The organism is Paenibacillus sp. J31P190 (assembly GCF_059692075.1).
Genome location: NZ_JCAUAS010000003.1, coordinates 519,043 through 576,713, shown reverse-complemented (window position 1 = coordinate 576,713; position 57,671 = coordinate 519,043). Strand labels below are relative to the sequence as shown.

Sequence of the window (57,671 nt, the reverse complement as noted above, 5' to 3'; positions counted from 1 at the left end):
GTACAACTCGAGTCAAGTATGCAAAAAACATGTGCGAATGGAATGAAATGGAACAGCTAGGAGCTCCTCGACCTATTCCGTTGACTATTCGTCAGGAGGTATTCTCGCCTTATCATTATTTGATCAACGAGCCAGATAAGATGAATAAGGTGCATTTACAACCGGCAGAGATCAAAGTCGAGTTCATTCCGGCGCTTCTATGAGGATAGTTGAGAAGTAGCATGGAAATTTGACCCCATTGAAGTTGGTTGTAAACAGTGTTACTCTAACAACGGTAAACTCAAACTCCATGTTTTGCAATACAGCTACTAATAGTCACCATTTCAGTTATAAAGAAAGGTAATACTATGATAAAAGTTGATAACTTATCCTTCTCATTTCCGCAAAAAGAACTATATACAAACATTTCATTTACGCTTGAAGAGGCACAACATTGCGCTTTTATAGGAACAAGTGGCAGTGGGAAAAGTACATTGATAGATATACTGATGGATCCAGAAAGATATTTGTTCGAGGGCAGGTTAGAAATAGATCCGGCTTGCAAAATTAGACATGTAAGTCAATTCCCACAATTCGACAAAACGAAAGAAACAACAGTTTTTGAATATATAGGGGAAGAATTTATTAAGATACAAAATGAAATAACAGCTATTTGTACGGAAATGGAAACATCATCGGATATGGATGCGTTATTAGAAAAGTATCAATTAGCTTTAGACACATTTGATTCAATCGGTGGGGCTGATTTTGAAAGCAACATTAATAAGAAACTAAATCTAGCAAACCTCATGAAGCTAAAAGATCTTAGGGTATCCGACCTGAGTGGTGGGGAATTCAAACTTATTCAAGTGATGAAGGAAATGCTTAGTAGTCCAGACTTAATGATTATGGACGAACCCGATGTATTTTTAGACTTTGAAAACCTAAATGCGCTTAAAAATCTTATTAATTCTCACAAAGGAATGCTGCTAGTTGTTACGCACAACCGATATCTATTGAATCATTGTTTCAACAAAATTCTACACCTTGAAAACATGGAGATCCAAGAGTTTGATGGGCGGTATATTGAGTATAATTTCTCATTACTTCAGACAAAAATTGAGTTGCAAGAAATCGCAGTCGCTGAACAAGAAGAAATTGAGAGATACGATAACATTATTGATAATCTTAGAGCTATCGCAACTTATAATTCAGAAGCATCTAGAGGGAGAGCATTAAAAGCTAGAGTTAGGTTTCAAGAAAGATTGGAAGCGCGTAGAATTAAAGCGCCATTTGTTGATATTAAGCAACCTAAAATTAGTTTTGGTATTGAAAATGAGATTGAAGAAACCATTGTTGTAAATGTCAATAATTATAGTGTTACGTTTGATGAGTTGCTTTTAGACAATGTTAACTTTGAGATAAAATCTACGGATAAAGTAGCCATTATTGGTCCAAACGGTACCGGGAAAACGACTTTACTCCGAGATATCTTTAAAAATAATCATGCTTCAATTGAAATAAATGCTAATGTTAAAGTTGCTTATTTATCTCAGAATCAAGGCGAAGTGCTAAAGGATTCTAATACAATACTAGAAGAATTCATCGATGCTGGGTTTAAAACTTATGATGAGGTTAGATCGTATATTTCAAACTATGGCTTTGAAGGAGAAATCGTTAATCAAAAGATAGCATTTTTATCTGGTGGAGAAAAAAATATGCTTCAATTGGCTAAAGTTTCTGCCAGCAAAGCAAACGTATTGCTTCTTGATGAACCGACAAGCCATTTAGACACCTATACGCAAATAGCACTGGAGAAAGCCATTGAAGACTATAAAGGTGCGATTCTCATGATTTCTCATGATTTCTACTCTGTAGTAAATGGTATGGATTATGTGTTAATCATTGACGATAAGACGATTAGAAAAATGAGTATGCGAAAATTTAGACAGATGATTTATGCGAGCCATTTTGATAGAGACTATCTAGAAAATGAACAAAATAAAAAATCAGTTGAAATGAAAATAGAATTGGCTTTAAAAGATACTAATTTTGAACTTGCAAAAGTATTGGTTGAAGAGCTAGAAGAGCTGATTAAGTTGCTTTAAATTACAACCCTCTGATCGAAATGAAGACCCCACAGGAATTAGAAAAGAAGTTTAAGTTTGCCCGGCAGAAGTCTAAACTAGCGGGAACCATTAGGGGTTCGTTTTTTGTGATTAAAGGAGAATATTAAAGTAAGTGAAAGCGCAATTGGAGTAATCCATACACTTTTTCTTTTTGCAAAAGAGATGCGTGATCAAAGAGAGGGCCATCCTAAACGGGATGGCTTAAAACTTGCCGTTTCACCTAGCGCGGTGAACCTTACCATAAGTAAGGCGTTAAACCTAAAAAGGACCGTCAGGATGATCTCCTGACGGTTTTTCTTTAATTATTTAAAATCGCCTAACAAATAATTGTAGAAGGGTTCGTCCACCCAGAACTTGTAGGAGTCGACGTTCAAGCTGGCATTGATTTTCTTTAGGCCGGTAACAACATCATTAGATTTATCGCTGAGCGAGAAGGACTGTGCATAATAATGGCCTTTACTAACTTTATTATTAGAAATTACTTTGTAGTCTTTCACATCGGTTAATGAATAGTAGAGTGGCTGCCACCAGGAAGAGTAAATAAGTCCTGTCTCGTCTTTACTGTTCTTTTTAGCATATTGGAAAATGACTTGCTGGAACTTGTTCTTTTGCTCGGCGTTATCGAATTCGAACTCAATGTCGTATTCCTTGGCGTAGGCAATGAAATTGCCGTTCTCGATTTGGACGACTTGATAATCATCGGATTGTGTCGGCTCGCCCCATTCTTTCAAATAGATGAAGGCAGACGTTTTGGGCTCCAGCTGTACTTTCGCTTGAATGTTCTCGCTGCGCAGCAGTCCGATTAACTGAATCGCATGCGTAATGTCAGAATGTCCATAGGTGAGAGAAAGCTTTGGATCAAAGTTTGCGTCGAAACGAGAATCTTTCAAGTTATAGCCGGTAACTAGATTCTTTTTCAAGGCTTCATCGAAGACAGCACGCAATTCCGTTGATGAAATAAGATCCTCCGTACGCCAAGTATCGTTAATTTTGCGGAAAATATCATCATCGGAAGTCGTTCCAATATAGTGCTTATATTGTCCTTGGAAAGTAAGAATCTTACCCAGCAGTTCGTTCGCAAAGCTTTCGCCAGCCGCAGCATCCGTTTCGAAATCGGAGGAGACGAGGCCAGTATCAATAGCGGCGGCCAGCTCTTGGGCGGCTTGCAGCGTTAGTTGATTGTTTTGATCGTAGTCTATATGTACTTTAGCCAGAGCGGCTTTAATTTTATCCTTGGGATATGTATATGCGAGTTCTTTCAAGCCGGCGGCTTTTAAAGCGATGAAAGTTGCCTGCAGTTGGGTAAGCGGCTGATCACCTTGCAGCTTGCCTTCGGATAGAATGCCTTTTTCGTGCAAAGCAAGCGCTGCTTTGTAATAAGGGCTATCCTTTTGAACGTCTGTAAAGGCATTGGTCTGATCTTTCGCTTCCGCTTTCAAGATGCTGTTAACTGCGATAACGAAATCGCCCTTTGATATGGAGTCTGACAAGCTGATGGTATACTGGTTTTTCAAAAACTGTTTGTATGCTGCTGCAGAATCACTCGCTTCAGCGGCAGCGCTTAATGTGCTCACAGAGGCGAAGAGGACAGCTGTTAAAGCAGCTATTTGCAAAGATTTGCGGGATTTCAATGGTTTCATAAGAATAAAACACCTCCGAGTTTTTTAATTCATATAGGAATAGTATGGTTTATTGAAATATATCAGTTAAGCCTATAGGTGTCAATAAATAATAGTTGTCGTTTTTATTCTTGACATGACCTATGGAATCTACTACTATCAGTCTTAGTTGAAAAGTCGCACTTTGTCGAATAGGATAAAAAAATCTTTGATAAAAACAGATCAAAAGGGGAGAGCCACACATGAAAAAAACGTTATTTTCTATTTTCGCCCTTACATTAATGCTGACTGGCTGCGGCACCGCTAAAAATGATACAGCAGCTCCGGCAGCTACGAAAGCTGCAGAAGCAACGAAAGCGCCTGAAACCAAATCATCCAAAAAAATTATTCTAATAACACCAGAAAAAATCGGTGTGAACCCTTTCTTTGCTCAAGAGGATGAAGGTGTTAAAAAAGCAGGTAAAGAATTTGGCGTTGATGTGAAAACAGTAGAATCTACGGATGCCAGCGCGATAGAGCAAAACCTGCGTGCTGCTGTTGCAGATAATTATGATCTTATTATTACCAGCTCCTTTGAATCCGAGGATGCTCTGAAAAAGGTAGCTGCTGAAAATCCAAAGAAATCTTTTGCTATTATTGATACAGTAGTTGATTTGCCGAACGTTAGAAGCGTAGTATTCCGTGAACACGAGGCAGCATATTTGCTTGGTGCGGCTGCGGGTCTTGCAACTAAGAAAAATGTTGTCGGTATGGTGGCAGCAGTTGATATTCCTTTGATCAAAAAATACACAGTCGGTTTCCAAGAAGGCTTGAAATCAACGAATCCGAATGCAAAATTCATCGTCAACTATGTAGGCAGCTTTACGGATCCAGCAAAAGCGAAAGAATTGGCATTGACGCAATTCTCTCAAGGAGCAGACTTCATCGCAGCCGCATCAGCTGTTGGCGATTTGGGCGTGTTCGAAGCTGCTAAGGAAAAAGGCTTCTACACATCTGGCCAAGATATCGACCGTACAGTGACAGATCCTGAACACATTGTTCTCTCTCAATTGAAAGGTACAGACAGCGTTGCTTACCAAACTGTGAAAGATTTCGTGAATGGAACTTTTAAATTTGGCGCTATGGATTACGGCTTGAAAGAAGACGGAGTTGGTCTTACTTTTGTAACCAAAGAAAGCAAATCCAAACTAAGTCCATTTATTGGACAAGACGTTGTGACTAAAGTTAAGACCATCAAAGACGATATCGTAGCTGGCAAAGTTACGGTTCCGAATCCTCTGAAATAGTAGTACGTCCTTACAATCATAATATGACCCTGGAAACTGTTTACGGCGACGTAGGCAGTTTCCGCATTTCTAGGAAAGGAGTGCGAAACCCGTTATGCTGCTTCAAATGAACCAAATTACCAAAACCTATGGAAGCTTGACAGCCAACTCCAACGTAGATTTTTCGCTGCGCGAAGGTGAAATCCATGCGCTAGTCGGCGAGAATGGGGCAGGTAAAACAACCCTGATGCGCATCCTTTACGGAATGGAACAGCCAACGTCGGGATCGATTATTTTACGGGGAAGAAAAATTCAGTTCGTGAATCCTACGGATGCGATTCGTCATGGCATCGGTATGGTGCACCAGCATTTTATGCTGTTTCCTTCATTTACGGTGGCTGAAAATATTGTCATCGGCAATGAACCGCAAGTCGGCATGAAGTTCGACCGAAAGAAAGCTGCCCTGCAAGTGAAGGCATTGTGTGACATGTACCGACTACCCATTGATCCACTCAGGAAAGTGGCTGACCTTCCGCTAGGATTACAACAGCGTGTTGAGATTTTGAAGGTGCTCTATCAAGGTGCAGATATCATTATTTTGGATGAGCCTACGGGTGTTTTGACTCCGCTGGAAGCGAAGGAACTGCTTGTCATTATGAAGAGCTTAGCGAGCCAGGGTAAAAGCTTCATTGTTATCACACACAAATTACATGAGGTCATGGAAGTTGCGGACCGAGTTACGGTGCTTCGAGACGGTAAAATCAGAGGGACTGTAGATACATCGGCAACTAACGCAGAAGAACTTTCTAGATTAATGGTAGGAAGAGAACTGGTGCAAACGAGCAAAAGTGCCGCAAGACTTGGTGAAACGGTTCTCGAAGTGAAAGAGATTTCCATACAAGGCAAGAAAGGAAAGCCCGTACTCAATCGTGTCAGTCTTGAGGTGAAGGCTGGCGAGATCTTAGGTGTCGCCGGTATTTCCGGTAACGGACAGTCTGAGCTAATCCAAAGCATTACAGGACTCCAATCGATTGATCAAGGTCACATTCGTTTGATGGGCAAGGACATTACAGGCTGTTTGGTTCGTGAGATCAGAGAAAGCGGGCTTTCGCATATTCCTGAGGATCGTTACCAATGGGGAGCTGCCAAGGAAGGCAGCGTACTTGAAAACGGTACTATGGGGCATCACAGAACGCATCGGCGTAACGGATTATTGCAAGGCAAGTCACTGCGAAATATCGTTGACGGATTCATTCAGCAATTTCAGATTAAAACAGGTTCCCAGGATACGAAAGTCAAATTTCTATCTGGAGGCAATCTTCAAAAACTGATTGTGGCCAGGGAAATTGCCCAAAAACAACCGTTCCTTATCGCTGCCGAACCCACGCGTGGCGTTGATGTTGGAGCGATGGAAGTAATCCACGATGAGCTGTTGAAAAAACGAGATGAGCAGGGTGCGATTCTATTGGTATCTTCGGAATTGACGGAGATTCTTAAGCTTTCTGATCGCATTATCGTGATGTATGAAGGGCAAATTGCGGGGGAACTGTCAGCGCAGCATGCGACTGAGGAGCAAATCAGTCTGTTGATGGCAGGAGGTAATTCCCATGCTTAATTGGAAAGGAAACATTGGCGCGCTGCTGCAGCCGCTTATTGCGGTATGTATCGGTTTACTGGGCGGGGCCATCGCCATCGTTTTGATTGGCGGCTCCATTTCGGACACATACGCACAAATGTGGAAAGGCGCTTTCGGCAATTTTTACTTTTTTACAAATACGTTGACGCGAGCGACACCGCTTATATTAGTTGGATTAGGCGTTTCAATAGCCTTCCGCGCCGGATTTTTCAACATGGGTTCTGAAGGTCAAATGATCCTTGGTGCTTTAACCAGTGCGATAATTGCGCTCTATTTTCCTGGACCTGCACTATTTAAATTATTCGCCGCGCTTCTGGGCGGCATTGCAGTCGGCGGTATATGGTCAGCCTTTGCTGGTTGGCTTGATGCGCGATTTAAAATGAATTTGATTGTCACCACACTCTTGCTCAATTATATTGCAGCTTTGTTTGCAGGCTATTTGGTTGCCTATCCGCTCAAGGATAAAACGGGATCAGCTGCACTAGCGCAAACGATGATGGTGGATAAAAGCATATGGCTGCCCAAGCTTTTCCAAGGGATGAGCATGCATGCGGGCTTCATCATAGCCATTGTTTTTGCGGTTCTTTTATTTTTGTTTATTAAATACAGTGCTTCCGGTTACGAAATCCGCATGCTTGGCTACAATCCGTTGTTTGCCGCTTATGGAGGCGTAAACCGCGGAAAATTAATGCTCGCGAGCATGTTCGCGAGTGGCGGTTTTGCTGGTCTTGCAGGCGCAGTCGAAGTGCTTGGCATGCAGTATCGCTATACGGACGGCATGATAACAAATCCGGGTTTCGCTTGGTCTGGCATTATGGCTACGCTGCTTTCGGGCGCACATCCGCTCGGTACGACTGTTGCCGCAGTTCTTCTGGCTGCACTGCAGACAGGCGGTATGGGTGTTGAACGTAACACGAGCATCCCCCTCGAAATATCAAGTGTCATTCAGTCTCTCTTGATTTTGTTCGTTACGGCTAAGTTCAGTTATACCCTATGGAAACGCAAGAAAGGAGGAGGAAGCGATGCAGCATCTTCTTGATGTTTCGTTATTTAATTCCATGATACGGATGGTTGCTCCGATTCTCCTCGCTGCGTTGGGTGGTGCGATTTGCTCAAGAGTGGGGTTGTTCAATGTTGGTTTGGAAGGCTTCGTGCTTGTTGGTGCGTTCTCTGCTATTGTAGGCAATCATTATTCCGGGAATGTGTATCTAGCTGTCTTGATTGCGATTGCGGTGACGATGTTATTTTCGCTCGCATTTGCGTATATTAGCATCCATTTGCAAGCGAACGTGATCGTCGTTGGTATTTCATTTAATTTTCTGGCGCTCGGCTTAACAGCGTTCTGCCTAAAAGCCATTTTCCATGTGAAGGGCGCCTTTTACGATAAAAATATGGTTGGGCTTCCGAAGTGGAATATTCCCATTCTTCAAGACATACCTGTGATTGGCGGTATTATTTCGGGCCATTCCCCTCTTATTTACTTGGCCTTTGCACTGGTGCTTGGCTTGCAGTACTTTTTGTTTAAAACAGTCCTTGGTTTCCGCTTGCTAGCCGTGGGTGAGAACCCAGTTGCAGCGAAAAGCATAGGCATTAAAGTAGGCCGAATGCAGTATCTGGCCGTGTTAATTTGCGGCTTGCTTTGCGGGTTGGCAGGGGCTCAGCTGTCACTCGGTCAAGTCACGATGTTTACCGAAGGCATGACGGCGGGCAGAGGCTTTATCGCACTGGTCGCAACGATGTTAGGACAAGCGAATCCGCTTGGCGTTATGGCATCGAGCCTACTTTTTGGACTGATGGATGCATTCAGCATCAGGCTGCAGGGCTTCTCGCTGCCGACACATTTCACACAAATGCTTCCTTATATTGTGACGCTGCTGGCGATGCTCTTTTTTAGAAAGAGCAGTTATATGGCAGATGCTCAGAAAGCTAACGGAAGCTCGCGCTAGGTTGCAAAAAGGAGATAATGACAGATGGCAAAAGACACCAAAGCTGATCGAATCAGAAAGATGAAGGTTCCCTCCGTAGGTGCGGCAATGTCAGACCGAGTCCCGCCTGGGCAGGTTCTGACAGACCGGTTTCCTATTTTGCATGAAGGAGAAGTACCGGAATACAACATGGCGGAGTGGACATTGCGAGTGTTTGGCGAGGTCGAAGAGGACAAAGTTGTTACGTATGAACAATTGCTCACGATGCCTCAAACGCAAGTCCTCTGCGATATTCACTGTGTAACCCGTTGGTCGAAGCTTGACACGGCCTGGGAAGGAATTCTATTTCGCGATTTTCTTCGCCTGCTCGATATCAAGCCGCAAGGCAAGTTCGTCATGCTGCATGCCGACAACGATTATGAAACGAACGTCCCGCTCGAAGATCTGATGGGCGATCACGTTTTGTTGGCTTTGAAATATGATGGGAAGCCGCTGACTCCTAAGCATGGTTGGCCTCTACGGCTGATTGTACCTCACCTTTATTTTTGGAAAAGTCCTAAATGGATCCGAGGTGTCGAATTTATGACGGCTGACCGCGAAGGCTTCTGGGAACAAAACGGCTTCCACAATGTGGCCGATCCATTCCAAGAGCAGCGTTTCTCGGGGGAAGCGATTCCGATTCCAGAAGATGAATGGGAAAAGAAGGAGTTTGATTGACATGCTATTACCAATTTTACAGGTTCATTCAGAGGATTTATCGCCTTATGCGATCGTATGCGGTGACCCTTTTCGCGCGGAAGTCATAGCCAGCAAGCTTGATCATAGCAAAGAACTCGCCTTCAGCCGTGAATATCGCACGTTTGTTGGTGAATCACAAGGAGTTCCGATTACGGTTGTAAGTCATGGCGTCGGATCGCCAGGTGCAGCGGTTTGTTTCGAGGAACTGATCAAAGGCGGTGTAAAGACACTGATTCGCGTTGGTACAGCAGGCTCCTATTCAGCTGATGTTCCGCCAGGCAGCTTAGTCGTCAGTACGGCTGCCGTGAGGGAAGAGGGCTTAACCCGCCAACTCGTTCCGCATGGATTCCCAGCAGTTGCTGATCTGGATGTCGTGCAAGCGTTGTACGAAGCCGCATCAGAGACGGATGGTCTTGTGCGCAAAGGGATTACCGTGACGCTGGATGCCTTCTTCCAAGGTGTCGAGGAATTTCCGCACCGCAAATACAAGCAAGCCGGTGCTCTTGCCGTTGAGATGGAAATCGCAGCGCTCTACGTCATTGCTTCATTGCGCGGTGTACGTGCAGGTGCGATTGTTGCACTGGACGGTTATGCCGATGCTGATTTGAGAGAAGTTTACAACCCTCATACCGATGTTGTCGCACAAGCGGTTGAACGTGAAATTCTGACGGCGATTCGTGCCGTTATCAAACTGCACGCTAAGGCTTAGACACATTGGGATAATCGATGGCGCAGCGGTAACTAGTTTAGAAGAAGCTACCCTCAAAAGGCGTTTTTGAAAGTTAGTTATGGCTCTATGCCCATTACTGTAATGTGCTATGTTTTGCTTTGGTAACCAGAACTTATCGAGGGAACGTAGAAGCGCTATATGGACGAAAAACACCAGAAATCATAAGGAAGGGGAACGAGGAGGCGTTATTTCACGGGTTTTTATCTCCGAATCGCTCCTTTTGATCAAATAACGCACATACGTTCCTCTTAGTTGATTTTATGCGAAGAATTCCCAAAATAGCGGTTCTACGTTCCGCTAACTAGAGTTCGGGGTGACTTTCTATTGCAGCTGAAACAAAACAAAAAAATGAGAAGGCAAGAATCTTGCCTTCTCATTTTTTTGTTTTCTGTACCCAAAGTAATCTACTTGGGTTAGAGCTTTATGCGTATGTAACGATTATGTCATTAAAAAATTGGGATTCTTGCTTTATTCCCATCTTTGGCATATAGAATGGCTTCTGAACTAAATAAATCAACGTGTTCTAACGGTTGAGCAAGGTTCATCGTTGTAAATTTGTTATAACGAAGAGCGTTGATCAGAGAGGGAATTAATTTGTGGTCCGTTCCAACGAAATTGACAGAAATCGGTGTTTTGTTAAATAAAATATTCATTCTCAACTTCAACTCATCTCCTATAAAAAAATAAATAATAATATTAACTGAGTATTAAGAATATCATCTATGAAATAATAAGTCCGTCGATTACCGTTGTCGGAATAACACTAGTTCTGTCGAGGCTCAGGAAAAAAACACGTGCAAATAGAGGCGACTTGAACCAATACGTTCAAGTCGCCTCTTCGTTTTAGAGAAAACGACGATGATGCTTTTTACCGTCATAGGTGAACAAAACCGGCTTATCTTCAACGATGGTATGCATATGAATAGATTTGCCCCAGAGCTTATAAATGTAAGGGAGCGTTCGCTCGACATACTTGAGATCAAGTTCGACCCCTTCGAAAGCGTGCTTCAAATACAATTCGCCGCTGCGCTGGTAATCGCCATCTTCAACAACAATGTAGGGGAAGCCGCCATTTACACGTGAGTAGATGAGCTGATCCCGGGTGTTTTCCCACGTTTTATCGGTAATCTTCCATTCAGGGCCTTTCTTTTCAAATACATATAAATCGAGTTCTTCTACGAGAGGTTTATTCAAATAATTCCGGATAAACGAGGTATCCGATTCGTATTCGCGGACTTCGAAGATTTTGGCACGACCATTCCCGGGTTTGCGCCCATGCCTTCTTATTTCTTCTTCCGTCGGATTATCCCAGTGCTTCTCGATATCTTCATAAATTTTGAGCCCGAGATAATAAGGATTTAAGGTATGACGGGACGGAACCACGACCGAGGAGTTGAGCTTGGAGTACTCAATCGTCTCCTCTTCAGTCAAATCCAGCTCGCGCAATATGTGTTGGTGCCAGTAAGAGGCCCAGCCTTCGTTCATGATTTTCGTTTCAAGCTGCGGCCAGAAATAGAGCATTTCATCGCGGAGCATCGTCAGAATATCCCGCTGCCATTCTTCCATATAGGGGGCATTCTCCTCGATGAAGAGCAAAATATCTTTTTCAGGCTGAGGTGGAAAGCGTTTGTTTTCTTCTTTTTCAGGTGCAGGGGGTTTGTTCTTAACATCTAGATCCCATATATCCTCATATCCATAGGTTGCTACGGAACGTGCAGCTGGTGTAGAGGCTTTATGGGTCTCCTGACGCTTACGCGTCTGTCGATAGGATAGGGTCAACACAGGATCAATGTGCTCCTGAATAGCTAGCACTGCGTCAATGAATTGCTCGACTTCGTCAATGCCGTGTTCGATTTCATATTGCCGAATTCTTTCGGCGGTTGCGGACATGCTTTCTACCATATTGCGGTTCGTGTTTGCGAAACGGGCATTATTTTTGAAAAAGTCACAATGGGCAAGAACGTGTGCGACGATCAGTTTATTTTGAATGAGCGAATTCCCGTCTAATAAGAAGGCATAGCAGGGGTCAGAATTGATGACTAATTCGTAAATTTTACTTAAACCAAAATCATACTGTGTTTTCATACGGTGAAAATTTTTACCGAAACTCCAGTGACTGTAACGCGTCGGCATTCCATAGGCACCGAAGGTATAAATAATTTCGGCGGGACAGATTTCATACCTCATCGGAAAGAAATCAAGTCCAAAGCCTTTAGCAATTTCCGTTATTTCATCAATGGCGTATTCGAGCTTTTGAATTTCGGTTTTACTCACTGAACAGCCACCCCTTCCTGCTTTGTAAAAAAGGTTTTCAGTGCTTTGTACACTTCACCTTTCTCACGAATGACATAATGAAGAAATTTAGGATCATGAATATGGCGGAAAGCGGACATGAGTGTACTGCTGCGATTGTACTGGTTAACTTCGCCATAACCGAACATGTTGGAGCGCTCCATTAACTGCGTAATAAGTTTCACACAGCGTTCGTTATCTGACGTCAAATTATCTCCATCGGAGAAATGAAACGGATAAATATTAAATTGTGACGGCGGATACCGTTTATCGATAATATCAATTGCTGCTTGGTAAGCCGAGGAACAAATCGTACCTCCGCTTTCGCCCTTGGTGAAAAACTCTTCCTCCGTGACCTCTTTCGCTTCGGTATGGTGGGCAATGAATACAATCTCGACATTCTCATACTTCGTGCGCAAGAAGCGCGTCATCCAGAAAAAGAAGCTGCGGGCTATATATTTCTCAAAGGAACCCATGGAACCGGAGGTATCCATCATCGCAATAATCAGAGCATTCGAGTGAGGCTTCTCTATCTCTTCCCACGTTTTGAAACGAAGGTCATCAGGGCTGATATGATGGATCCCAGGGGAGGCTGAGCGCGAATTACGGCGCATATTCTCCAAAATGGTCCGTTTCTTATCGATGTTGGACATAATCCCTTTTTTACGGATATCGTTGAAAATCACTTCCGTCGTGGTCATATTGCGCTTATCTTTTTTCTGCAAATTGGGGAGCTCCAGCTCAGAGAACAACATGGCTTGCAGTTCCTCCATGCTCACTTCCGCTTCATAGTAATCTTCGCCAGCTTGATCGCCAGCACCCTCACCTTTCCCAGGCCCTTGCGCAGGCTGTGGATCTGTCCCTAATACATCGCCAACTTGAGAGTCACCATCGCCCTGACCAACATGCTTTCCTTTACTAAAGTTATAGCGGAATCGGTATTCATCCAGACTCTTAATAGGCACTTTTACGACCTGTTTTCCATTGGACATGACGATACTTTCGTCAGTAACCAGATCGGGAAGATTCTGTTTAATGGCATCTTTCACCTTCTCTTGGTGCCTGGTCTGATCCTGATATCCTTTGCGATGCAAGGACCAATCCTCTTTGGAAACGATAAAAAGGGGTTCTGTCATGAGGACACCTCCTTAGAGTTTTGCTTTAGCGAAATTTACGTCGTAAGCTTTTGCTGAATTATTATGGCAAGCATAATGCTGAACGGACTGAGGTGAAAAAAAGCTTGTTATTAAATATATTCAAATATGGGTGGGATATGTGATGCTTTGTAAGTTTGCCAGACCGAAGAGTTGACAGGTAGAAGAGAATTTCCATTACATGTCGAATATTCAGGTTATTTAGTTCATTTTCCTCATTTTCACATCAATAGAAGGTGATATTGTCCTTATCTAGAATTATGTCTCAGAACAAATCCGTTAATTGTCAATGTATGGAAGCGAGGTGAACCGTGATACGACGACGACCTATTCCTATCTTCATCCAGCTGCTGGCTGGTATGTTTCTCATTGCGGCTCTGGCTATTGCGCTTACCAATCTGTTCAACTATCGCTTAACTTCACAGCTAGCGCTGAATCGTACGGCTGGATATACGCAGGAGTCTGTCGATCAATTGTCGGCAAAGATTGATGTGCTGCTGCGTCAATATGATCAAGCCTCTCAGATGATTGCGTTCGATGAAAAGGTGCAGACCGCTTTGAACAAGCCGATTACGAAGCAAGGAGGGCAAGAGCAGCTTGCGCTGAACCGCTACCTTGCGGAGAAAACGCGCTATATCGCAGGTGAAATGCTCATTCACCTTTTCGACAGGGAAGGCAATGCTTACTCGTCTAACGAGTCGCTCCAATTGTCTTGGCGGAAAGCGGACGACGCTGTGAGTGCTGTTACTTGGTACAGAAAAATGGAGGAGCTCGATGGTCATATGCTATGGGTGTATGGTCCGGCTTGGCGAGACGGTGAGATTCCTGCCATTATTGGGGCTCGAAAGCTGAAAGACTCTCGAAACCTCACCATACTGGGGGATCAGTTCGTGGTGTTTCCTGTGGAGAAAATGAACCGGATGATTGGTGAAACGGGCCAGCGCATCGAGCGAAAGGTGCAGGTGATGGATTCCATAGGGAATATCGTGTATTCGACGGAGCCTCGCGAGATTGGAACAGCGGCAGATCAAGGGCTGTTTGCCAAGTTCGGCGGAAATGCGCAGCCATTCTTCGAATGGACGACGAGGGAGGATCGCAAACGGATGCTTGTGGCCTACGCCAAGTCCAATTACAGCGATTGGACGACCATCGCTTACTTCAAGCCTGAAGCGGTGTACAGTGACGCTTCGCAGATGTGGGCGAACGCGCTGCTGACCATGGCTGCAGGTATCGGGATTGCCCTCGCGCTGGTAGCGTACTTCACTTGGACGTTAACGAAGCCAATCCGTCAATTGGCCGACGGGATGAACAAGCTGAGCAAGGAAGGCATCAAGCCGATCGACCGGCCTTTTGCGAGCCGGGAGATCACGCAGCTGTATTCGAACTACAATGCCATGGTGCGTCAGCTGGAGGAAGTCGTGCAACGGCTCTCCGAGCAGCAGATTAGTGCCCAGAGAGCGGAGCTTGTCGCATTAAAAGCCCAGTTCCGCCCGCATTTCTTATACAATTCACTGAATCTGATTTACTGGACGATTGAGGACGAGAGGCCGGAGAAGGCACAGGAAATGACACTCGCGCTCGGAGAACTGCTTCGCTACAGCGTCCATCCATCGACCGATTTCGTGACCCTCGGGGAGGATCTGGCGCAGCTAGACAGGTATTTATTGCTCCAACGAGCGCGTTTCGGAGAGAAATTCAATGTAAGCATTGACGTTGAGGAAGGATTGCAGCAGCAAAGCGTGATCCGGCTCGTCCTGCAGCCTCTCGTCGAGAATGCCTTCCACCATGGCTTAGAGCATAAAGACGAGGGGGACTGGCTAATTCGGGTCCGGATCTACCGTGAGGGCGGCAAGATTCTGTGCTCTGTGGAAGACAATGGCGTAGGCATGCCGCTTACGGCCCTGCAGTCGCTTGAAGACTCGATTCATCGGGAGCAAGGCTTTGAGAAGAAGGCGGGCGGCATCGGGTTAAGCAATCTGCATAAGCAGTTGCAGACTTTCTTTGGTCCAGGTTACGGAATCCGCCTGATGACAAGTCAATTGGGAGGACTGCAGGTGGTATTATCGCTTCCATTGCTGGACCCGCCATCTCAGTTAGATAGGGATCAAGGATTGTTAATGCTGGGTAAGAGAGGGGATGATGGCGCTGCCTAAATTATTTCTTCGGCTTTCACTAGTACTGGCAATGATCAGCCTGCTGTGCTCCTGCTCCCCCGAAATGGTCATGCCGAGTGTGAAAAGCTCTCCGAAGCCCAGTACACTGCGTATCTGGCTGTGGCCGGGAAGCGGGCTGGAGCCGCTGATTAAGAAGTATGAGGCAGACAATCCTCAGATGGATGTTGAGATGGTTACTTTTCAATACGACGATGTGGTGCCGAGTCTCATGACTTCGCTGGCCACGAAGGCCGATTCCCCTGATCTTGTTCTGTTGGAGGCTTCGCAGCTGAATCAATTAAAGCGCTTCCAGAGCCAGTTCTATAACCTTTATGACTACGGCGACGAGCGGGTTCATTATCTGGACTGGAAATGGCGGCAAGCGGAAAGCAAGAATGGTGGCTTCTTGTATGCCATGCCTGTAGATATCGGGCCAGTGGCGCTTGCGTACCGTCATGACTTATTTGAGGAGGCCGGTTTACCAACAGAGCGGGAGGAGGTGGCGGCTTATTTGTCCGATTGGGATGCGTTGGAGCAGGCAGGAGTCCAATTGAAGCAGCGGACGGGGGCTGTATTATTCGATAATATAACGAATATCTTCCTTAGCTATCTCAACCAGTTTGACGGTCAATATGTACTGCCTGTGGAGCATGAATTAAGTCCTCATGTTAAGGAAGCTTGGGATCGGGCGGTGTATTTCCACAAGCGTGGTCTCAGTGCTGGGTTGCCGTCGCAGACCTCATCTTGGGCCGAAGGAGCGGTTAATCGAAAATTCGCCCTCGTATTAGCGCCCTCTTGGCTTCACGGCATGATGAAGAAGAATGCTCCTGCTACAGCGGGCAAGTGGGATCTGACCCAGGCACCTGGTCTGCCATCCAATTTAACGGGGACGTACTTAGCGGTACCGAAGACAAGCTCATCTCCCCATGCGGCGTATAAGTTAGCCGGCTGGCTAACGGCTCCGCAGCAGCAGCTGGCGAATTTTATCGGCAGCGGGAATTTTCCTTCCACACCGGAATCGTACTCCTCTTCTAATTTCCTGGAGGTTCACGATCCCTTTTTCAATGATGCGCCTGTCGGTCAAATTTATTCTTACACGGCGCTTCGCTACAAATCCGGCTACGATGATTACGATTATACGGCGATTGAAAGATGGATTCGTGACGGTCTTCGGCGGGTTGAATCTGACGGTGCAGATCCTGATTTAACGTGGAGAGGGATTATGCAGCAGTTTGAGACGCTAAACCATGTAGAGGGAGGAGGGTAACCGTATGTTTACTGTTCTGATTGTAGACGATGAAGCGAATGTACGTCTTCCAATGTGCAGAACATTGGCCCGATTCGAAGGCGTGGGTGAAGTGCTGGATGCTTCTAGCGGGCAGGAGGCGATTACAATACTGCAGCAGAGGACGGTGCAGCTTGTTATTACAGATATCCGCATGCCGGCGGGGGACGGCTTGCAGCTTGCCGAATATATCCAGCTGCATTCACTGCAAACCGAAGTGTATGTGCTGACGGGGCACGCGGAATTCGATTATGCAATGAAAGCGATGCAGCACCAAGTGGCAGCATACCTGCTTAAGCCTCTTTCCAAGGAGAAGCTGCTTGTAGTGTACAACGAAGCTTATGGGAAGTACCGAAGGCGGATGGAATCCGAGCAGGTGAATGTGATCCGCAGCCGGGCGTTGCTGGAGAAACGAACGCACGACCTGCTCCACGGGGTGCCGGTGCCAACCTTCGATGAAGGGCTGATTCCGCAATATGCCACCATCCGGCTCGTCTCCTTTTCGACAAAGGATTTGCGGTCTCTGGGAGAGACCTCGGTACGTTACTTTATCCGGGAATGTGCGCATGAATCGTTCAGCGGATTGGGGACGGCGGCAGTATGCGAAGAGGACCGGCTCATCACTGTGGTTCTGTTCACCGAGTACGATGATAAAGTGGCCTGGGAGCAGCGGGTGCAGGAAATTTCGAAGTGGATGGAAGCAAATCTCCGCATCGAAGTGAAGATTGGGCATGGCGGCTGCACCAAGGAGATAAGTGATCTTGGGCTGATGTATATGCGCAGCATGATGAGCTTGGGCTTCAACGAAATTACAAGGAAGGAAAGAGGGGACTCATTTCCGCCGATTATTAAGGCGCTCTTGAAATACGTACATAACGAATATGCCAACGAAGCAGTGAATTTGTCCGATTTTGCCCAGCAATTCCAAGTGAATGCCAATTATTTAAGTAATTTATTTCATCAGGAGATGGGGCTCACCTATACCCAGTACTTGACGCAGATCAGGCTCACGGAGGCCAAGAGGTGGCTGCGCGAGACGAACTTGAAGGTATATGAGGTATGCATTCGGGTGGGGTACAAGGACCCGGCCTATTTCAGCCGCATCTTCAAAACCTTCGTCGGCATGGCCCCCGGGGATTATCGGACGGTGGAACATTCCTGAGAAGAGTCCAAGAAATCGAAGATTCGTTACCTATACGAGCTGTAATGTCCTGCCTATACTAAATGTAAGGGCTTACTAATTTGAAAGTCCAGTTGAAAATGGTGAAGGGAGCGTTTATCGAATGAATCGGATGCCTAAACGCAAGTCCATGTTTCTGCTCTTGGTTTCTCTTCTAGTTCTTCTTAGTGCATGCAGCAGCGGAGGTACGCAAAGCGCAGTAAAAAATGAAGCAGGTGGAAACAGCGGGAAAAAGGTTCAACTGCAAATGTGGTTTTGGCAGGGGGCATCATTTGAAAAGATTATACCGGAGTTTAACCGCACCCATCCGAACATCGAGATTATTCCACAGATTTATAAGTGGGAGGACGCCCATAAGAAGGTGTTAACGGCTATGTCGGCAGGTTCGGGGGCTCCGGACATTGCGATGATCGATATTTCACAGATGGACCAATTCTTGAAGTATCCTGATAAATTTTACGACCTGAACGAGTATGGAGCTAAGGATCTGTCCAAGGATTATCTGGATTGGAAATGGAAGCAAGGCAGCGTTGGCAGCAAGCAGCTTGGATTTCCTACGGACATCGGTCCGATGGTGCTTTACTACCGCCAAGATCTTTTCCAACAAGCCGGACTCCCATCGGAGCCTAACGATGTTGCGGCCAAGATTAAGAATTGGGACGACTTCCTCGCTGCTGGCAAAACATTGAAGGAGAAAACAGGCGCAAGTATTTTATCCAACCCTTATGAATTATATGGCGCGATTCGCGACCAGGGCAATGAACTGTACTTTGATAAAGACGAGAATTTAACAATGGAATCCAACCCGCAAATCAAGAAAGCGCTGGATTATTATAAAAAAGCCCGTGAAATGGGCATCGCTGGAGCTTATGACCAGAAAAATGCGCTGCAGGAGTACTCTGCCGCTCTGAATTCGGGCAAAATCGCTACGTACATCTCTGCCGCTTGGGGCAAAGGGCACGTTGAAACCCGCGCACCGGATACGAAGGGCAAATGGCGCGCAGCCAAAATTCCAGAGGGCACCGGCAACATGGGCGGTTCGTTCTTGCTTATTCCGAAGGAAACGAAGAACGCCAAGGAAGCTTACACAGCTATTAGTTGGATGCTGTCACCGCAGCAGCAGTTAGAAGTATTCAAGATTTCAGGCAATTTCCCTTCGACTCCGTCGGTCTATGGTGATAAAGCGTTCACAGAGGCGGGGTATGAATTCTGGGGTAACCAGAAGCTCGGCATCTTGTTCTCCGAAGTAGCCAAGGACGTGAAAGTGCAGCGTAAAGGACCTTTCTATCAAACCGTGGAAGATATTATTAGCGATGGCATGCAGGCCGTGACGGTCGATAAGTCCAAGGATCCTGACAAAGAATTCGCGGCCCTCATTGAGAAGGCCAAGACCAAATTGAAAAACAAATAGGGATGTGGCTGCAATGAGAGGGTTGAAGACGTATCTGGCGCCCTACCTGATGATATCTCCATTTTATATCTTGTTTATCGTATTCGGCTTGTTTCCGATTCTGTTCTCGCTTTACCTGGCTTTCCACTCGTGGGATGGGCTAGGGCCTATGGAGTTCGTGGGACTTCGCAATTTCCGCAATCTGCTGACCGATGATCCAGATTTCTGGAAATCGGTCGGCAACACCTTCGTCATCTGGTTTTTTTCGACCTTACCGCAGCTGTTTCTGGCACTGGTCGTAGCATTTCTGCTCAACGCCGCTTTCGTGCGGTTCAAGGACTTTTATCGAGCGGTCTATTTTCTGCCGAATATTACGTCCATTGTCGCTGTAGCCATTATCTTCGGCTCGTTCTTCGGCAGTCAGTTCGGACTGATTAATGGCCTGCTCCAGGTCGTTGGGCTGCCCCGAATTGAATGGATCAACGATCCCTTCTGGGTGAAGGTTGCCGTGTCGCTGATGGTCATTTGGCGGTGGACGGGCTACAATGCCATCATTTACTTGGCCGGGCTGCAGAGTATCCCGCATGATCTGTATGAAGCAGCTACGATTGACGGGGCGAGCCGGAAGCAGCAGTTTTTCAGCATTACGCTGCCCCTGTTGAAGCCGATCATTCTTTTCACTGTGATTCTTTCGACGATCGGCGGCATGCAGCTGTTTACCGAGCCCTTAATTCTCGTCGGCAATACCGGCGGGGCAACCAAAGGCGGGCTGACGCTGGTGTTGTATCTGTATAACCAAGCCTTCGGCAATCAGTTGTTCGGCTATGCTTCCGCTATCGCTTGGATGCTGTTCCTGATCATTGGTATTTTCTCCTTCTTGAATTGGAAATTCGTTTCGAGAGGGGAGGGCATCTGATGAGCACGGAATCTTCCAAAGTAACAGTCAGTCGTCAAAGAAGAGAGGCCGTTGCACTAACCAAGACACCAGCGAAGTCCTCATGGGCTTCAGGAACGATCCTTATTCATATCGGGATGCTGGTTGGTTCTCTATTGTCGCTATTTCCTTTTTACTGGCTGTTCGTGATGTCTACAGCAACGACTTCGGATATGTTCCGGTTTCCCCCGAGGTTTCTGCCGAGCGATCAATTGCTAGTTAATATCGGCAAGGTTATCGATCATGTCGGGTTTTTCCGGTCGTTCGGCAACAGCTTGATCGTGGCAGGTGTGCACACACTTCTGGTTTTGTTTTTTTGCTCGATGGCGGGCTTCGCCTTTGCGAAATTCCAATTTCCGGGCAAGCCGTTCCTATTCTTCTTCCTGCTGATGACCATGATGGTGCCGCAGCAGCTGGGGCTAATCCCTCAGTTCATCATTATTCAAAAGCTGGGCTGGATCAATGACCTGAAAGCTTTGATCATCCCGGGCGCGGCGAGTGCATTTGGCATCTTCTGGATGCGGCAGTATGCGGCCTCCGTGCTGCATGATGAGCTTATCAATGCAGGACGCATTGACGGCTGTAATTCTTTTGACCTGTACTATCGCGTAGCCCTTCCGGTGCTTCGACCGGCGCTAGCTACGCTAGGCATCATTACGTTCCTGAATTCTTGGAATGATTATTTGTGGCCGCTCGTCGTCATCTCGGTTCAGAACAAATTCACGATCCAGATGCTGATTGCCTCAATGAATGGCGTGTACAGCACGGACTACTCCATGGTCATGGCCGCAACGCTGATGGCTACGGTACCGCTCATTGTTGTGTTCTCAATCTTCAGTCGGCAGTTTATTGCCGGGCTTATGCAGGGGTCAGTGAAAGATTGACAATAGCTGAGCTCGGAAGCTACTCGGGCGTTGGATAGAGCTGCCGTTGCAGGAAGGAGCTGTCCCTAAAGCCATAAATGAACAGTGACCCGAAAGAAAGACACTTTGAAAAAAGTGACCTATCTCGGGTCTTTTTACGTTTATGTAATCAATGAATAAGAAAGGTTGAGGATTACACGTGGGAAATAATTGGAGTAGGGAATCTTTCTTCTCAGTTGAATGATGTTGTAAAAAGTGCAACAAATTCTGCCTAGAGCCCTCCTTTCTCCCCTCGATGTTGCATAATGTACAACAATCAATAGTCGATCGTATTAGCATTCAAGGCTAGCTGTGGTTAAAGCTAACCAAGAGGGCAGGGACACTTTCTGAGCGCCATCTTTTAACAGCTTAATCCAGGGTCTTCCTTTGAAGTGTAGTGTCCACGAAGAGGGGCTCAGTTCAGAAGCGGCTGAGGCATAACCCTTTTTTTGCATTTAATGAGTACAAACATTCGCCCATGGTGCTATACTAAAACGTGACGTAAAAGATCGGTTGGAAATTGAAGTGGAAACATCAGTATGATAAAGTCTGCTTGGGCTTAATCGCTCAAACAGGCTTTTTTTATTGGATGGAACTACTTCCCAATGGCCTACCAATCCTTCAACCTTAGAAATTTTGATATAATAGGCATATATTCTCAAACAGGAGCAAGAAATATTACCTACACACGAGCTTTGTACGATTTGGAGGCACACAGCATGGATTACATAGAAATTGGTCAGGTTGTTTCCGGGTTTCGGGAACGTATGACCAAGCTGGCACTTTTTGATCCTCTCTATGAGCTTCAGAGAAAGCGGCAAACCGATCGGCAAAATAAACCGATAGATTTCATGGAGCTTGGGCTGTTGACGCTGCTTTATTTTTTTGAGCAGAAGTTGATGCGAAACAATAAGGCGGGTGTCAAAGACTTAGCCGAGTTTCTTTTGAAGGTGACAGGGATTTTCATCGATTTGGATGAAGCCGAATTTGAGGATCTGGCCAGGCAAATCACGCAAGTTTTTCGTCCAACGACAGGGAAAAAACGGGATTTTACCTTTATGAATTGGGAATCCGGTCAGTCGGAGCATATTTATATATCGATTCTGAAAGCGAATGCCTTCGACTTAAAAACGAATACGCAGTACTACACGCTCGACGAAGATGGGTTGGAGCTTATTTTTGCGACCAAGGAATTTTATACCGAATTTCAATTATCAATTCATCAGTTGGTACTGCGCAAGCAATTGGAAAAGGGCGAGTTCGAAGGGGCCCTGCGGCAAATTAATGAAATGCGGATAGATGTGGAAGCTTTGCAGGAGCGGATGGTCAAGCTGGAGCATGAGTTGAAAAGAAATATCGTGTCGGAAGAGACGTTCGGACGTTATAAAGGTCTGCTGGAAGATATTTACCTGCGCTTGCAGATGGAGAATGAAGAGTTCGAAGAACTGCGGCAATTCGTGAAGGAGACGAAGGATCGCGTTCAGGCACAAACGGTTAGACAAGCAGATCAACGGCCTTATGAGTTAATTTTACGCATATCCAACGAGCTGGAGAAGGTTCATGGCGAGCATTCGGATCTATTTCATCAAAGTATGGTGTTAAAATCACATGCACTTGGCGCAGCGCAAGAATCCTTATATTATACCGGCTTGGATTCCTTTAATTTTGATCAGGATATTGCTTCTCTTATCTTTAGTACGCCACTGCCTTTGGAGACGATGAAAGGTGTGCTGGCCCCGTTCTTGCCGGTTCAAGAGACGAAGGCGTGGTCGCTTTTGACGGTGTGGGCTGAGCAAAATATGCTAGAAGACGGCAGTGGACAAGAGCGGGATGACAAGTTCCTGGAACTTGGCGGTGACAGCGACGAATACCGTTACCAAACGATGCAGAAAAAGTTGTACAAGCTTCTGATGGAGCAGCTGCTGCAAAGGATGGAAGAACAGGGCCAAGTTGAATTGAAACTGTTTATTCAGCTGTTCAAAGAGAGCGAGCTTGCAAGATTGCTGGGCGAGAGAGCTTTCTATGATTTCTGGATCTATCTGCATCAAAGAAGTCCACTTCGGGCGGATGATAGTGATAAGCAGCAAAATGAAGAGCAGGGGGTGTTGCTGGAAGATATGTATATGCTTCTGGGAAGCCGCTGTCTGGTCATCATGGAGCAAGAAGATATTATTAAGGTAAACGATAGATTTAGCATTCAGAATATGTTGATTTCGTGGGGAGAACAGGATGACAATTGGACTTGAAAATGGGACAGTAATGAGAGCTTTTCGCATCTATACCTTGCTAGCTCGCGATAACGCAGTTGGCAAGGAGCGGCTCCAAGAATACATGGCCGACGATGTGGTGCGAGGGCTAGTGGATCAATTCGCGCGAGAAGTCGATTGCGTAACGGTTATTGCCGGTGAGCAGCTGTATATGATTCCGGAGACACGGCTATCGCCTTTTCATATGAACAACGAAGTGATTAAACGTACCTATCTGCGGGCGAATGCCGTGAATGCGGATCTTTATCTGATGTATGTCAGCATTATTGTGTTGATTGGAGCCTTTTATGACAGCTACCAAACGATGGAGCCGACGAGAAGTTTTATCGGAATTGAAGAGTGGACGGAACTTGTGAATGAGCGAATAGCGTTGCTTAAGACGCATCCTGAAGCTGAACTAAAAGAGATGGAGCAGGAGTTTTCCTATAACTGGACGGCCTTGATTGAAAAATGGAGTGCCATGGACGATATCAAGGAAACAGCTGCGAGGCAAAGCGGGAATACGATTAGCCGGGTTAGCTTTATGGATTCTGTCCGCAAGTTTCTAGTCGCGCAGGAGTTAGTGATCGATATAGGCAACCAGGAAATTACGTTAACCGAAAAGGCGAAAGTGGTCGTGCAGCGTTATTTTATGGAGCTGGAATATAACCGTGGCATTTTGGAGTTTTTATATCAAAGCAATGCGTTTGAGGAGGAGGGAAGCGAACATGCCAGCCATCTCTAAAATACGTTTTACCAATGTGGTCTATGAGGATGGAAATAAGCGCTACAACGATGAATTGTTTCATTTCGATGGGCATAATGGCGCGATTCTTCTGGAAAATGGAGGGGGAAAGACGGTTTTTATCCAGTCTGCCATACAAGCCATACTACCGCATGCGGAACTTGCCGGACGTAAAATGAAGGATACGTTAAGTCTCGAAAACGGCCCTGCGCATATCGCAATCGAGTGGATTCTGAGTGAACGGCCACGGAGATATGTGGTCACTTGCGTCAGCTTGTTTCTGACAGCAACAGGGATAGACTCCTACCGTTATGTCTATGATTATCCGGAGCTTGATGCGGATGCCATTGATCGGATACCTTTTGTCAAGGAAAGTGCAGGCAGCCTTCGAGCAGCCGATAAAGGTGAAATCCATGATTATTACCACCAAATGACGTCGAAACGGATGAACGCGAAGCTGCCGTCATCGATTAAAGAATACAAAAAAGTATTGGAAAACGATTACCACATTATCGCAACAGAGTGGGAACGAATTGCGAAGATCAATAGCTCAGAGGGCGGTGTAGAGAGCTTTTTTGATGAATGTAAAACAACAAGCCAATTGTTCGATCGCTTGTTGATCCCAACGGTAGAGGATGCGATGGCCGGATATGAACAAGGCGAGTTCGCGAATAATTTTGAAATGCACAGGGACAGCTTCAAAAAATATAAAGAATTAAAAGAAAAAATCGAAGAAAATAAGAAGATCCTCGTTGAATTGGATGGCTATGTGCTTCATTTTGCCAAAATGGATGCCAAACAGATGGCTTATGTAGCTGCCCAGGCTGAAACGAAGGCCTATTGGTTATTAGTGAATGAGCATAAAAATGAGGAAGCCTCTAAGCTTTCACAATGGCACCGGCAAATGGCAGAATGCGACCAGCAGCTGCTGTTATTGACTCGGAAGAAAGAATCCCTTCAGATTGCGAAGCAAAAACAAGAGCAATCCGCTTTGGAAACAAAGCTGAGATTGGTCGAGGAAGACGTTGAGCAGAAAGAGGCGCAAGTACGAAGTGCTAAGAAGAACTACTATTCTCTGCGTTTGGCCGACTACAAGCAGCAATGGACCTCTTCAGATGAGCGCATGAATTATTTGCAGCGCGAACTTGATCAGTTCGGTAATACCCAAGAAGAGGGGGAGCTTCGCGAAGCATGGAACAATAATAGCGGGCAAATTCGCAGTATTTACAGCAAGATGGAGCAAGAGTGGCAGGTGGAAGAAGAGAAACTCAGGCAGGAATTAGATGCTCATCAGAATAGGACGGCTTTAGAGGAAACGATTCTGAGAGATCTGTCGAGCGAACTTGAGGGATTGAACAAGCAGCTCATTGAACATAGATCCATTGTGCAGGCCCGCGAGAAAGATAAAGAAGTGCTTAGAGCTAATGTTTTGGCAAATCCAGCAGTCGAGAGCATGGAAGGCAGTATGACGGATTGGATTCAGCGTTATCAGAAATTGGATGACAGCAACGTGCTGCTCGTGCAGAAGAACAAGGATTTGGCATTCGGTAAAGATGAAAGCATGAGAGAGCTGGAACGAGTGAGTGAAAGCCTTAAGATCGCCTATGCGGTACGCGCCAGCTCGGAGCATAATATCGAAGCCTTTAAAAAAGAGCATCAATCCATGCTTACCGAAATTTCTGCGTACAGGTCATCATGGGGGAGACTCTCATCCGTTTATGAGAAGCAGAGTTCGATTGAAGAACGGCTTAGGGAGGATTTGGAAAAGCTGCACCTGCAGAAAGAAGCATATTTGCTGAAAGAACGTCTGGCTTTCCGCTATATCGATGATTACAGCTACCAGCATACATTTTTTGCAGATACCTATGTGGCAGGCTTGGTAGAGAAGTGGAGAAATCAATTCGCGTTATTGGAGACAGGCATTCAATATTTGCAGGGCTTAGACCTAACCGAACGGGCAATGACACATCCTTTGTGGTCAGTGACTTTGATTACGACAGAAGAAGAAATTGGGTTATTAACGAGCAAGCTTGGGCAGTATGCGGAGGATATGCAGTTCCCGATTCAAGTCATCTCATCGCAGGAAGCATCGCGTCTAGCCAATATGGATACGCCGATAGCTTTGCAAGACAAAGCTTGGGTTGAACCGCAGCATTGGCGTGAAAATGCCGATGTCGCTGAATTTGCTAGCTGGAAACAAGCGATATCTCAAAAAGGTGAAGAGGTCCTGACAGCACGTAAAGTAAAGGAAAGCGAATTGCAACGTACTTCTGATTTACAAACCGCTTTCAGTCGATTCACTGCTTCATACCCGCTTGAGGTCGTACAAGAAATGGAAAGGCAAGTTGGACTTAAGCGCGAACAAGTGCGTGAATTAGAAAGCCAGGAGGATTCCATCAGGAATTCCGTTCGTCAGGCTGAGCAAACGATTCAGCAGCACAATAACATCATGGACGAGCAAAAAGGTGAAATGGTTCAGCTCCAACAGTGGATTGAAAAAGGACGAACATATGTCGAGTTGGGGAAAGAAATCGCTGCTTTGAACGTGGCGATTGATCAGCTTGTTGAACAGGCTGAAGATCAGCAAAGCAAGTTGGACAGCAGGCAGCGCTCTATGGAGCAAGTGAAGCTGCAGATCGAATCCGTGAAAAGGAGTATGAACTATTTGAAGACCGAGAAAGCGAGTCTTCAAAGTCAAGATACGTATATAGAGACTCTCGATGTACATCCGATTGAAACGAATCATAGTTTAGATTGGTTGAAAACAGAAAGAAAAGATTTGCATCTCAAGTTAAATCGCATATCTCAAGGACGTCAGCAGCTTGAAACAGAGTGGAATCATGCCAAGACCAGCAGAACAACGCTGGAGAAGGAGATGAACAAGCTTCGACTGGAACAAGCGGACTTGGATTTGAATGAGGATCTTGCGTTTTCTGTGACCGGTGAAGAACAGATGTCGCAGCTGTTATCGGAGCTCAAGGACTTCGAGTCTCGGTTGTCTCGTGACAAAGAAGAATTCACGCGTGTTGAGAAGCAATTTGATGCACTAGCGACGACAATTAAACTACTCATTGAGCAGTATGGCGCTGCGCATTCGGGTGGGCTGCCTGTAACCTTTACGGAATCGCTGACAGTGGTGGATGAGCAAGTGCAAAGCGAAGATACGCGCCTGCAGCAGCAGAAGACGGGATTACAGCAGCAGCATACACAAATTCAGGCCCAATTAGGTAAAATCGAAGACGTTATCCAATACTTAAATCAATATAAAATCATGCATGGGTTTGAAAATCCGCTCATTCAGGCGTCATTGATCACGCAAGAGCTGAAAGCCGAGTTTCTGAATGACAGGTTGAAAATGGTCCGAAAATCCGTGACTTTGTTATCCGCCGTTATGAAAGAACTGGAAGCCGAAGAGTCTTCTGTGAAAAAAGCCAGAGTTCATTTCGTTGATTTTTGCCGGAAACAAATCAAAGATATCAAAATGAGAGATATGGCCGAGCAAGGTGTCGAGAAAAAAGACAACTATCAGGAGCTAATGCAATTTCAACAGAAAATGCACAGCCGGATTGAACGTGTCAATCATGTCGCAGAAGAAACGATGCGTACACACAATCAACAGCTGGAACAGTATATTATTCATGTGCATAGCCATATCAAGCTGATTGCTTCTGAGCTTCGAGATATTCCTAACAAAACGAGAGTCAAGGTCGAGGATCAGTGGAAGCACATTTACTCGTTTCAAATTCCGGAATGGGATGAGCTTGAAGCCAAGGACCATCTGCGCAAGCATCTGGAGTGGATTTTGGCCGAACTGGAAAAAGGTCACTATCGCGACGACAACGGTCAAGAAGTGAAATCGACAGTTCGCAAGGAGATTGAAAAATGGTTGGATACCAAGCAGCTTCTGCACATTGTTTTGCAAGAAAGGCCGATGAAAGTATCCTGCCGCAAAGTAACCAATGAGAATAACGTAACGAAGGCTACCTTCTCGTGGGAGCAGTCTAATAACTGGTCAGGTGGGGAAAAATGGAGCAAGAATATGACCTTATTCTTGGGATTACTCAACTATGTCGCGGAAAAACGTCAGCATATTCAAGCGAATATGAAACGACATCGTACCGTGATCCTGGATAATCCTTTTGGGAAAGCATCGAGCGACCATGTATTGAGTCCTGTATTTTTTATTGCCGAGCAGCTCGGCTTCCAGATCATAGCGCTCACAGCGCATGCTGAAGGGAAATTTCTTAAAGACTATTTCCCTGTCGTCTTTAGCTGCAGGCTCAGACAAGCGGCTAATGGAAGCAAGCTAGTCATGACCAAAGAAAAGGAAATTAATCAGGCTTATTTCCGTGATTATGCGCCAATTTCACTAGAAAGATTAGGGGATGTTAAGCAGATAGAGTTATTTATATAATGCATTCACCATTGTTGCCGTGCTATTTCCTGGTGAAAAGTAAAATAGACCAAAGAAAGTCTGCCCAATCTCCCGCGGCTGCGGTACAGAGATCGGGCAGACTTTTTTGTTACTTCTGCAATGCCCTTGGAACTGGAGGTATCCATCATTGCAATAATTAGCGCTGATCGAGGGATATTTTTTCTTCAAAAACGGACTCGATGCTTGACAAACAATTAGTTAAGATACTAAACTAAAATCATGAATAAGAAAAATGTCACTCCGTCACATAGCAGGAATAAAGGAAGTCGTAATCTTGGAAGATTGATCATGCAGCTCAGGCGGCTCGAACGCCATCCTCAAACTTTTGGAAACGCGGGTTCCCTGACTCCGAGCGAAATTCACACGATTGAAGCGATCGGTTACGAGGGTGCCGTATTAATGAGCGAGCTCGCTGCCCGATTGAACGTTACGAAAGGAGCTGTATCACAGCTTATCGTCCGCTTGGAAGCTAAAGAATTGGTATTACGAGCGTCACATCCACATGATTCGAGGGGTATTGTGATTTCACTTACCGAGAAAGGGAAGGAAGCTTTCACAGCACACGAAGAAGTGCATGTCGATTTTTACGATCAGCTTCGTACTCAGGTAAGCGAGCAGGAGATCGAAATATTCGAGAAATGCATTGAAAAATTAAACGAGTTTTTACAGAGATAATTTTTTTTGGCTATTTAGTTTAGCAACTATACCATATAGGATGGTTAGGGGATGAAGCATCATGAAATTATCTGGTATTCCGGAGCAAAGGCAGCGATTTTTGATGATGATTTCGATTTGCGCGGGGGCGTTTATATCCCATTTTACAGCAGGTATTGTGAATGTTTCGCTTCCTAACTTCACGCTAATTTTTCATACCAACTTGGGAATCATTCAATGGATTACGACCGGCTACTTGCTGGTCATTGCCTCCGTGCTTCCGATAATGGGAAAACTGGGGGATAGCTATGGGCATCGGTTCATTCACAATCTTGGTTACGTGATTTTCACCGCCAGCTCTGTCTAGGTCGCATTTTCGCCCGATATACGGGTGCTGCTTATTCTTAGAGCGATGCAAGCCATGGGGACAGCCATGTTTCAAGCTACGAATATAGCACTGATCACCATTCATCTACCGAAAGAAAAAAGAGGGCGGGCTCTTGGTATTGTAAGCACCGCTGTAGCCCTTGGTGGCATGACCGGGCCGTTTGCGGGCGGTTTGATCGCGGAGTGGTTTAGTTGGCAGTGGTTGTTTTTGGTTCATGTTCCCGTCGCAGTCGTTGCCACATGGATGGCTTTACGCTACATTCCCGCACGCGAACAAGAATACCGTTCTGAACCTCTCGATAGTGTTGGAGCGTTTCTGTTTATCATTGTGATTGGCTCCATTATTTTAGGACTAACGGATGGCAACACATGGGGCTGGCGATCGACAGAAATCATTTCTATATTCTCTGTTGCCCTCGTGGCATTGTTAGGGCTCCTTCTATGGGAATTACGTCAAAAAACACCCTTTTTACCGATTAAGGCGTTGGCTATTCCCGCTGTGTCAGGGGGGTTGATCATAAGCTGTACTTCTTTTGTGCTAGCTAATACGGTTCTGGTCGTCATGCCATTTTATTTATCCTGCCTGTCCGGCATCTCTCCACTGTCCGTCGGATTTATCATGACCGCGTACCCACTCCTTTTGGCTTTTGCAGGCCCGGTTGCGGGTCATATGTCCGATCGTTTTAGTTCCAGACGTTTTATGTTCTTGGGATTATGCGGGATGGGAGTCGGACTTATGGTTTTTTTTATTGGTTTCGGCCAGTTGCCGCTGGTATGGATTATTCTTGTGATGGCACTGATGGGGATGGGAATGGGGTTTGTTGCGTCCCCGAATAACAGCTTTTATTATGCAGCATGCTCCTAAGGAGCATATCGGATCCATAGGAGGGATGATCGCTTTAACACGCAACCTGGGCATGGTTTTAGGGGCGGCGCTGGGACTTGGCGTTATGAATGGAGGAGAGGTTAGAGATCAGGTTCCCCTTGATGCTTTTCGGTCTATTTTCGAAATCGCCGTTTTGATTTGCATAGTCGGCATTGGGGTACTGGGATTTAGTAGTTGGCTGGAAAAACGTTGGAACAGGAAGACAAAGAACAAGACAAGTAAACAATTCAGTTAATAGGAGAGACCGTTATGAAGAATGATATTGTGGTGGTTGGCGGATATGGTCATGTAGGAAAAATGATCTGCAGAGATCTGGGAGAGTTATATCCAGGTAAGGTTTATGCGGCGGGAAGAAGCTTTAGCCGTGCTGAGCAATTCAGCATCACAACCAATGGGAAGGTTAGGCCTTTACAGCTAAATATCAAGGAGGCGGTTGATCCAGATATTTTGAAAGACGTCAAGCTGGTGGTGATGTGTCTGGATCAGGCGGATACTGGATTTGTTCGGACTTGTTTCAAATGCGGGATTCATTATGTGGATGTTTCTGCGCACGATTCGTTTCTATCGCAATTGGAAGGATTGCATGCGGAAGCCGCAGCAAGTCATGCAACGGCCGTGCTGAGTATTGGACTCGCTCCGGGGCTGACAAATTTGCTGGCTCTTCGTGCCAAACAATTAATGGATCAGACGAATGCCATAGACATTTTCATTATGTTGGGAATGGGAGATCAGCATGGACAAGCCGCTATCGAATGGACCGTTGATAACCTAAGCACGGATTTTGGTGTAGTAAAGGATGGAAGCAGGGTTGTCGTATCTAGCTTCACGGACGGCAAAAAAACGGATTTTGGATCAGAATTGGGTCGTAGAAGGGCGTATCGGTTCAATTTTTCTGACCAGCATGCGCTTACGCGAACGCTTGATGTGCCATTTATTTCCACGCGTCTCTGTTTTGATTCGAATGCGGTGACGGATTTGCTGGCGTGGATGAGAGCATTGGGCATGTTCCGTTTATTGAAGTTAAAGACGATTCGTAAAGCCGCGATTCAATTATTCGGTAAGTTGCGATTCGGAAAAGAGATGTTTGCCGTAAAGGTCGATGCATGGGGAAAAAGGGGTCAGGAAGATGTGTTTGTTGAGAGCTTTTTACAGGGAATAAACGAGGCCAAGATTACCGCAAAGGTGGCCGCTTCTGTGGCGGATAGGGTATACCGCTCAGCGTTATCACATGGCGTATATCATATTCATCAGTTATTTGAATTGGAGAGCCTATTTCCTTCTTTTCCTCCAGAGGCCACCATTGAAACCCGGATCAACGGCAAGAGGATTTATTGATTTCTCGCTTCTACATGATTGAATCATGCTAACCATATTATGCGCACCATTTGGGTACGATTGTGCAGGGACAGGTTGTGAGTGAAGGAACATCGGAGCAGGTGGTAACCGTGACTGTGCTATGCGAAACAAAATCCCATACCAAATGTCAGTGGTTGGGATTTTGTTTATGAGAGCCATATTTATCTATTCATTGCTGCAGCACTTCTTGTATTTCTTACCGCTGCCGCAAGGACAAGGGTCGTTACGTCCTATTTTATCCATCTTCTTGGAAGGGGCCAACATAGGTACTGAACTTTTACCCTTAAAGAGCCGATCTATATCATTTGTTCGTTTGGCGCGTCGTTTCTCCGCTTCTTCTAGTTCTAGCTTCCAGATATTCCTCTGAGGCAGCAGAGTGTCTGACATTATACAATGGGCATAAAGCGTTTCCTTGAGATTCAGGAGCCCGCTGTCATAGCCATTCTCCAGGAGTTCGTACACCAAGGGAATACCTATAGTGGAGCCTAACTCAGACAGTCCGTCGGTCAGTCTAGTGGCATTAGTGATATCATCTTCGTTTCTCAGAAGCGGGCAGCTTAATTCTTTCGAACACTTCCGATGCAAACAGGCGATAATATTCCTCGGATGCTGCAGCGTATTTTTCAGCTAATGTTGAAATGACAGATTCGGTGCCAATCCGAACTAGGGCCTTCACAGCAGTTTCCGGCAGAACATCATCTTCAGCTCCCACATTAGGTGTGAGCTCGGAGAACAACCTTTCTACTCTAGTTTTGCTATATTAAAATATTGTCTATACTAAATAATACAATACTAGAATGAGTTTGAAAAAGAAACTGCTGGATAAAGCTAGTTATCCTAAATGAGTATGGCGAGGAGGAAAAGTTGTTCATGACCACGTTGAATCATAAGAAAAAGCAGACGAAACCGGAGCTGGAAGCTAGTTTAAAAGAAGAAGAAATCCGTTATATCATTCACGCGGCAGATAGTCTGATCGGTAGTGGAGGAAGGAACATGTTGGCCAAAATTTTAAAGGGCTCACGTGATAAAAAGCTGTTGGAGCTGGAATTGAACCAGAATGTGGCTTATGGCTTCTATGGTTACCTGACTCTAGAACAAATTACAGAACGTGTCGATTGGATGATCAAGAATGATTTTCTTGAATTGCAGTACAACCGCGATATGCCCCTGCTTATTTTCACAGAAAAAGGATGGCTGATCCAGCGTGATCAGTTGACTGACCTGCTGCTGCATCAGTGGAGCCAGTGGGTTGAAGCCGGAATTAGTGATATGGATATGACTTATCTGAAAGATCGCAACCGAGGAATGATTTTACTTTTTTTACAAAAAGTTGCGAGCACTTCGGATGAACGCTTCATTCCACTGCTCAAGCAGTGGGAGCTTGTCGATTATCAAAAGGTGAAGAAAGCGATAAGGGATGTGATTGCTCATCTTCAAAATAAGGGGAAGAGTCCCTTAGTTCTAGAAGGTGCAGCACCTCAAATGAAAATTACTTCCGATCTGTTCCTTCAACCGCGCGAAGCGGAGCTGCTTAAATGCTGGGAATGCGGAAAACGTTTTGAATGGAAGGTAGAGGAACAGGATGTTTTCCGCATGCGTGGCTGGGAACCGCCAAAACGTTGTTCTTCTTGCCGGGATGAACGCCGTAGGCAAAAAGAAGGTTTCACATGGAATGATTTTGATTAAGCTTAGGACTCCCCATACCTAGCCAAAGCTCTTTTGGCCGATTCAAGCATTCTCCTTTGCAAATGCTCGCCTTGGGTGACGCGCACCCTCTTGCCCAAGAAGCGAAGTTTGCTAAGGACATATTCGGCTTCATTATTTAGAAAGGTTAATCGGATTGTATACGTTTCTTGAATTTCATCGTATTCAACTTGCTTCTCAAAGCAAGAGAAGGCATATAAAATCCGCGACAATTCTCGATTGTACTCTTTTATAACCTCAATCGTTGCATGAATCTGACGTTTTTGCAGCAGTTTCTCTATGTCTAAACCAATTTGGGCGACTCGCTCAGGAGAAATGGACAACTCTTTGATCGATTCAATTTTTTCGAGTTTCGTACTCATCATTGCTCGATGTCTGATGTGATACCAGAGCAAGTACCATTCTTTTTTCACCAAAGAATACTCCAGCTTATAGGGAAATGCCATTTCATTGGTAAAAGTCCGATCATCCTTCACTCTGTAAGTAAGCTGGATAGCAGCTTGACTCGTAATGAATCGACGTAATGTGCGAAGCATCGGGTGATAGACTTGCTTCTCCTTACTTCGAGCTTTCTCAATAAAGGCATCAGAAAAATCCAAGCTAGCCTCATCAACTAACACAGATTCAAGTTTTTCCAGTGTCACTGGGGTGAAAGCATGGGACGCCGAAGGGTGATTAAGCATGGTCTTTAGCCATGACCTTTCCTGTGAGGTGATCATGAAAGTGCCCGAATTCTCTAGGCGCGTAATCATTTGATAGTTAAATATTTTCTCGAACAGGTTCATAATACGTCTCAAGCTCCTTCCACTCCGCAATCATCTCATTCCGAAAATAGATCGGTTCAAGCACCTCGCAGCTAGATCCGAAGCTTCTAATCCAAGGCTTAATTTCCGTAGTTCCATTAACCTTAATTTCGAAAATAAACGAATCGATCTGTTCTTCCGTAATTTCTCCCCACTGCCCCTGAAGAAGGACACGATCTTTAATGAAATTCGGCCCCGTATCGCCTGGATTAAAAAATCTTACTTTCAAGATAACCGATCGTCCAGTATCAAGGACCCAACTATGCTTTAAACTCTCTTCCAATACACTTTTCTTCTCATCAAAAAGGATGGAGTCGACAGTCTCACCCTGCTCAATCTGAGTCATGCCTTCCATACGATATTTCTTGATACCATGCCGGGAGTCATAAGCAAGAAGGTACCATCGTCCATATTGGTGATCGTAGACAATTTTGAGCGGTAGTGTTTTCTGCAGTTTCCCTTCCATTTCCCGTTCAAATAATGGGTTTGTGTTTTTAGATGAATAAGATTGCGAATTTTTAGGCGAAAAGTATAAGAAATCGATCTTGCGGCGATTTTGAATGGCTGATAGAAGGATGGATAGATGCGCTTCATCCAAAATACGTGAGTGGTAATGATATTTATAAAGGAATGGCTCTATGGATACCGGTTCCGATGAAGTCCGACTCATATGCTTTTTTAGGCCGTCTCGAAGTAAATAGCCTTGAACCGACGGTACCTGTGTATTCGACATCACATCAATGAAATCATAGAGATCAAGCAGCTCATCCTGGCTAAGTTCATGAATTAGATCATTATGTATGCGATATCGATTGGGGCGTGGACCAGGCACTTTTTTAATGACACCGACTTCTTCGAGATATTTCAAGTCGTTTCGAACCGTTTTCTCATCAGGAAGTGAGGAATCCGTTTGGATATCTTTACAACATACATCCAGCAGCTCAATAGCGGTAAGTGCCTGCTCATTCAAAGCAGTAAGCAGAGTGGAAATTCGCTGACTTTCGGATTCTTTCAATGATTTCGCTCGAAATAAGAACAGCAGCATAGGATCCGTTGAATCGAAATAGCTGTAGCGCAGCATCTCGGCGAATTCTTTCCTTTGCGTATCCGGTGCCTGTTGATACATCGTCGCTACGATTTCTTTTAACCGGCGTAATGTTTTATCAAAGGTATGAACCGAGATACCCAGCCTCTCAGCAAATTGCTGACGACTGTACGCGCCACTTGTGAGGACAAGCATTCGCAGAAATTGAATTTCTTTATCAAAGCTTTCCTTAGCCATTTGTACCCCTCGCTCTTCATTTCAACCTTATCTTATTGTAACAGGGGAGAGATATGGAGAAAATGGAAAACTTTTCACCTGTCGTCATACTTTCACCATGTTCGTTCGCAGGCAAATAAGCGAAGATAGCTTTAGAAGAAAAACGGAGGTTAATTAAATGGATATGAAAACAATTGTGCACGGCGGTAATCATTACGAAAAGGAACTAGAGCATGGCAATCTTCATGTTTTTGCTAACCCGGATGTGTTCCATTCCTTTGAGAGCAAAGTATTCGAAATGGCGGATAATAACCTGCGGATTCCGCGTAATGTGCATATGAGCTACACCCCGGATGCCCATGTTGGAATTGGAACTTGCATTGGGACAACGGCAGTCTGGAGCATGAAAGACGGGTTCGTTTCTCCTTCAATTGTTGGCGTAGATATCGGCTGTGGCATGCGCGTGCATACGACATCCCTGCATAAACGTGATATTCAAGACAAGGGAGTTCGTAGAGCATTAATCAAAGCGATCGAGAAATATGTCCCAACCAATGAGCGCACGAATACGAATTATTCCGATATCGATATTATGGATGTCGTTCAAAACGGATTAAAAGGTCTACCAGAGAAATATATACCGAGCGAACTGTGGTTGACACATGTAGAAGAGTCTACGTTTAAGTTCGACCACACCTACCTTGAGAATTTGCCAGCAAAAATCCGTAAATATGCCCACGGGCAGCTTGGGACGCTTGGTGGCGGGAACCATTTTATAGAGATTCAGTATCTAGAAGTGGCAGAGGCTCATAAGGATTTGGCGGCAAAATGGGGCTTGTTCGATGGCCAGGTTGTCGTCATGATTCACTCCGGATCACGTGCATGGGGAGCTATGTTGGGTCAAGAATTTACCAAGGTTTTCAGAGAAGTAATGAACAGCTGGGGTGTCGTAAATCCTGATCGGAATCTCTTATATGCGCCAATTGCAAGTCATGAAGGACAAACCTACTTAAATCTGATGTATTCCGCTCTAAACTTTGCGGTAAGTAATCGACATATGATTGCTTATGGCGTGCGTGAAGCTTTCAGAGAAGTTTTTGGCGAGAATGAAGAACTGCCTGTTCTCTATGACCTTATGCATAATTATGCATTAAAGGAGTTTCACCGTAATCAGCAGATGCTTGTTCATCGGAAGGGAGCGACAAGAGCGCTGCCGCCAGGTCATTTCCTGAATACAGCTGCCTATAAAGAGACGGGTCATCCGGCATTAATACCTGGTTCCATGGGGACCTCATCGTACATTATGGTTGGGAAAGAGGAAGGGCTGAAAAACTTCTACTCCATTTGTCATGGTGCGGGCAGAGCGAGATCGCGGAAAGCAACAAAAGAGCTTGTCACTGTCGATCAATTCGCGCAATCAATGAAAGTTGGGACAGACGATGAGATTCTCGTTAATCATCGTTCCCTGCAAACGATTCTTGATGAATGTCCGCAAGCCTATAAGGATGTGGATCAGATTATTGATAGTGTTGTCGGTGCATCGCTAGCAGATGTGGTGGCGACTTGTAAGCCGATGGTTGCGATTAAAGGCGTTTAGTAAATTGTAGTGATGATAGACGTCAATGGACGTATAATCATAAATTTGGATGTATGTACGGATGACTTTACCAAGGCTAGGATTTCAAATAGTCCGGCAGTGCTCACACATCCGTATATGTTTGTATACTGTAATGTTCATTTCGGCGTACATTCCCCAGGTGCAGGGGTTCGAATCCCCTATCGTATGGAACGATTAGCTCAGTGGTAGAGCACTCGACTTTTAATCGAGCAAAAAACATCCCAATTGATCGTGTACTGGAGTCTTCTGTGGCTTTCAAATTGCACACTGCACTAAGGCTATGCAGTCTGCAGATACCGATTGCAAGAATGTTTACAACCGTTTGTTAAGAACTGGACGATAGACGGTTTGCTAGTGAAACCCGACAACTCCAACTAGTTTTCAAGTGGCTATTATTCATTTCTTGTACTCTTAAGCAGGATTCCGCCCTACTCGCAGGAGGACTCCAAATACGTGATCTATCATTCAAGGAGGGTTAACATGTTTAAAAAAGTGACGATACAAAATGACGAACGAGGCCTGCTTTTTCGTAAAGGCAGCTACTATAAAAGCTTACAACCGGGCACTTATTGGTTTTCTCCATTTTCGGAAGATACTGTTGTTGTTCTAAATATCATGACCCCTTTTAACGTAAAAGGGAAAGATCTTCAGTTGTTTATACATGACGAAATACTCATACAAGAGCTGGATATTATACAGGTTCATGACTATGAATATGTTCTGCATTATGAAGATGGCAAATTCGTTGGTTTGTTGACAGCTGGAAGCTATGCTTTTTGGAATGTTTTGAAAAAACATACCTATCTTCGTGCAGATATACGTAATCCTGAATTACCCAATGAAATTGATCCAGCTATCATTCCTAAGCTAATTGGTTATTATCAAACATTTGATGTGGCTAGTCACGAAAGCGGAGCTTTGTTTTATAACCATGTCATGCAAAAGGAGCTTGCTCCTGGCAAATATTATTTCTGGAAGGGGCCAATAGGAGTCGCTGTGAAAACCGTCGACCTTCGCCAACAGCAAATGGATATGACAGGGCAAGAAATGATGACGGAGGATAAGGTAACATTGCGACTTAACTTTGTGTGCCAATATCGCATTTTGAATCCGCTTCGAGCGCTTGAAATCAAGTCGTTTGAAGAGCAAATGTATATTCAGCTGCAGCTTGTTTTACGTGAGTACATAGGTACATTGAAATTAGATGATTTGTTGAAAATGAAACAGGAAATCGCCTCCTACGTTTTGTCACGCTTGAATGAGAAAAGTCTAGATTATGGCGTACAATTCTTGTCCGCAGGTGTGAAAGATATTATTTTGCCGGGCGATATTAAGGATATCCTGAATACGGTCTTGATGGCTGAGAAGAAAGCTCAAGCCAATCTCATTACGCGGCGCGAGGAGACTGCTTCTACGAGAAGCTTGTTGAATACGGCTAAGCTTATGGATGAGAACCAAACCCTATTTCGGCTGAAGGAGCTTGAGTTCCTGGAGAAGATTTGCGAGAAAATCGGGACGATTTCTTTTAATGGTGGAGGCAACTTATTAGAGCAGTTGAACTCACTGGTTGGAGATAAAAACATTTCTAAGCATTGATAAACTTTATTAATGGGCATGATCACTATAATTAATCTTTCCGCCCGCAACAGATTGACAGTTCTTAGGTTTGACTCGTATGATGTTTGTAAATGAATGGAAAGGAGGCCGACGATATGATTCGCAATCAAATTTCTATGAATAACCTGACAATTGAAAAGCAATTCATACCGTCGGTCTCAACCGGACTTGTGACGAATACGTAGGTACTCTTTGAGTAGGCCTAGTTTAAATTTGACATGATAAAGCCGTAGACGATGTTGGTCTATGGCTTTTTTGCATCCACATAATAAGAAGAAAGGGTGAGTCCCATGACATTTGATATAGGAAAAATAGATAGTGAGCTTAAACGAATTGAACAAGAGGAAGGTGTAATGATCCTCTATGCCTGTGAATCGGGTAGTAGAGCGTGGGGATTTCCATCGAAAGACAGTGATTATGATGTAAGGTTTATCTACGTAAGACCTGTGGATTGGTATTTATCCCTATTCGAGAAACGAGATGTCATTGAGCGTCCGATTAGCGATCAGCTGGACATCAACGGTTGGGATTTGAAGAAGGCGCTGAACTTGTTTCGCAAGTCGAACCCGCCTTTGCTCGAATGGCTCCAGTCGCCGATTCAATATATGGAGCAATACGGTGTGACGGAGCAAATCCGCCAGCTATCACCGTTAACCTTTTCGCCGCGGTCCAGTATGTATCACTATTTGCATATGGCCAAAGGGAACTTTCGAGAGTATTTGCAAGGTGAGTATGTGAAAATCAAAAAGTATTTTTATGTGTTACGCCCCATACTGGCTTGCCAGTGGATTGAAGAGCGCGGCAGCATGCCGCCGATGGATTTTGAGAATCTGGTGGAGCAAATGCTGCCGGAATCGAAATTAAAACAAGAAGTATATACGTTGTTGACGCGTAAGAAGGCTGGTGTCGAATTCGATTTAGAGCCGAAAATTACGGTAATCAACGATTATTTAGATCGACAAATCGCTTATTTTGAAGAAACTGCCAAACATATCGCTGTCTCTGGAGAAAAACAAGAAGCAGCATTAGATGCTTTATTCCGAGATGCGCTGAGGGAGGTTTGGGGTTCATAGAGAGGAACAAAACGAATGAAAGAAAATTATATTCAGCAGGTCCAGCTCCCATCGGGAGTCGTCCAAGTATACGCAGGACCTGAGTTGTTTAAAGCGTTAGATTATCAAGTTTTTCAAATGGCCAATAACAATTTGCAGATTCCAAATCAAGTGTATATGAGCTATACGCCTGACGTACATGTCGGAGTTGGTACTTGCATAGGGACGACAGCAGTTTGGAATACGAATGACGGATATGTATCTCCATCCATTGTTGGCAGCGATATTGGCTGTGGAATGCGAGTGCATATGACGAATTTGCACAAGGATGAACTGAAGGATGTGAAGCTGCGCCGCAAGCTGGTGAAGACGATCGAGAAGTATTTACCCGTTGAAGATCACGCACGCGGACATTTCTCGGACATCCGATTGGAACACATTGTCACGAAAGGACTGCATGGACTTCCGAAGAAGTATATTCCCGACGGCTATACGCCTCGAAAGGCGACTTCGCTTACACATGTAGAAAGCAGCAAATTTACTTTGGATGAAAATGCATTGAATCGATTTCCGAACAATGTTTGGCATCGGTCACACCGCCAGCTTGGGACGCTCGGGAATGGGAACCATTTTGCGGAGATTCAGTCAATTGAGATTGCCGAAGAGAACCGTGAGGTGGCTGAAGCATGGGGACTATTCGATGGTCAAGTGGTCGTTATGATTCACTCGGGCTCGCGTGCATGGGGCGGCTCTGTGAGTCAATACTGCAGTAGTGACATGTTAAAGGTGATGCGGATGAATGGATTAGGAACAGCTGATCCTAAGCTGTTATTTGCACCCTTAGATCATCCAGAGGCCCAGACTTATGTAAATCTGATGTATTCGGCGCTCAATTATGCTGTTGTAAATCGCCATCTCATTGCCTATGCCATTCGTGAGGCTGGTAAAGATGTGTTTGGGTCGAAGTTTGAAATGACCACCTTATACGATCTTATGCACAATTATGCATGGGAGGAAGAGCATGAAGGGCAGTCCTATTTTGTCCATCGCAAAGGGGCGACGAGGTCGCTTCCAGCAGGACATCCTGATAATCCGCAGCCTTACCTAAATACAGGTCACCCTGCGCTGATTCCGGGTTCGATGGGGACGGCTTCCTATATCATGGTAGGAGCTCCGGGCGGCAAAGCCAACTTTCACTCCATCTGTCATGGAGCAGGGCGAATTCGCTCGCGCAGTGCGACGAAAAGATTGATAACGCTGAATGAATTTACCTCTTCCATGCGAGTAGGTACAGATGACGAAATTGTCGTAAACCAAAGATCGTTAGAGTCGATTCTAGATGAATCGCCGCAGGCTTACAAAGATGTAGATCAAATTATTGAAAGTGTCGTCGGAGCTGGATTGGCTGAAGTTGTAGCCAAATGTAAGCCTTTGGCGGCAGTAAAAGGTGCTAAATGAATCATGAACATTGCGTAAGAATTAATGAAGAATCAGCTGCTGTATCGGCTCCTTTTAGGTCTGACGGCAGATCGTTAACAGCGTATGGGGACTATGCCTATGTATTAGAACGCATTCAATATGTGCTGGGAGAGAAATATGGTCACGACTTCGAACCCTATTTGAGTGATGATGGAAAAGAAGAGTATTGGGAGCTGCTTGAACAGGATGTGAAGACAGGGTCTAGTGATGTGCAGTTTGTCACTAAGATTTTTGACCATATGGAGTCACGTGCATTCGGAATAGATGCGGAGAGTGATGCTGCGGCTTATCGCACGTATCCAACACTGCGCAATAACGTGTTTGCTTACCCGTCCTGGGGAATCGCGTTAGCTAGAGTACCTATCTTTCGCATGAATGGCGTCGGAGAAGAGGATTTTGTTTTTGCTGTGGATGATGAGAGTCTGTTGCGTTTTCTAGAACACGCTCGGCAGCGGCGTAGGGATTTGGATCGTAGACAAGTAACTGTTTTCACGGATGGACCTCATGGAATGGAAAAAGAACTGGCTCCTATTACGCGCATGGTAGACCGTACGGAGGTCATCATGAAAGACGAAGTGAAGACAGATATTTTTCGCTCTATCGATCAGTTTTTTGCTGAGGATCGTGCTTTTTTCAAGGAGTATGAGATTCCTTACAAAAGAGGCATCCTGCTCTATGGGAAGCCAGGCAATGGTAAAACGACGCTCGTCAAATCGATTGCCGGCAGCGTGAAAGCTCCTGTTGCTTATTGGCAAATAACGGAGAACACAGGTAGTGAATCTATTCAAGAGGTGTTTCAAGCTGCGGCTAACATGGCACCAATGATTCTTGTTATTGAAGATATTGACGCTATGCCTCAGCGGGCGAGGTCGTACTTTTTAAACATTTTGGACGGTGCGACTTCCAAAGAAGGCATTTTCCTCATTGGGACAACGAATTATCCGGAGCAAATAGATCCGGCTCTTATGAACCGGGCAGGGAGATTCGACCGTGCTTATGAAATCAAGCTTCCAGACCTAGAGCTAAGACAGATCTATTTGGAGCAAAAGGGGATAGGGAAGCTTCTGAACGAAGAGTTGATTCGCGTAACGGCGAAGCAAACGGAAGGGTTTACTTTTGCCCAGTTAAATGAATTGTATGTATCGGCTGCGCTTCAGTGGCATTATGAGCAAAACGTGAATATCGAGAAGCTTGTGAAATCGATGAAGTCTGATCTGCACAAAGGGCAGACGATGTCATGGATGAAAGAGGATGCGGATGTGAGGGTTGGGTTTTTGGTTAGTTAAGAAATGTGATAACAAATAGGATTAGTTTGAGGATGTGATTGACATGTTACCTGACAACATACAAACAAAATTAAGTAAGTTTATGAGTAAAATACTGCGGCATTCGCCAGAAGAGTTTGGACTGAGCCTCGATCCTAGTGATGGTTCATGTGCGATTGCTGATTTAATAGAAGTTCTTCGTGTACAGACGAAGTGGTCAGAGCTTAAAGTAAGCGATATTGAAGAAGTTGTAGCGCGCTGCGAAAAGCAGCGATTTGAAATTAACGGTGATCGAATCCGAGCCCGATATGGACATAGCCATGATAAAGTCAGCTATCCAATGGTTGTGCCTCCTAATGTGCTCTACCATGGCACGAATGTGCAGGCTGCCCCTGTGATTTTAAAACAGGGGCTGCGTCCCATGAAGCGCCAATATGTCCATTTGTCCGAAGGACTACATTTTGCAACGCTAAGAGGAGAATTGGTTATTTTATCCATTGATACGGAGAAGGCTTCCCGAGCTGGAGTAGTCTTCTACTACGCGGGCAATGAAGTATGGCTTACAGACGCAGTTCCTGCCGAGTTCTGCAGCGTTTATGCGGATGAAAAGGAAGGACAGTTAGATGGATAATCAACTCATTGATATTGGAGTTAATTTGATGCATCTTTCTTTTGATCAGGACCGCGACGAGGTGGTTGCAAAGGCATTTGCAGCGGGAGTGTCTCCACTCCTTTTGACTGGCACAAGCGTGAGAAACAGCAATTTCTTATTGGCTAATAAAGCTTACTCTAAGCGCGGTCGCTCATACTTGAAAGACCAATAGAGGTTCTTCTAATAGAATTTATATGTTTTGGGGTGACTGAGAGGTGACCCCTTATTTACATGCCAGAATTTATATGTGATACATAAATGATGATTTGAATCGGTAAATGACTATGTTTTCCTAAAGTTTTGTCTTAAATCGGGATAGATCGTCATATATGCTCAATTGGGGTTACCGGATGAATGAATCTATATTCACGGTTTAATGATGTTGCAGAAAGTGCAACAATTGCTCCTAAATCTCGCCTTTCTCCCTTCGTTGTTGCATAATGTACAACAATTTAGTCCTATTCAGGCCATTTCGCAACAAATGGGCTCAAAATGTTGTACAAACTACAACTTCAAGTTGCGAAATAGCCTTTTGGCGTGTGAATTGTTGCATAAAATACAACATTGATACCGACTATAACCCAATTTGTCCTCACGAAAGCTGAATGACTTTAAAATCGAATTTTGGAATATTGAATATAAGTTGTGAGGATGCATCATGAATCAATCGACAACAAAGTTGCTTTCCAAAAGTTGTAAAATACACAAAACAATACACGGATAAGCAAATGAAGTTTAAGCATTTACCTCTTGAGCGTAGCTTGCTTTTCATCAAGCTTTATAAACACTCCCAACCATGACGGCGTAAGCCGTTTATTTACTTTTTCGAGTTCTTCGTTCTATTCACAGCTGAAATTCCATACCCATGAAAAAGGAAAAATTAGGAACTGTGTGGAAACTGTTTGTATAACCAAGTTATGAGGGGTACAAGATGAATTATTTAACGGAATCGTATGTAGATAGTTTGGCGCTTAACAGCAGTGCGATCAAGAATGGCAAGGATTTGATGAAGAAAAATAGTTTTCCGCTGCTCTGTCAATCGGAGGACGGGACGATCATTTTTGGGGAGTGTAAAGGTAGCGGAAAAGACCCCTATCGATGTTCGGTCGATGTGGCGAAAGAGGGGAATCCCGTATTCCGCTGTTCATGCCCGAGTCGTCAGTTTCCGTGCAAACACAATCTCGGTTTGATGTATGCCTATACGTCAGGCAAAACGTTCACCATTGCACCCGTGCCACAAGATATTGTGGATAAAAGGGAAAAGGCGGAGAAGCGGGAAGAGAAGAAGAAAGAACCTGTCGACCCGGATGCTCCAGTTGTTAAGCGCAAGACGAACAAGTCAGCATTAATGAAGAAAATAGCTGCACAGCTGGAAGGGATCAGTATTGCTGAGAAGCTTATCTTGCAGCTTGTACAGTCAGGGCTAGGAAGCCTGGACAAGAAGGCGCTGCAAACCGCTGAAGAACAGGCAAAACAGCTTGGTAACTATTATATCCCGGGAATCCAAACGGCGCTTCGTGATTTGACGCTTCAGTTACGAGCACAGGAAGATCGGGAGACCGTGTATACGAATGTGATCGAGCAGCTTACCGCGCTGCAAGCATTGATCAAGAAAAGCAGGGAGTATCTCAATAACAGATTGGAAAATCCAGATCATCCTATGGATACGGAATCAACGTTGGAAGAATGGATTGGGCATGCCTGGCAGATCGCAGAACTGAGGGAGTATGGTCGCGTTCGCAGTGAGTCCTCGGAATTGCTGCAGTTGTCGTTCCGATCCTATACGGATCATGCTAGAGGTGAGTTCATAGATGAAGGATACTGGTCGGACCTACAAATCGGACAGATCCATTTCACAAGAACGTATCGGCCATTCCGTGCAGCGAAATACATACGTGAAGAAGATTCCGTATTTCAGGTCGTCGAAGCGAAAGAACTTGCGCAATACCCTGGGGAACTTAACACGAGGGTGCGTTGGGAGGAAGCAACGTTCCGCGAAGCTGACTCACAGGATTTTCAGAAGATTCGTGCTTCAGCTCATAAGTCATTCCCAGAAGTTATTAAACAAGTGAAGAATCAGATTAAAAATCCACTTTCGGACAAGCGCCCTGTCGTACTGCTGCAATTTGCTGAGATCAAGAAGACGGAAACTGCCTATATCTTGTTAGATGAACAAGGTAAGCAGCTTCCACTTGCAGACATTCCATTTCTCAGCGAGCCTACGACTCATCTGCTGCCTATGCTAAATAAGATGTTCCTACAGAATCAAGCGGTTCTGGTTATGTTTGAACACAATTGGCAGCATAACAGGCTTGAGGCGCAGCCATTAAGCATCGTAACGACAAATGAAGTCGTTCGCTTGCTGTATTGAAGAAAAGACTTAGGAGACGAACCTATGAGTATAGATCTATTGTTTGAGCTGCAGCATGAGGTGCGGCGTTTGTTTGTAGCAGGTAGCGGGATGGCGACGGGTGATTTACGTTTGCAAAAGATGCTTCCCCAACTGCAAAAGTTGGGCGAGTCGGCTCCGGTGTTTAACCGAATGGCTCAAGCAGTTAGCCAAGTTCTGGACACGGAAGCGAGTGGCTCAGCGAGCAGACTTTTAGAGTTAGGCACGTTGTTGAACTCTGTGCTGTACACGCAGGGGAAAACGGAGTCGAAAGAAGACCTCGTTCCTGTGGAAGGAACGGGAGTGAAGCTTTCGACGTCAATCCCTTACCGCAAGCTGCATCCACTCATTGAGGCATTGACGCAAAAAGGTCAGGGTCGAATGGAGCAGATTCGTCAAGGGTACGACGATGGGTTGTTTCATGATTTCCGCGTCATACCTGCTGCTGTTTCTGCGTTAGAGGATAGTTATGTAGAAATACCCGATTTTCTCCATCGAAAGGTGCTGCCCGCACTCGGAATGGAGGCTCTCCCCGCGCTTCAGCAGCAATTTAAGCTAGACGGCGGGAAAGGTGACGCCCGCAGATTGGAGCTAATCCATGATTTGCTTGCCTTATCTGCCTTAGATCTGCTTCTTCAAGCTGCCAAACTAGGTTCAACGGAAGTCCGTTCCACGGCAATTGAGCTTCTAGGCGATTATCCTGATCAAGAGGATTTTATTTTAGAGCAAGCTGATGATAAGAAAAAAGAGATACGCAGAGCTGCCTTATTCGCCTTATCTCGTCTTGGAACGGAGCAAGCCATCGCTCGCCTTTACAAAGCACTGGGTTCGAAGGATCAGGATCTTGCGATAGAGCCGATTCAATTATGCAAGGCAAACGATTTGACTCTCAGTGTCATCGGGCATGCGGAAAGTGTGTTGGAGCGAATCATTCAACGTACAAACGTGGAAGATTCCGCACAACAGTTGTTGGCGAACATCCGCAGCTTACAAGGCAAAAGAGTACCGGAAGTCGTAGATTTCCTAGAAAAGTTGCTGTCTACGCCTAGTTTTATTGTTCCGGAAACGGAAGCCGTACAGGAGGCTGCTGCCGATCTTCTGCTGCAATTAGATCTGCCTGAGGCAGACCGTTTTGCTGTTACTTTACATGAGGTGTACAATCGCAAATTTATTGCTTACAGTTTTAGAGCAGCCATCAAGATTCTTCCTCCAGAAGACGTCTACGAACGCTTTTGCCATGATCTTAAGGATAAAAAGCAGCCGGCGGCTAAGGATTTATTGCGAGAATTGTATGAAGTGACACCGACGCTGCTATATCAAGCAGATGAACCCAATGAGGTTGCTTCAGCTAATTTTGTAACATGGGATCCAAGATGGGTGCATCTGTTTGTGAAATTGGACGAGGAAGAGCTCGTGTGTAGATTTGCTCAAGACCCGGACTCGAAAGTCACGGCTTATCTAGTCAAAAAATGCGAAGAGCTGCCTAATTTTAACCGAAATAAAACAGCTAATATGTTGTTGATCCTCTTCAGCCAAAGCTATCCGGATGCGCCAAGGCTGCTCATGGATATATTGGAAAAAGGCGGAGCCAAGCAGTTCTATTATTTGGATCGAGTCCAGCTTACATTGCTTTCATTACTGCCAAGGTCATATGCAGAGAGGCTGCAGCTATTCGCAGAAGGGCTATCCTATCAAGGCATGAAAAATCAACTGCTAGAAATCGCGGAAACGATAGCTGCGAAGCCGGAACAAACCGAGCCGTCAGATAACGAAGAGAAGGGACAGGGATTATGGGGATGGATCAAAAGCAAGATGTCGTAAGATTGCCCTCTGAACGTTTATACATGGAAGAATTGGAAGCTTTAAAGAAATTGGATCAGGATGCGAAGCCAGCCGGATGGCAGCTTTCTCCGAAGGCAGTATTGACGTTCCTGATTGGTGGAAATGTAAAAGGGGTCGCAATTACGCCGAAATATATCGGCAACAAGCGGCTGGTAGAAATGGCGATAGCCACGCTGTTGACAGACCGAGCTCTCATGCTGATCGGCGAACCAGGGACGGCTAAGTCTTGGCTTTCGGAAAATTTGACGGCAGCGATTCATGGGGATTCTGGCAAAGTCATTCAAGGAACGGCGGGTACGAGCGAAGAGCATATTCGTTATTCATGGAACTATGCCATGCTGCTGGCGCAAGGACCTTCCGATCAAGCGATTATTAAAAGCCCGATTTTCCGCGCAATGGAAACAGGCGGGATCGCCAGATTTGAAGAGATCTCGCGCTGCGCGTCAGAGGTACAGGATGCTCTGATCTCCATCCTGTCGGAGAAGACGATCTCGATTCCGGAGCTGGGCAGAGAAGTGTTCGCTGCAAGAGGATTCTCTATCATCGCAACAGCAAACACGCGCGACCGTGGAGTAAACGAGATGTCAGCCGCCTTGAAGCGGCGTTTTAACATCATCGTGCTACCATCCCCTTCAGATATTGATACGGAAGTGGAGATTGTTCGCAAACGTGTCAGAGAGATTTCGACGAGTTATGAGTTAAGAGCGTCGCTCCCAGAGGAAGAGGCGGTGCGCAAGGTTGTGACGATTTTCCGCGAGCTGCGCAGCGGGATGACACTCGACGGCAAAGAGAAGGTAAAAGGGCCGAGCGGAGTGATTTCGACGGCTGAAGCGATCTCGCTGTTAACGGGCAGTATGGCTCTTGCGGGAAGCTTTGGGAGCGGACAGATCAGTGAAGAAGACATAGCGGCTGGGTTGCAAGGTGCTATTGTGAAAGACGAAGAGAAAGACCGCCTCGTATGGAAGGAATATCTAGAAAATGTGATGAAAAAGCGGGGATCGACATGGAGAAATCTGTACTTCGCGTGCTCGGAGATGAACAACTAGATCGCAGTCAGGGGTTTCATGTTTTTGGCATACGGCATTTATCTCCTGCAGGTGCTTTCCATCTGCTTGCTTTCTTAGATGAAGTGATGCCTACAGCAGTGCTCGTTGAAGGACCTAACGACGCAAGCGGGTTTATTGCTGAGCTAACCTCTCGTGGCGTAGTCCCGCCAATTGCTATTTTAGCGTATACGGATCAACTGCCCGTAAGGACCTTGTTGTACCCGTATGCTGATTATTCGCCGGAATATCAGGCGTTTCAATGGGCTAGCCGCAATGGTGCACATGCTGAATTTATCGATTTGCCGTCCGAGCATGCTTTGGCTTTATACGAGCAGAGGCAGCGGAGGTCATCTTCTGCTGAGGGAGAGAGTACTCAGACTGAGGACGACGCTTTTCGGGCGTATGTCCACGAACAGAGGACGCTGTATCAGCAGCTTGCTGAACTGTCGGAAGAACCGGACTATGAAGCTTACTGGGAACGGCATTTTGAACATAATCTGCAAAAAGACGCCTACCGCCATGGCATTTATCAATTTTCGGCTCAAATGCGGGAGCTGACCGCTCAGCAGGAGTGGCAATTTGCGCCACAGGAAGCGGCTTACAATGAGATTCGGGAAGCTTATATGCGGCGCAAAATTCAGGATGCTATTGAAGCTGGGCACGCTCCTGAGAAAATTGTAGTCGTAACGGGTGCGCATCATGCCTCTGCATTAGATTTCCGCTTTCCGGTGATGACGGATGAAGAGATGAAGGGGCTGCCCAAGACGACAACCAAGCTTACGTTGATGCCGTATTCTTACTACAAGCTGTCTTCGCACTCGGGATATGGGGCGGGGAACCAGGCACCCGCTTATTTCGAATTGTTTTGGCAGTGCCTCCAAAAAGGTGATCTGAGCAGGCTTCCTTCCTTGTATTTTTCCCGGGTAGCTGCATATCTCAGGGAACATGGCACTTATAGGTCTACAGCTTCGCTCATCGAAGGTGTGAGGCTGGCAGAGGCTCTTGCTGCTTTGCACGACGGTAATCATCCTACATGGAAAGACCTTCGGGACGCAGCAATGGTATGTCTCGGTCACGGGGAGCTTTCGACAATTGCGGAAGCTTTGGCAAGGACGGATGTGGGCACGGCCATCGGCAGATTGCCAGAAGGAGTCAGCCAGACGCCAATTCAAGATGATTTGAACAGAGAACTCAAGCGGCTCAAGCTGGAGAAATTCAAGTCTACGGTTGCTTCAACCTTAGAGTTGGATTTACGTGAAAACCGCAGGGTGAAGTCAGAGGAAGCTGCGTTTCTGGATTTGAAGCGGTCTGTTCTCCTGCACCGACTGGAACTGCTGGGGATTAACTTTGCCAAGAAGCAAAGAGTGAATCAAGACTCCGCATCATGGGCGGAGAATTGGGTGCTGCAGTGGACGCCAGAAGCTGAGATCCAAGCCGTGGAGTCGACCTTGAAGGGGGAGACAATTGAGCTGGCCGCGGCTTTCGTGCTGAAGGAGCGGCTCGACGTTTGCGGCGATATCGCGGAAGCTTCGCGCATCATTCGGGCAGCTTGCGATTGCGCGTTGACTGAACTGATGGAGCAGGCCAAATCCGCGCTGCAAGGGCTTGCGGTGGATGCAGGCAACTTCGAGCAGGTCGCAGGGGCGGCCTACGAGCTGTCTGTGTTGATCCGTTATGGATCGATTCGCCGAATCGAAACGGATACCCTTGTTCCGCTGCTCCAGCAGTTGTTCCTGCGCGGATCACTGCTTCTCGTAGACAGCGCGGGCTGCAACGATGACGCCGCTCAGGGCATGGTTCGAGCGATTCAGTCGCTGCACACCATTGCCCAAGACCATTTTGAAGCGGTAGACGACGATCTGTGGTTGAATAAACTGCAAGAGCTGGCTTCTCGCGATGACCGTAATGCAAAGCTGTCGGGCTTCGCTTTCGCTATTTTGCTTGAGCGTAATGAAATTCCGGATGAGCGCGTTGCTCGGGAAGTTTCACGTCGCCTGTCACCGGGAATTCCCGTTGATCTAGGGGCGGGGTGGTTCGAAGGCATGTCGATGCGCAACCGATACGCGCTGCTGTCTAGGCAAACGTTGTGGCAGCAGCTCGATGCCTATATTGGATCGCTGGATAAAGAGGCATTCCAACGTTCACTTGTGTTTCTGCGCCGAGCTTTTGGTTCATTCGAGCCGAGGGAGAAGGCTTCGGTGGCAGAGATGATGGGCGACATTTGGGGTGTTGGTGCCGATAACGCTGGAACTGCTTTGCAGCAGCCGTTAAGCGAGGAAGAGAAGGAGAAGCTGGATGAACTCAACGATTTTGATTTTGGGGATTTGTAGCCTATGACCATGATAGATCAAGAACAATTGAAGCGATGGCGGTTGATCCTAGGTGCTGCTTCTGAAGAGAAGCTGCAGTCTTTTGGCGCTGGAGACGGAATGCTTGACGAGGAGTCGAGACTCATGGATGAGGCGCTTGCCGCGATCTATGATGAGACATCCGGGATTAGTGCTGATGACTCGAACGTAGGTGGCCCCCGTAAAGCGGGGCTGGGGCCTTCGTCCCCGAAGCTTGCCAAGTGGCTGGGAGATATCCGCACCTTTTTCCCGCCGGACGTGGTCTCCGTCATTCAGTCCGATGCTATTGAGCGCAAAGGCTTGAAGCAGCTGCTCTTCGAGCCGGAGCTTCTTTCCCAAGTGAAACCAGATATCCAAATGGTAGCCACGTTAATGGCGCTCAAAGGGAAAATACCGGAGAAAACGAAAGAGACCGCTAGGCAATTAGTGAAGGCCGTTGTAGATGAAATCGTGAAGCGGCTTTCGCAGGATCTTCGCCGTGCTGTTACTGGTGCCTTGAATCGCAGGCAGCATTCGCCGCTTCCGTCGTCCACAGGACTGGACTGGAACACAACCATCCGCAAAAATCTCAAGCACTACGACAAGGAGCGCGGTCTCCTGCTGCCTGAGAAAGTCTACTTCTTCGACCGAGCGCGTCGGAGCAAAGAGTGGACGGTCATCCTGGATATTGACCAAAGCGGTTCGATGGCGGGTTCCGTCATTTACGCGTCCATTATTGGTTCTATTTTCGCCAGTATGCCGGCTCTGGACACGCGAGTGGTTGCTTTTGACACCGAGGTCGTTGATTTAAGTGAGCAGTGTGCAGAAGATCCCGTTGATATGCTGTTTGGGATTCAGCTTGGCGGTGGAACCGATATTAACAAATCCATCGCTTACTGCGAACCTTTTATCACGGAGCCGAAGAAAACGCTGTTAATCTTGGTCTCAGATTTATATGAAGGCGGCAATCGGACAGAGATGATTCAAAGGCTTGTCGACATGCATCAGGCTGGCGTGAAGACGATCTGCTTACTCGCTTTATCTGACCAGGGCGTGCCTTCTTATGACGATGCTGTCGCAAAAAAACTAGCTCAATACGGTATCCCTTGTTTCGGATGTTCTCCCGAGAAGCTCCCCGAATTCATTGAAGGTGCTTTAAAAGGGCATGACCTTGCGGTGCTTGCGGAGAGGGTGAAGCATGGTAAGGGGATGTAGCTCATAATGCTGGCAGCCGAACAGTCCTTTGCGTGTGGAGGAAAGGGAGTGTGCTCTTGAGAGGTAGGATTCACGGATTGCTGTGTATTGTTTGTTTGCTGGGTCTGTTTGTCGGTTTTATGACGCCTACGGCGTATGCTTGTTCCCGCGGGCCCACAACGTTTGAGGAAGATTTTCTGGAAGCGAGTGCGATTTTTACGGCAAAAGTAACGAGCGTGGATGCCGTGTATCCGTCGCAGAAAGCGGCAGCGGTGGAACCTGATAAAGTATTCAAGGGACAGTCTCCAGCCTTTGTTGTGACCAATGATGATTCGGACCAATGCGGTGCTGGTATCGAAGTTGGGGAAACCTATCTATTTTACTCCCGCGGATGGGATTTACCCTACGTTAGTGTATTTGATACGCATCTTCTTAGTACGGAAAGAGCAGAAATGCTGACGCACTGGCTCTTGGATAGGACTGAGAATCAACAACCAAAGCCTCCCCGAACGGAGACTATTCTTGCCCATAGACAAGGAGAGATCCGGATATTTTTTGAACATCATGATAGAGGGTACTCAAAAAAGTCCTTCATAACAAACAACTCCATTTATGTTCCTCTTTCCTTTTTCAACGATACACTCTGGCATTCGGCGTACTGGAATGAGGATAAGAATGAAATCGTCATCGATACAACCAACCGTCTAGAATTCGAAGAGCCAGATCCCGATGCCCTACTTGCTCCCCATAGAGTGGCGGCAGAAGAAATTAGCGCAGCGTACAATGAGATTAAAATCAAAGTGAAAAGTGAAATCATAGAGGTACATCCGGAAGCGTTTGTTTCGGGTGATGAAATTTTTGTTCCTTTACGCGTTGTCGCAGAAAAACTTGGTTATGAACTTGAATGGATAGACAGTTCTTCTTCCGTCATTCTCCACAACCCTCTTGAAAAGCAGAGTGGGCCCAAAACTTTGGCCATGAGATATATCACTAATACCGGGTTGGAAGGCAGTCTTGAGATAGAACGGTTAACAGCGAATGAGATCACTTATCGGGCTTACCACGGGCATCTTCCGAAAGGTATTGAAGTTAAACCCGAAACGGTTCCTTTTGCGGAAATGTTAAAAGAAGAGCTTGGATATCGAAAATACGGGATACAATTTTATTTGAAGATGGATAAACAGGACATACGGCTGTTAGTGTCTCATGAACTCCTTCACAAAATCGAAAGTGACGCTTCATTTCGCGAAAAAGTCGGGGCAAAATTAGGACAGCCGATGAGCGTGATACCTCGCAACAGGATACTAACTGTAAAAGACTTTGAGTGAGATTATAATCACAAATATATATGGTATTTCAGGATAAAGATGTATGGGTGGTGGGAGTGCCCCAAAACAAGGAGGACCGGGTTTGATGGATCAGAAAGCAAATTCTGACTTCAGTAAATCGCTTTTCAACGATTATCCCTTACTGACCACGAAATTGTATATTCCGCAGCAGCCATCGTATTATGTGGCCAGAGAACATTTGATGGAGAAGATGTCTAAGGCGTTGAATTGCAAAGTGACTCTGGTCACTTCCCCTCCGGGATTTGGTAAGACGACGATGGTAAGCCATTGGTCACTAAACCAGCAGTTACCCGTAGCATGGGTCTCTTTAGATCAAGGCGAGAATGACGTGCTTAGGTTTTGGACTTATGTGATTGCGGCAATGAATCGGCTTTATCCCAGTGTTGGCCATAAATCTCTTTCTTTACTGCAGACGATATCTTTCTCATCCGAACAGATGATTTCATGGCTGATGAACGATTTGTTTGAGATCCCGGATTCCATCCTGCTGGTATTGGATGATTACCATTTGATTGAATCCGATGAGATTCATCGCCTGGTTGCTTTTTTTGTTGATCGTATGCCGCCACAAGTACACCTATGTATACTTAGTCGCAAGCAACCTCCAATTGCTGTTGGCCTACTTCGCGTCAAAGGTCAACTCAACGAAATCGGCCCAACAGATTTGAGATTTTCGCAACGGGAAATATCGACTTTTTGGCTTCGTCAAACAGGCGTTTTGCCTAACGAGCGATCACTTAAGCTGTTATCCGACCGGACAGAAGGCTGGGTTGCTGGATTACAACTGGCCGTATTATCCCATTTGTCGGGTCAACAAGATGCACTGCACCAATTTAAGGGGAACAATCGCTACGTTGTCGACTATTTAATGGAAGAAGTTTTTATTCATTTACCAGAGTCGATTCGTGCTTTTCTATTGAAAACTTCGATTTTGGAAAGGATGAATGCCAAGCTTTGCGCCGAGTTGACGGGTCAGCCGATCGATAAGGAACAGCTGCAAGAGATGGAGAAAGCTAACTTGTTCGTGATTCCGTTGGACGCAGAAGGCAATTGGTACCGATATCATCACTTATTTGCCGATTTCTTGCGCAGCAAGTTAGAAAATAAGGGTGAAATGATCTCTTTGCACAAAATGGCCAGTGACTGGTTTGAAAGGCATGGTTTTATGGGGGAAGCGATTGAACATGCTCTGGCTGCGGAAGCGTTTGATCAAGCATGCACCCTCATCCTAAGCGTCGCGACAGAGCTGTTGAAAAGAAGGGAATTGACTACGCTGTACCGCTGGTTGCTGCAGTTGCCTGCTGCTATCAGAGAGCGTCCCGCTTTGCTGATCATTCAAGTATGGACAGAACTATTAATGGGGCGCAAAGAGCTAATGGATGAGCATATTGAAACCTTGCAAAAGGCGCTGGATTCACCTAATAGCGTAGAAACATCACTTTATATTGGAATACGGGAAGATATGAAGGTCGCGAAAAACTTTCAGTCGATGTTACTCGGTAATTACAAGCTATGTTACTCCCTATTGCAGGCTATGCATGAAGATGACAATCTCCCAGATATCGAAGGTCTGCCTATGCTATTCGGCTTGGGCATGGAGCTGAATGACGGAGCAATTCCATTTATCCGCAGTTACTACGGCTTTAGCGGACGAATCAAACAAGCAGAACGTTATCACCGGTTATATGATTCCTTTATTAATAAGCATGAGTTCCACCAATATCCGTTTACGGCTTATCAGCGAGCAGCCATGAGCGAGATCAGTTATGAACGAAACCAATTAACGGAGTCATTACGCTTGGCTGAGGATGCCATTCGGATTGCTAAAAGGAGCCATGTAATCGGGGCATATGTGCCTGCTGAGATCATCCGGTCAAGAATTCTTTGGGAGAGAGATGCTAAAGAAGAAGCGATTGTCATCATTTACGAAGCGATGGAACATCTAAAGCTTACCCATCATCATAGCTCGCATTGGCACGGTTTGTTGAACGCTTATCTGATTAGTTGTCAATTAGAGATAGGAGATATGGGAGCTGTAGATCATTGGATGGAAATATCCCCATGGAGCAGGCAAAGTGAGATCATTGGCGATCAGGATTTCGAGCTTCTGACATTTATAAGGGTTTTAATGGCAAAGGAAAACGTCCATCAAGCATTCTCTTGGTGCGAACCACTCTTAAAAAAAGCCAGGACATCTGGAAGAATCATGACGGAGCTTGAAGTTCTGTTATTCCTCTCGCGTATACACAATAAAATGAACAACCCCCACTCCTGTTTGCTTCACCTGCATCAAGCTCTTCTCCTAGGTGAGAGGGAGGGTTACCTTCGTATTTTTGCGAATGCGGAACTGGAGCCGCTGCTCCGCCAATATGCGGATGTACGGAAGAACAAGTACATGGCGGAATTACAAACGGAAAGGGTTTCCCTTCACTATCTTCAAGTTGTTTTATCCCTTTTCTTAGACAAACCGAACATAGAACGAAATAACAATTACAAGGAATCCTCGGTGCATATGTTGACTGTTCGGGAACAAGAAGTACTGCAGCTCATTGCGAGTGGATTGTCCAACAAAGCCATTGCAGAAAAATTAGTGCTGGCTGAAGGTACGGTGAAGCTTCACTTGCACCGGATTTACAGTAAGCTGCAAGTTAACGGGAGAATCCAAGCTATACAGAAAGCAAATCAGTATCGATCACTTTGAAAAAGATATAACCATCGTATATATCGTTCGTTGGATGGCTTCGTCTTTCCCTTCTGATAAGCTGATAGCAGTCAGAAAGTGAGGAGAGGAAAAATGTCAATGAAAGACTACGATGTTATCATAGTCGGAGCGCGGGTTGCCGGTTCATCGCTCGCTTATGAGCTGTCGAAAGCTGGATATAAGGTGCTGCTCGTGGATCGCAGTTCGTTTCCAAGCGATATCCTATCTACGCATAACTTTTTCAACAATTCGGTAGCCATGCTCCGAGAGATGGGGGTATTGGAGCAGCTGCTTCAAACCGGTACGCCGATGTACAAGCGGGCATTCGTTCAAATGGATGACGTGGTCATCGATGGGATTTATCCCGAAGTAAATGGTGAGACTCACTGTTTATGTATTCGACGTAAGTATCTAGACCGAATCTTGTTCGACCATGCAGCTGCTCAAAGGCAGGTGACCGCCATGGAAGGCTTCCGCGTCACGGATGTTCTCATGCATAATGATGTGGTGAACGGGATCGTAGGGTTGAGCCGCGATGGTAAAAGAGAGGAATTTACTGCTAAGCTAGTGGTCGGAGCCGATGGACGTCATTCTACACTGCGCGATTTAGTGAAAAGCGAGCGGAAAATGGCTGTCCCTACTGATTTTGCATCGTATGTGGGGTACTTCTCTAATTATCGCCAAGAAGGCGAGCGCTGTGTGGAATTTAATAAAATGAAAGATAACCTGGCCATCATTTTTCCTACGAGCGACGATTTGTTTGTTGTAGGGCTCATGTTTCCCTTGGAGAAAAAGGAATGGATTGAGAAATTTAAAAGTAACCCGGAAGCTGGATTCCGCGAGCTAGTCGATGTCGGCTTCTCCAACACAGCTTTCCCTGAACGTCTCCGAGAATCTTCCTTAGTAGAACCGATTAAAGGGCTGCTGGGCTACGATAACGATTGGTTTCGAGGCATGGGCAAGGGATGGGCACTTGTCGGAGATGCTGTTTCTTTTAAGGATCCCGCGGTTGGGCAAGGTATGCATGATGCGATCTACGGTGCGCGCTTATTGACTGCTATTTTATCCTATACGGGCGACTGGGAAACAAACTGGGAGCCTATGGCTGATAAGTACCAGGCCGCCATGGAGTCGAAAATGATGTCCCATTATCACATGGCGTGCCAAATGACGAAGAACATACCAGATACCATGGAGCAAACGGTCGTGAATCGATTAATCGGCAGCAATCCCGATGCGGCTCAAGCTTTTCTTGGCATTTACAACTACGCTAATGAACCAGAAGCATTAGAGCGGACATTGATGAGTTTGCTGCAGGAAGGCAGAAGCGTTGAAGAATGAGCAGCGGTAGT

At 45.7% G+C, this 57,671-nt stretch carries 42 protein-coding genes and 4 pseudogenes; 38 read left to right on the top strand and 8 right to left on the bottom strand.

The annotated features are described in order from the left end of the window. The first annotated feature begins 29 nt into the window (after nt 1-29). The 3 genes and pseudogenes from AC58U0_RS09695 to AC58U0_RS09685 form a co-directional block, all read left to right on the top strand. Nucleotides 30-203, top strand: coding sequence for a hypothetical protein (locus AC58U0_RS09695; RefSeq protein ID WP_497378794.1), 174 nt, complete (start codon nt 30-32; stop codon nt 201-203). Nucleotides 204-347: 144 nt separating this feature from the next. After that, nucleotides 348-2,087, top strand: a complete 1,740-nt coding sequence (locus AC58U0_RS09690; RefSeq protein WP_497378793.1) for an ABC-F family ATP-binding cassette domain-containing protein — start codon at nt 348-350, stop codon at nt 2,085-2,087. Between the two features lie 20 nt (nt 2,088-2,107). After that, nucleotides 2,108-2,215: pseudogene (locus tag AC58U0_RS09685) on the top strand (DUF8821 family protein); the annotation flags it as partial. Between the two features lie 195 nt (nt 2,216-2,410). On the opposite strand, the gene AC58U0_RS09680 reads toward AC58U0_RS09685, so the two are convergent. Further along, on the bottom strand, nt 2,411-3,748 hold the full coding sequence (locus tag AC58U0_RS09680; RefSeq protein WP_497378792.1) for an S-layer homology domain-containing protein: 1,338 nt from the start codon (nt 3,746-3,748) through the stop codon (nt 2,411-2,413). Between the two features lie 221 nt (nt 3,749-3,969). Between AC58U0_RS09680 and AC58U0_RS09675 the strand changes: the two genes are divergently transcribed. From AC58U0_RS09675 to AC58U0_RS09650, 6 genes are all read left to right on the top strand, one after another. Continuing rightward, nucleotides 3,970-5,013 carry a BMP family lipoprotein gene (locus tag AC58U0_RS09675; protein WP_497378791.1) on the top strand — a complete coding sequence of 348 codons (1,044 nt, stop codon included), beginning with the start codon at nt 3,970-3,972 and terminating at the stop codon, nt 5,011-5,013. Between the two features lie 94 nt (nt 5,014-5,107). Further along, nucleotides 5,108-6,607, top strand: a complete 1,500-nt coding sequence (locus AC58U0_RS09670) for an ABC transporter ATP-binding protein (RefSeq protein WP_497378790.1) — start codon at nt 5,108-5,110, stop codon at nt 6,605-6,607. After that, nucleotides 6,600-7,667, top strand: a complete 1,068-nt coding sequence (locus AC58U0_RS09665) for an ABC transporter permease (RefSeq protein WP_497378789.1) — start codon at nt 6,600-6,602, stop codon at nt 7,665-7,667. The genes AC58U0_RS09670 and AC58U0_RS09665 overlap by 8 nt, the downstream gene beginning before the upstream one ends. Continuing rightward, nucleotides 7,651-8,574, top strand: a complete 924-nt coding sequence (locus AC58U0_RS09660; protein WP_497378788.1) for an ABC transporter permease — start codon at nt 7,651-7,653, stop codon at nt 8,572-8,574. Before AC58U0_RS09665 ends, AC58U0_RS09660 begins: the two co-directional genes overlap by 17 nt. Nucleotides 8,575-8,598: 24 nt before the next feature. Further along, nucleotides 8,599-9,270, top strand: coding sequence for a sulfite oxidase-like oxidoreductase (locus AC58U0_RS09655; protein ID WP_497378787.1), 672 nt, complete (start codon nt 8,599-8,601; stop codon nt 9,268-9,270). 1 nt (nt 9,271) lies between these two features. Continuing rightward, nucleotides 9,272-10,000, top strand: a complete 729-nt coding sequence (locus AC58U0_RS09650) for a nucleoside phosphorylase (RefSeq protein WP_497378786.1) — start codon at nt 9,272-9,274, stop codon at nt 9,998-10,000. Between the two features lie 467 nt (nt 10,001-10,467). Here the strand turns inward: AC58U0_RS09650 and AC58U0_RS09645 are convergent, their stop codons facing one another. From AC58U0_RS09645 to yhbH, 3 genes are all read right to left on the bottom strand, one after another. Further along, nucleotides 10,468-10,680 carry a hypothetical protein gene (locus tag AC58U0_RS09645; protein WP_029197871.1) on the bottom strand — a complete coding sequence of 71 codons (213 nt, stop codon included), beginning with the start codon at nt 10,678-10,680 and terminating at the stop codon, nt 10,468-10,470. Nucleotides 10,681-10,864: 184 nt separating this feature from the next. Beyond that, nucleotides 10,865-12,295 carry a SpoVR family protein gene (locus AC58U0_RS09640; protein ID WP_497378785.1) on the bottom strand — a complete coding sequence of 477 codons (1,431 nt, stop codon included), beginning with the start codon at nt 12,293-12,295 and terminating at the stop codon, nt 10,865-10,867. Beyond that, the gene (gene yhbH, locus AC58U0_RS09635; protein WP_497378784.1) at nt 12,292-13,449 is read right to left on the bottom strand and encodes a sporulation protein YhbH; all 1,158 of its coding nucleotides are present in this window, start codon (nt 13,447-13,449) and stop codon (nt 12,292-12,294) included. The genes AC58U0_RS09640 and yhbH overlap by 4 nt, the downstream gene beginning before the upstream one ends. A 329-nt stretch (nt 13,450-13,778) precedes the next feature. Here yhbH and AC58U0_RS09630 point away from each other — a divergent pair, with 329 nt between their 5' ends. The 13 genes and pseudogenes from AC58U0_RS09630 to AC58U0_RS09570 all read left to right on the top strand — a co-directional run bounded on the left by AC58U0_RS09630 (nt 13,779) and on the right by AC58U0_RS09570 (nt 31,999). Beyond that, complete coding sequence (locus AC58U0_RS09630; RefSeq protein ID WP_497378783.1) at nt 13,779-15,620, top strand: cache domain-containing sensor histidine kinase; 1,842 nt, start codon at nt 13,779-13,781, stop codon at nt 15,618-15,620. Beyond that, entirely contained in the window at nt 15,607-16,887 is a 1,281-nt protein-coding gene (locus tag AC58U0_RS09625; protein ID WP_497378782.1) for an ABC transporter substrate-binding protein, read from the top strand. The genes AC58U0_RS09630 and AC58U0_RS09625 overlap by 14 nt, the downstream gene beginning before the upstream one ends. Before the next feature lie 4 nt (nt 16,888-16,891). After that, nucleotides 16,892-18,067: a response regulator transcription factor gene (locus AC58U0_RS09620; protein ID WP_497378781.1), complete on the top strand. Its 1,176-nt coding sequence runs from the start codon at nt 16,892-16,894 to the stop codon at nt 18,065-18,067. A gap of 121 nt (nt 18,068-18,188) precedes the next feature. Next, on the top strand, nt 18,189-19,496 hold the full coding sequence (locus tag AC58U0_RS09615; RefSeq protein ID WP_171643028.1) for an ABC transporter substrate-binding protein: 1,308 nt from the start codon (nt 18,189-18,191) through the stop codon (nt 19,494-19,496). A gap of 13 nt (nt 19,497-19,509) precedes the next feature. After that, nucleotides 19,510-20,391, top strand: a complete 882-nt coding sequence (locus AC58U0_RS09610) for a carbohydrate ABC transporter permease (RefSeq protein WP_060646971.1) — start codon at nt 19,510-19,512, stop codon at nt 20,389-20,391. Next, nucleotides 20,391-21,293 carry a carbohydrate ABC transporter permease gene (locus AC58U0_RS09605; RefSeq protein ID WP_497378780.1) on the top strand — a complete coding sequence of 301 codons (903 nt, stop codon included), beginning with the start codon at nt 20,391-20,393 and terminating at the stop codon, nt 21,291-21,293. The genes AC58U0_RS09610 and AC58U0_RS09605 overlap by 1 nt, the downstream gene beginning before the upstream one ends. 737 nt (nt 21,294-22,030) lie before the next feature. After that, complete coding sequence (locus AC58U0_RS09600; protein WP_497378779.1) at nt 22,031-23,557, top strand: replicative DNA helicase; 1,527 nt, start codon at nt 22,031-22,033, stop codon at nt 23,555-23,557. Beyond that, nucleotides 23,541-24,302, top strand: a complete 762-nt coding sequence (locus tag AC58U0_RS09595) for a DUF6063 family protein (RefSeq protein ID WP_497378778.1) — start codon at nt 23,541-23,543, stop codon at nt 24,300-24,302. Before AC58U0_RS09600 ends, AC58U0_RS09595 begins: the two co-directional genes overlap by 17 nt. Further along, nucleotides 24,286-28,716, top strand: a complete 4,431-nt coding sequence (locus AC58U0_RS09590) for a coiled-coil domain-containing protein (RefSeq protein WP_497378777.1) — start codon at nt 24,286-24,288, stop codon at nt 28,714-28,716. The genes AC58U0_RS09595 and AC58U0_RS09590 overlap by 17 nt, the downstream gene beginning before the upstream one ends. A 309-nt stretch (nt 28,717-29,025) precedes the next feature. Next, complete coding sequence (locus tag AC58U0_RS09585; RefSeq protein ID WP_497378776.1) at nt 29,026-29,412, top strand: MarR family winged helix-turn-helix transcriptional regulator; 387 nt, start codon at nt 29,026-29,028, stop codon at nt 29,410-29,412. A 61-nt stretch (nt 29,413-29,473) separates the two neighbouring features. Continuing rightward, nucleotides 29,474-30,643 (top strand): annotated as a pseudogene (locus AC58U0_RS09580) (MFS transporter). A gap of 25 nt (nt 30,644-30,668) precedes the next feature. Continuing rightward, a complete protein-coding gene (locus AC58U0_RS09575) occupies nt 30,669-30,899 on the top strand; it encodes a hypothetical protein (protein WP_497378775.1) in 231 nt (76 codons plus the stop codon). Nucleotides 30,900-30,913: 14 nt separating this feature from the next. After that, the gene (locus tag AC58U0_RS09570) at nt 30,914-31,999 is read left to right on the top strand and encodes a saccharopine dehydrogenase family protein (protein WP_497378774.1); all 1,086 of its coding nucleotides are present in this window, start codon (nt 30,914-30,916) and stop codon (nt 31,997-31,999) included. A 186-nt stretch (nt 32,000-32,185) separates the two neighbouring features. On the opposite strand, the pseudogene AC58U0_RS09565 reads toward AC58U0_RS09570, so the two are convergent. Together AC58U0_RS09565 and AC58U0_RS09560 are read right to left on the bottom strand one after the other, a co-directional pair. Next, nucleotides 32,186-32,260: pseudogene (locus AC58U0_RS09565) on the bottom strand (SEC-C metal-binding domain-containing protein); the annotation flags it as partial. 289 nt (nt 32,261-32,549) lie between these two features. Continuing rightward, the gene (locus AC58U0_RS09560) at nt 32,550-32,756 is read right to left on the bottom strand and encodes a hypothetical protein (protein ID WP_497378773.1); all 207 of its coding nucleotides are present in this window, start codon (nt 32,754-32,756) and stop codon (nt 32,550-32,552) included. A 134-nt stretch (nt 32,757-32,890) separates the two neighbouring features. Here AC58U0_RS09560 and AC58U0_RS09555 point away from each other — a divergent pair, with 134 nt between their 5' ends. Further along, nucleotides 32,891-33,706 carry an RQC-minor-1 family DNA-binding protein gene (locus tag AC58U0_RS09555; protein ID WP_497378772.1) on the top strand — a complete coding sequence of 272 codons (816 nt, stop codon included), beginning with the start codon at nt 32,891-32,893 and terminating at the stop codon, nt 33,704-33,706. 2 nt (nt 33,707-33,708) lie between these two features. Here AC58U0_RS09555 and AC58U0_RS09550 read toward each other — a convergent pair whose 3' ends face one another. Together AC58U0_RS09550 and AC58U0_RS09545 are read right to left on the bottom strand one after the other, a co-directional pair. Beyond that, nucleotides 33,709-34,521, bottom strand: a complete 813-nt coding sequence (locus AC58U0_RS09550; protein ID WP_497378771.1) for a WYL domain-containing protein — start codon at nt 34,519-34,521, stop codon at nt 33,709-33,711. Further along, nucleotides 34,484-35,809, bottom strand: a complete 1,326-nt coding sequence (locus tag AC58U0_RS09545) for a helix-turn-helix transcriptional regulator (protein WP_497378770.1) — start codon at nt 35,807-35,809, stop codon at nt 34,484-34,486. The genes AC58U0_RS09550 and AC58U0_RS09545 overlap by 38 nt, the downstream gene beginning before the upstream one ends. A 163-nt stretch (nt 35,810-35,972) precedes the next feature. On the opposite strand from AC58U0_RS09545, the gene AC58U0_RS09540 reads away from it, so the two are divergent. From AC58U0_RS09540 to AC58U0_RS09470, 15 genes and pseudogenes are all read left to right on the top strand, one after another. Then, a complete protein-coding gene (locus AC58U0_RS09540; protein WP_497378858.1) occupies nt 35,973-37,385 on the top strand; it encodes an RtcB family protein in 1,413 nt (470 codons plus the stop codon). 501 nt (nt 37,386-37,886) lie between these two features. Then, on the top strand, nt 37,887-39,002 hold the full coding sequence (locus AC58U0_RS09535) for a slipin family protein (protein ID WP_497378769.1): 1,116 nt from the start codon (nt 37,887-37,889) through the stop codon (nt 39,000-39,002). A gap of 311 nt (nt 39,003-39,313) precedes the next feature. Further along, entirely contained in the window at nt 39,314-40,096 is a 783-nt protein-coding gene (locus tag AC58U0_RS09530) for a nucleotidyltransferase domain-containing protein (protein ID WP_497378768.1), read from the top strand. A 15-nt stretch (nt 40,097-40,111) separates the two neighbouring features. Continuing rightward, nucleotides 40,112-41,533, top strand: coding sequence for an RtcB family protein (locus AC58U0_RS09525; RefSeq protein ID WP_497378767.1), 1,422 nt, complete (start codon nt 40,112-40,114; stop codon nt 41,531-41,533). After that, on the top strand, nt 41,530-42,840 hold the full coding sequence (locus tag AC58U0_RS09520) for an AAA family ATPase (protein ID WP_497378766.1): 1,311 nt from the start codon (nt 41,530-41,532) through the stop codon (nt 42,838-42,840). The genes AC58U0_RS09525 and AC58U0_RS09520 overlap by 4 nt, the downstream gene beginning before the upstream one ends. A gap of 43 nt (nt 42,841-42,883) precedes the next feature. Continuing rightward, entirely contained in the window at nt 42,884-43,450 is a 567-nt protein-coding gene (locus tag AC58U0_RS09515) for an RNA 2'-phosphotransferase (protein ID WP_497378765.1), read from the top strand. Beyond that, a pseudogene (locus tag AC58U0_RS09510) lies at nt 43,443-43,580 on the top strand (hydrolase TatD); the annotation flags it as partial. The gene AC58U0_RS09515 and the pseudogene AC58U0_RS09510, both read left to right, overlap by 8 nt. A gap of 822 nt (nt 43,581-44,402) precedes the next feature. Continuing rightward, nucleotides 44,403-45,842: an SWIM zinc finger family protein gene (locus AC58U0_RS09505; protein ID WP_497378764.1), complete on the top strand. Its 1,440-nt coding sequence runs from the start codon at nt 44,403-44,405 to the stop codon at nt 45,840-45,842. 24 nt (nt 45,843-45,866) lie between these two features. After that, nucleotides 45,867-47,681, top strand: a complete 1,815-nt coding sequence (locus AC58U0_RS09500) for a HEAT repeat domain-containing protein (protein ID WP_497378763.1) — start codon at nt 45,867-45,869, stop codon at nt 47,679-47,681. After that, on the top strand, nt 47,657-48,748 hold the full coding sequence (locus AC58U0_RS09495; protein WP_497378857.1) for an ATP-binding protein: 1,092 nt from the start codon (nt 47,657-47,659) through the stop codon (nt 48,746-48,748). Before AC58U0_RS09500 ends, AC58U0_RS09495 begins: the two co-directional genes overlap by 25 nt. Continuing rightward, nucleotides 48,706-51,078, top strand: coding sequence for a DUF5682 family protein (locus AC58U0_RS09490; protein ID WP_497378762.1), 2,373 nt, complete (start codon nt 48,706-48,708; stop codon nt 51,076-51,078). The genes AC58U0_RS09495 and AC58U0_RS09490 overlap by 43 nt, the downstream gene beginning before the upstream one ends. A 3-nt stretch (nt 51,079-51,081) precedes the next feature. Then, the gene (locus AC58U0_RS09485; protein ID WP_497378761.1) at nt 51,082-52,290 is read left to right on the top strand and encodes a VWA domain-containing protein; all 1,209 of its coding nucleotides are present in this window, start codon (nt 51,082-51,084) and stop codon (nt 52,288-52,290) included. 56 nt (nt 52,291-52,346) lie between these two features. Then, nucleotides 52,347-53,597 (top strand): stalk domain-containing protein, encoded by a 1,251-nt coding sequence (locus AC58U0_RS09480; RefSeq protein WP_497378760.1) that lies wholly within the window; start codon nt 52,347-52,349, stop codon nt 53,595-53,597. A gap of 85 nt (nt 53,598-53,682) precedes the next feature. Next, the gene (locus tag AC58U0_RS09475) at nt 53,683-56,319 is read left to right on the top strand and encodes a winged helix-turn-helix domain-containing protein (RefSeq protein ID WP_497378759.1); all 2,637 of its coding nucleotides are present in this window, start codon (nt 53,683-53,685) and stop codon (nt 56,317-56,319) included. A 93-nt stretch (nt 56,320-56,412) separates the two neighbouring features. After that, a complete protein-coding gene (locus AC58U0_RS09470) occupies nt 56,413-57,660 on the top strand; it encodes an NAD(P)/FAD-dependent oxidoreductase (protein WP_497378758.1) in 1,248 nt (415 codons plus the stop codon). The last annotated feature ends 11 nt before the right edge of the window (nt 57,661-57,671 follow it).

Coding starts and splice junctions, on each gene's coding strand:
- AC58U0_RS09695 (WP_497378794.1), top strand. CDS start 30: ATGTGCGAATGGAATGAAATGGAACAGCTAGGAGCTCCTCGACCTATT.
- AC58U0_RS09690 (WP_497378793.1), top strand. CDS start 348: ATGATAAAAGTTGATAACTTATCCTTCTCATTTCCGCAAAAAGAACTA.
- AC58U0_RS09680 (WP_497378792.1), bottom strand. CDS start 3,748: ATGAAACCATTGAAATCCCGCAAATCTTTGCAAATAGCTGCTTTAACA.
- AC58U0_RS09675 (WP_497378791.1), top strand. CDS start 3,970: ATGAAAAAAACGTTATTTTCTATTTTCGCCCTTACATTAATGCTGACT.
- AC58U0_RS09670 (WP_497378790.1), top strand. CDS start 5,108: ATGCTGCTTCAAATGAACCAAATTACCAAAACCTATGGAAGCTTGACA.
- AC58U0_RS09665 (WP_497378789.1), top strand. CDS start 6,600: ATGCTTAATTGGAAAGGAAACATTGGCGCGCTGCTGCAGCCGCTTATT.
- AC58U0_RS09660 (WP_497378788.1), top strand. CDS start 7,651: ATGCAGCATCTTCTTGATGTTTCGTTATTTAATTCCATGATACGGATG.
- AC58U0_RS09655 (WP_497378787.1), top strand. CDS start 8,599: ATGGCAAAAGACACCAAAGCTGATCGAATCAGAAAGATGAAGGTTCCC.
- AC58U0_RS09650 (WP_497378786.1), top strand. CDS start 9,272: ATGCTATTACCAATTTTACAGGTTCATTCAGAGGATTTATCGCCTTAT.
- yhbH (WP_497378784.1), bottom strand. CDS start 13,449: ATGACAGAACCCCTTTTTATCGTTTCCAAAGAGGATTGGTCCTTGCAT.
- AC58U0_RS09625 (WP_497378782.1), top strand. CDS start 15,607: ATGGCGCTGCCTAAATTATTTCTTCGGCTTTCACTAGTACTGGCAATG.
- AC58U0_RS09620 (WP_497378781.1), top strand. CDS start 16,892: ATGTTTACTGTTCTGATTGTAGACGATGAAGCGAATGTACGTCTTCCA.
- AC58U0_RS09615 (WP_171643028.1), top strand. CDS start 18,189: ATGAATCGGATGCCTAAACGCAAGTCCATGTTTCTGCTCTTGGTTTCT.
- AC58U0_RS09610 (WP_060646971.1), top strand. CDS start 19,510: ATGAGAGGGTTGAAGACGTATCTGGCGCCCTACCTGATGATATCTCCA.
- AC58U0_RS09605 (WP_497378780.1), top strand. CDS start 20,391: ATGAGCACGGAATCTTCCAAAGTAACAGTCAGTCGTCAAAGAAGAGAG.
- AC58U0_RS09600 (WP_497378779.1), top strand. CDS start 22,031: ATGGATTACATAGAAATTGGTCAGGTTGTTTCCGGGTTTCGGGAACGT.
- AC58U0_RS09595 (WP_497378778.1), top strand. CDS start 23,541: ATGACAATTGGACTTGAAAATGGGACAGTAATGAGAGCTTTTCGCATC.
- AC58U0_RS09590 (WP_497378777.1), top strand. CDS start 24,286: ATGCCAGCCATCTCTAAAATACGTTTTACCAATGTGGTCTATGAGGAT.
- AC58U0_RS09585 (WP_497378776.1), top strand. CDS start 29,026: ATGCAGCTCAGGCGGCTCGAACGCCATCCTCAAACTTTTGGAAACGCG.
- AC58U0_RS09575 (WP_497378775.1), top strand. CDS start 30,669: ATGATCGCTTTAACACGCAACCTGGGCATGGTTTTAGGGGCGGCGCTG.
- AC58U0_RS09570 (WP_497378774.1), top strand. CDS start 30,914: ATGAAGAATGATATTGTGGTGGTTGGCGGATATGGTCATGTAGGAAAA.
- AC58U0_RS09555 (WP_497378772.1), top strand. CDS start 32,891: ATGACCACGTTGAATCATAAGAAAAAGCAGACGAAACCGGAGCTGGAA.
- AC58U0_RS09545 (WP_497378770.1), bottom strand. CDS start 35,809: ATGGCTAAGGAAAGCTTTGATAAAGAAATTCAATTTCTGCGAATGCTT.
- AC58U0_RS09540 (WP_497378858.1), top strand. CDS start 35,973: ATGAAAACAATTGTGCACGGCGGTAATCATTACGAAAAGGAACTAGAG.
- AC58U0_RS09535 (WP_497378769.1), top strand. CDS start 37,887: ATGTTTAAAAAAGTGACGATACAAAATGACGAACGAGGCCTGCTTTTT.
- AC58U0_RS09530 (WP_497378768.1), top strand. CDS start 39,314: ATGACATTTGATATAGGAAAAATAGATAGTGAGCTTAAACGAATTGAA.
- AC58U0_RS09525 (WP_497378767.1), top strand. CDS start 40,112: ATGAAAGAAAATTATATTCAGCAGGTCCAGCTCCCATCGGGAGTCGTC.
- AC58U0_RS09520 (WP_497378766.1), top strand. CDS start 41,530: ATGAATCATGAACATTGCGTAAGAATTAATGAAGAATCAGCTGCTGTA.
- AC58U0_RS09515 (WP_497378765.1), top strand. CDS start 42,884: ATGTTACCTGACAACATACAAACAAAATTAAGTAAGTTTATGAGTAAA.
- AC58U0_RS09505 (WP_497378764.1), top strand. CDS start 44,403: ATGAATTATTTAACGGAATCGTATGTAGATAGTTTGGCGCTTAACAGC.
- AC58U0_RS09500 (WP_497378763.1), top strand. CDS start 45,867: ATGAGTATAGATCTATTGTTTGAGCTGCAGCATGAGGTGCGGCGTTTG.
- AC58U0_RS09495 (WP_497378857.1), top strand. CDS start 47,657: ATGGATCAAAAGCAAGATGTCGTAAGATTGCCCTCTGAACGTTTATAC.
- AC58U0_RS09490 (WP_497378762.1), top strand. CDS start 48,706: ATGGAGAAATCTGTACTTCGCGTGCTCGGAGATGAACAACTAGATCGC.
- AC58U0_RS09485 (WP_497378761.1), top strand. CDS start 51,082: ATGACCATGATAGATCAAGAACAATTGAAGCGATGGCGGTTGATCCTA.
- AC58U0_RS09475 (WP_497378759.1), top strand. CDS start 53,683: ATGGATCAGAAAGCAAATTCTGACTTCAGTAAATCGCTTTTCAACGAT.
- AC58U0_RS09470 (WP_497378758.1), top strand. CDS start 56,413: ATGTCAATGAAAGACTACGATGTTATCATAGTCGGAGCGCGGGTTGCC.